This window comes from Alphaproteobacteria bacterium GM7ARS4, from assembly GCA_014332745.1.
Lineage (GTDB): Bacteria > Pseudomonadota > Alphaproteobacteria > GM7ARS4 > GM7ARS4 > GM7ARS4.
The window spans coordinates 1-57,671 of the sequence record JACONL010000002.1 but is presented as its reverse complement, the minus strand read 5'-3'; the positions used below and the strand labels follow the sequence as shown (position 1 = coordinate 57,671).

Here is a 57,671-nt window from a genome sequence, read left to right as displayed (position 1 = left end):
TGATGTCACATATGTCTAGATGCCACACGCCTTCCCGCAAACCACGCCCAACCACCGACGACGCCAGCGGACCCGGAAATATATGAGGGAAAAGGGTAAGAACCGCACTCCGCCACCCTGCCATCGCCCAAAGACCTCCTCTCTCGATGACAGGCGCACGCCCGCCTTTTACGAAGACGCCGTGCCTTGAGCGCCCTCGCTGGACGCCCCCGCCTCTCCCTTGCCACCATGGCTCGCGTCCTCAGTGCCATGACGAGGAAGATGTTTTTTTGTCTGCTGAGGAATCGTCCTCTTTGCCATGCCAGCCTTCTCCATAAAGCGGACAATGCGGTCACTTGGCCTCGCCCCCACCCCAAGCCAATAGGCTAGCCTGTCGCGCTGAAGAATGATACGCCTGTCATCATCCTTCTTCATCATAGGGTCATAACGCCCGACCACCTCAATGAAACGCCCATCACGCTTCATACGCCTGTCAGCAACGACAACTCTATAATAGGGACGCTTCTTTGCCCCTCCGCGCGATAAACGAATCGATAACATGGCACTCGTCTTACATATAATCTCTGTCATAAAAGCCCGTCATGAATGATTACGACAAGCCGTCATACCCCACCCGCATACTATAGCATGGGGACGCCCGCCATGTCTGCTGTTATTTTTTTGCTTTACCCGCCTTTGCCACATGGAAACGAAAGAGCATGACATCGCCATCGCACACGATATAGTCGCGCCCTTCTTTGCGCACCTTGCCTGCTTGTGCGGCAGCGCTATGCGAACCCCATTCTTTATAATCACCATAAGAGATCGTCTCGGCACAAATAAAGCCCTGAGCAAAATCGCTATGAATGACAGCGGCTGCCTCCACCGCAGACGCCCCTTTTTGACATGTCCATGCGCGCACCTCCTTATCCCCTGCCGTAAAAAATGTATGCAAGCCCAAGGCGCTATAGCCTGCGCGTATCAGTTGGGAAAGGCCTGTATCCTCGACGCCAAGCGCCTCGAGATAGTCTTTCCTCTCTTGAGGAGAAAAACTCGCCAATGCCTGCTCCAGCGCGGCCGAAATTGTGATACATGGCAAGCCTTGCTCGTTCGCCCATGCATGGACGCGCTGTGAGAGCTCAAAGCCACCCACCACATGGCCCTCTGTCACGTTACAGACATAAATGACAGGACGCATGGTCAACGCCCCCATCATCATCAGCGCATGGCGCTCTTGAGGCTCGAGAGGCAAAGAACGCAGAGCATGCCCCTTATCCAAATGGGCAAGCCATATGTCACTCTGTGCTAAAAGCGCTATGGCATCCTTATCACGCGCCCGCGCCCTCTTTTCTAAGCCCGCACGTTGTGTCGTCACACATCCTATATCCGCCAACATGAGCTCTGTCTCTATCGTGTCTATATCGCCCATAGGGTCGATACGCCCATCTACATGGGTGATGTCCTCCCCCTCGAAACAACGCACGACATGCACCAACACATGGACATCACGGATATGCTGTAAAAACCGATTCCCTAACCCCTCGCCTACAGACGCCCCACGCACAAGCCCAGCAATATCGACAAGCTCTAATTGCGCCTCAACCACGTTCGCTGGACGCACAAGGGACGACAAAACGGCAAGACGCTCGTCTGGAACAGGAACGCGCTCCCTATGAGGCTCTATCGTGCAGAAAGGATAATTCTCTGCCGCCACCACTGCCCGCGACATCAAGGCGTTAAAGAGCGTGGACTTCCCCACATTAGGCAACCCTATCAAACCACAAGCAAAACCCATAGCTCTTTACGTCTCCGCTCCTTCACGCATATGCTCCATAAAGTGAGACGTATCGCCACGCAACATGAGGGGACAATGTTCTGCCATCAACGCTAACAAAGCATAAAGACGCGCCCGCTCTTCACCAGAAAAAGACCCTAAAACATGGTGGCGCGCATCGGCAACGGGACGCCCCACCCCAATGCGCACCCGCCAATACGCACCCCCCACACGCCCACGCCCGCCAAGCTCGCCCTCCTTCGAAAGACCATGGCTATGGGTATCGATACTACGTATGCCCCGATGACCGCCATCACTGCCGCCTCTTTTCACTTTCACACGGAGAAAGCCTAAATCCATATCGTCATGAAACACAAAGACATTGTCCATAGAAAAAGAGAAATACTTCATCACAGACAACACCGCCATCCCACTGCGATTCATATAGGTTTGTGGCTTCATAAGGACACAGGACACGCCATCGAGCACACCCTCACTCCATAGGCTATGGAAGCGCTTCTTGAGACACAGAGACGAACAGCCATAATGACCAATGATGGCATCAAGCGCCATAAAGCCCACATTGTGCCTGCTCTGCTCAAATGGCTGCCCCGGATTGCCTAAACCGACAAGGAGTGCTTGTGCCACCAACCCTCTCTCTTACGCCTCTTTATCAGTGCCATCTGACGATGAGTCACCCTCGCCCTCTGTATCATCAGCAACAGCTGTCGTCTCAACAGCCTTTGTCGGCGCCACAATCGTCGCAATGGTGAAGTCGCGGTCCTGAATAACACTCTCCACACCCTTCGGCATGGTGATATGACTGATATGGACGCTATCACCGATGGCAAGCCCCTCTAAATCCACCTCGAAAGACGCTGGAATGTTCGCCACTGCACACACAATGTCGATCTCGTGACGAATGACATTCAGCACACCGCCATTCTTAATGCCGGGGGAACGTTCTTCATGGATAAAGCGCACCGCCACAGACACATTCACTCTCGTTTTCTCGGTGACACGCAGAAAATCCACATGCAAGGGCGCGTCCGTCACCACATGATACTGAACATCCTTAGGAAGCACATGGAGAGTCTTGCCATCCAAGAGAATGTCGGTGGGATGATTCAAAAATCCCTCATGGCGCAACAATTTGTTGAGTTGCCGTCCGTCGACGCAGAGGGGCAAGGGAGGCTCTTTCCCGCCATACACAATGGCTGGCACCAATCCTTGACGGCGTGACGTCCGCGCCCCCCCTTTCCCAATTCTCTCTCTTGGCAACGCCTTTAAGGCTTCTGCTTTGTCCACTCGACCCACCATGTCATACGTCCCTTACGCCACATCCATCAAGCCTATTCTTGTGTATCGAACAGACGAGAGATGGACTCGCCTTTATGAATACGCTGTATTGCTTCGCAAAGCAAGGGAGCAATGCTGAGGGTCTCGATTTTTTTCACCAGAGACGTCTCATCTTGGCGCGCAATGCTGTCGCTGATGACAACCCTCTCAAGAGGCGCATCGGTAATCCGCGCCAACGCCCCACCAGATAAAACGCCATGACTCGCATAAGCCACCACAGAACGCGCCCCCCGCTCTTTCAGCGCCACCGCCGCATGGCACAATGTCCCCGCCGAATCAATAATGTCATCGAAAATAAGACAATCCTTGCCCGTCACATCCCCTATCACGTTCATAACCTCCGATTGCCCTGCTGTCGGGCGACGCTTGTCAATGATACATAAGTCGCGAATATGCATGCGATAGGCAATGGCTCTGACACGCACCAAACCACCCACATCTGGCGAGACAATGCTGAGATTCTTCACATCGTAGCGTTTCCTAATGTCTTTCTCAAACACAAGAGACGCATATAAATTATCCACAGGCACATCAAAAAAACCCTGTATCTGTCCCGCATGGAGGTCTAACATCAAGCAACGGGACGCCCCTGCCGTCGTGATGATGTCAGCAACCAATTTTGCCGAAATGGGCGTGCGAGGACCAGACTTCCTATCCTGACGCGCATACCCATAATAAGGAATGACGGCCGTAATCCTATGGGCAGAGCCTCGTTTGAGAGCATCAAGGGCTAAGAGCAACTCCATGATATGGTCGTTCGCCGGCTTGGAGAGGGACTGAATGAAAAAGACATCTTCCCCACGCACATTCTCTTGTATCTCGACATAGATCTCGCCATCAGCAAAGCGACGCACCACACAACGCCCCAATGGCATGCCAAGGCGGGCGCACATCGCCTCCGCCAACGGCAGATTGCTGTTGCCTGAAAAAATCTTCATGTTCTCCACCACACATCACGCCATGCGCCACCCCACAACACCACCCCCACAACACCACGATGACTCCATAGCATATCAAGGCAAACGTGCAAGCCTTTCCTTAGACCACACAGAGCATGGCGGTGAGTTGTCGTCCGCACGCCCCTTCTCCCCTCTTGTGAGCGCGGCGATGACTAAAAAAGAACGCCTCCTCCCTATAGGTATCATGGGCAAGCATGTCGATGGCGCTGACACCTAACGCACGCAACGTCATGGCGATATAGGCGGGCAAATCAAAGAAATATCTGTCGCATGTCCCGTCTCGCCTCGAAAAACAGGCTTTGCCATCAGGAAAATACCCTAAAAATTCCGCACCAACCTCATAAGACTCCTTCTGTATGGAAGGGCCTAACGCCACATGGAGAGAGTCCACACGCGCGCCCCTCTCGACCATTGTCGAGAGACCCGCCTCGATCATCCCATCACGCGCACCACGCCATCCCACATGAATCACGGCAAAAACCTTGTGCGCCTTATCCACACACACCATCGGCACGCAATCCGCCGTGACGATACCCAATGCCCGTAGAGCATATCCACTCACCATGCCATCCGCCTCCGCCTCGCCCTTGTGCCACGCCTCTTGCCAATCCCCCCATGGTTTAGGCGCATGCATCGCCATATCCTCACAGACAAGGACACGGGAAGAGTGGCACTGACGAGGAATCCATAAAGGATAAGGCGTCTCCGCCCCCGCTCCTGTTCCTGCCCCCGCCCCCGCTCCTGTTTCTACCTGTCCCACAACATCAGTCAGCAAGGCATGCATGGCACGCCGTCTATTCTCGCGGATATGGTCGTTTTTGTCTTGCGTGCCATAACCAACATTGAGCTGAGCGTACGCGCCTTGACTGACACCGCCAAGTCTCGTGAAAAAGCCATGGGGAACGCCTAGCCCGTAGAGCATGGGACTCTGCACATAAAAAACCCCGTAGGGAGAACGAGTCCTGTGGATGGAAGGATATGCCATAAGCCGTGATACGCTGTCTTGTCATGCCTGTTGGCGTTTCCCTTGAGGAGACGCAAAGCCACATGGCATGACGGAGGCCTTATGACTCGTGAGGCACAGAACTTTGAAGAGAGTCCCCATCTGCGACGGCGACGTCAGGCGATGAAGCGCCAAACCCGTCTCGAGCCTCTGGCGTGGCTGGCGGTCGCTATGACGCCAGAGCTGTTTTGCTCTCTCATGGATGCCTAAGCGGCGTAAGAATTCCCCTTGAGTCTGCAAACCCATGACGCCACAGCCCAGACGAGAGGCTCTATCGGCAAAAACGGAAAAATCCACCGACGCCGACAAGTCGGCCACACCGCTATGACACAAGGGATGGCACATGCGCCCATCGTAAAAGGCGCGCAAACTATTCCCTACAGCACCGCCACCATGCCCATAATCAAGCAACAAGGCGCACCCTTGATGTGTCCGCACAGCATCGATGATGTCTTGTGCCCATACCTCGAGGAGAGGCGCATATTCCAGACACATGCCATCGTCAGGCGACTCTATGACAGCTGATAAGGAACGATATAACCCGTCTGGAAGAGGAGACGGCTGACGCTCAAGGGTAAAACGCAAGGATGGAGGATGGTCTGTTCCTTGCTCAGCGCATACGCCTATCTCACGCCATGCGCCGTCATGGTAGGAAAATTGGTGTATGGGAAAGCAATCAAAAAATTCATTGCCTAAGATGAACCATATGCCGTCATCGGGGACGCTGGCAAGGGACTCATGCCAAAAGGTGGGAATGTCTGTGGTCGCGCGCCGCCTCTGTTGCTCAGCATAATAAGAACTACACTCAATGCAATGATAGGACAGATGACGGGAAAAGGCATGGCGCACAAAAATACGTTGCATATCCGCCATCATCTCGCCGCGCCCGGGGCCCAACTCGACGACCCTCTTTGGCGACTCCGTCACGGACATCTGCGCCGCCATATCGATACACCACAAGGCAAGGAGCTCGCCAAACATCTGGCTTATGCTGGGGGATGTCGTAAACCCCTTCACGCCACCATGCTCACCAAGAGGCGCATGATCCCTGTGATAGCCTCCCCCACGATAGAAACTTTGCGCTTGCCCATACAGACAGAGCTCCATATATGTCGCCACAGAAATGGCGCGCGACGGCGCATTGTCTATGGCATGACACACACTTTGTAACACATGGGGATGGGCGTCTGTGGACAAAGCGCTCGCCCGCGCCATGCTCCCCTGAGGCGCGCCCATCACGCCATGCCCTCCGTTCTGCGCTGTGCCTTCTTATGAATGACCCACAATCCCACAGCGCCCGCCACAACCATAAGAGCGCTCAAAATCTGCCCAAGAGACCATAGGCCCGCGATATAGCCTATATGGGCGTCTGGCTCACGCCAAAATTCCACAATAAAACGCATGAGACCATAGCCTAAGAGGAAGAGAAACATCATCATGCCTCTCGTTTCTAGCACGCCGCCTCGACGCCGCCCACACACGACACATAAAAACAATATCGTCCCTAAAACAATCCCCTCGAGCGCCGCTTCATAGAGCTGGCTGGGATGGCGCGGCATGCCATCACTATGAGGAAAAATCATCGCCCACGGCACATGGCTCACCCGCCCATAGAGCTCACCATTGACAAAATTGGCTAACCGCCCAAAAAAGAGCCCCACAGGAGACACCAAAGCCACAAGATCCACAAAACGCACGCCAGAGACGCCAACAGAACGCCCATAGAGCATGACAGCACAGCCCGCCCCCACCATACCCCCATGAAATGACATGCCACCCCGCCAGATAAAGAAAATCTCATGGGGATTGGCAAGGTAATAGGCGGGATGATACAAAAAGACATAGCCAAGCCTCCCCCCTATCAGAACGCCTAAGACACACCATAACAGCATAGCATCACCCCATTGTTCAGCCGTTATGGGAAGAGCATAGCGCTTTATCACCCATAGCCCATACCGCCACGCTAAAAGAAAACTCACTAAATAGGAAAGACCATACCAATGGACAGACAGAGGCCCTATGGAAAAAGCCACAGGATCCCATGCGGGCAACAATAAAAAATGATTCTCCATAGCAAAAAAACCTTTCTTAAGACATCACAAGAGAGCGCTGAGGCGTCACCAGCGCTCCCTTATCCCACGCAACAATGTATCACCTTGCCTTGTGACCTCGCACTCGTTTTAAACGCACGTAGAAAGCGCCCTCACCGCCATGACGTCCCACAGCATGGCATAGGGCAATCACCATAGGCGTTATGTGAGGTTCATTAAGCCAACGACAGAACGCCTCCCGTATGACGCCAGACCCTTGCTGTTTATCACCCTTGCCTGTGATGATATGAAGGAACGTATGCCCATTCTTATAGGCTTGCTGCACCACAAGGTGCACTTTAAGCCGCGCATCCGTAAGAGACAGCCCATGCAAGTCAAGACGCCTATCGACCAACACGTCCCCTGAGCGCATCGCCTTTTCCTCTCGTCTTCCTAAGCCACGCCGACGGAGGTCGCCTACCACCAAAGGGGGAAGACTATGCTCGTTGCGCGCCTTATGGCGAGTCTTCTGTGCTGTCGCTTGGTGAGAACGTATCCCTGTGGCGGCCATGGGCGTGGGATGACTCTTCCCTTCCGCCTCTTTATGGTGAGACGAGGACGATGGCGGCGATGGCTCTTGAGGAGAGAGAGGCACAACGCGTGTCTTAAGACGCTCCCAAGCGCTGTTGCCGTCATGGTCGTTGTGTTGTGTCATCATGGAGGATGGTGTCTGCTGTGGATGTGTTCTTCGGTAGAAAGATACGATAATGTCCCGCCCAATTGGTCGCACCAGCAAGGCGTTCGGCATGATGTCCCTCCCCCCAATAGATGTCGCCACGCACAGAGCCACGAATAGCACCGCCTCTATCATGGGCCACCATAAGGCGATGCCATGGCCTCTCTCCCTCATGCCCCGCAAAAGGATGAGTCGTCTCGACCCATAAAGGCACACCTAAGGGGATATAGCGCGTATCCACCGCTAATGAATGCCCTGCCACCAACGGCACACCAAAAGCACCAATGGGCGACGCGACAGCCTCTGGCGTCTCGATAAGCGTAAAAAAAACATAAGAGGGATTCAAGGCAAGAATCGCCTTCCTCTCTGCCTCTGTCTTGGTGGCGAACCATAAGCGCAACAAGGAGAGCGTCATACGTGTATCGCCATCGATGACGCCTTCATCCCGCATGGACTTGGCGATCGGGCGATAGGGATGACCATTTTGGCGATGATAGCCCAGCACCATCACGCGACCATCCCTTAAAATGACTTTGCCACTGCCTTGCACAGAGAGCAAAAAGGCATCAAACGCATCGTCTAACCAGACTAAGACGGGCGCATCAATAGGTGTTCCCGCCATAATCGCGCCGCGTGTCGGATAGGCTGTGATACGCCCCTCATGCAAACGCCCTATCAAACGAGAGGGACAAGCGCCACATTGGGGAAAATCCTTTGTCTCGATAAACACCATGTCAGATGGCGCGCCATAGAGAGGCACGGAAAAACGCTCGTCACGCTGTGTCGAGCCAAATAAAACAACACGATAATAGCCCGTGAATAATCCTTCCCTCTGTCCATCCATCCAGACATCATATGGCGTGAAATGCTCTTCAAAAAAAAGACGTAAAGAGTCCGCTGTGCCTCTGTCTAACGTCTCACTGAGCGCACAGAGAGAACGCCATGAGGACGCCTTGAGACTCTGTGGCGGATAAGAGTCATGCCTGTCTAGGCGCGCAAACATGACATCTTCATCCCATCCCATCGCCTGCCAACGTTGACAGCTACGGCGAAAGGCCTCGAAAGCGCCATCAAGGTGAGAGACACTCTCCCGCCATGGCGCGCCGATGCTGGCAAAATCCGTCTCCGTCACCAAGCCCGCCCCCTGCCCTGCTACGGGAACATCGTCTCTGAGCATGTCACCACGCCAGACAACGACAACCACAAGACTCACCGCCCCCAAGACGCCAAGAAACACAAAGGCGCGCCACACGCCACCATAAGCATGCCACCAGCCATAGAGCAAAGACGACACATCACGGCACAAGGAGCAATGCGCCATGCTGTGCCTTGGTTTATCCTCCCCTTGTCTCCTTGAGACTCCACGCCACATGGCGAGACACCTTCCCTAAATCCCGCGTAAAGACCCAAACATCTCTACATGTTTCTATGGCTTCGGCATCACCTTGAAAGCACGCGCCTTGCGCATCATAAAACGCATTGATCTGACTCGAGAGAATGGAGACGACAATATCAACCTTCCCGTCCTCATAGAGAATATCGTCTATGGCAAGGGACTCAATCCCCACAAGAGAGGATTCTTGACGATGGCCTGCCGCTTTGCGCTCTTTGATGGCTTTTTGGAAATTGCCATAGACTTCCTTCCCCAGCAAATGACTCACCTTATCCAACGTATCCTTGGTGTAGGCTTCATGCACCATGAAAAAGACATTCTGCACGCCCTTGAGGAACGTGGTCACGTAGAAGGAAGGAAGTGCCTCCTTCACACGTTTGAGAGCGGGAAAACGTTTGAGAGCATCCTCTTCTTGCTCCTGCTCTTCCTGCGACAGGGTGACGGCATCGCTCCCGCGCTGTCTCGCCGCCACATCCTCGCCGTCACCAGCCACAGATGGCGATGTCTCCTGTTGCTCCCGCCCTCTTGCCCCCGTTATGGACTGGTCCAAGCCCTCTCGTCCCCCCTCGCGAGGGGTGTTGTCGGCACTATGATGCTCCCCCAATACACTCCGCAACCGCAAAATGAGAAAAGCCGCCACCAGCGCCAAAAGCACTATATCAACATGTTGCATTCTTTATCATTCTCCCTATCACCATGCGCCTATCCCGCCCGCCTAACCTCATGTCTATATCACTTTCTGTCTTATCTGTCACCTTGTCATGTAAGATAACCTTATTTTGTCAAAAAACGATAGAAAAAACACGCTCGAACGTTACATATAGGCACACACGATAGGAAACAATGAACACAGGACAGGGAAAGAAGGACCATAACCGACCGACCGACTTACTTTATGTCTTATGTTCACGTTATGTTCACTTTTATGCCCTATCTGTCCTAGTGAAGGTGAGAGGCGCACAAGCCTCGCATCAACCATATCGAAGAGAGGTTAAGCGACATCGATGTCATTTCTTTCACTCACCAACTATGATTTAGAGAGTGGCTTGAGCAGCTATATCCGCGCTGTCCATAAAGTCCCAACGCTCAGTAAGGAGGAAGAGTATGGACTCTCTCGCCGCTGGCAGGAGGACCGCAATGTGGATGCAGCCCATGCGTTGGTTGTTCCCCATTTGCGCCTTGTCGTAGGCGTTGCGAGCCAATATCGCAACTATGGCCTTCCTTATGCTGATTTGATTGCTGAGGGCAATATCGGCTTGATGCGTGCCGTCAAGCGCTTTGATCCTGGTCTTGGTTTTCGCCTCTCGACCTACGCTATATGGTGGATACGGGCGTCCATCACCGAATATGTCCTCAATTCGTGGTCTTTGGTGCGCACAGGGAGCGCCTCAGCGCGTAAAAAGCTCTTCTTTGGCTTGAAGCGCGTGAAAAACAAGTTACGAATCCTCGATAACCATGAGCTCACCGACAAGCAAGCCCAGCTCATTTCCCAAGAACTCGATGTGCCAGAAGAAGATGTCATCGATATGAATAGGCGACTGAGCTACGGCGACATGTCCCTCAATACGCCCATCAATTTCGAGGAGGAAACATCCCACCATATCGACGTGCTCCAAGATGAGACGCCTAATCAAGAGGTGTGCCTGATGGAAGAGGATGAACGTTTGAAACGACAAGGCATGCTCCGTCAAGCGCTCTCGACCCTCGAAGGGCGGGAACAGGATATTATCACGGCGCGCTACCTCACAGAGCCTACAGCGACACTCCACGAGCTCGCCCAACGCCACCATATTAGTCGGGAAAGGGTACGGCAAATTGAAATCGCGGCGATGAAGAAAATCAAACGCAGAATCTTCGACGCTGAGCGCAAAAAACGCGCGCACTAAGCGTCATCGTCTGTGGGAGATGTCGAGAGAGCGTCCTTCAGACGCCGATAGAAGACAGCGCGGGGAAGACGGGGAGGAATGGGGGGAAGCATACGCAACGTGATGACGCCCGGGTACATGGTGAATCGGTCGCGACTCCATAGACGTCCAGAGTCCAGAACAATAGGCACAACATCCATATCAAAGGCTTGATAAAGGAACACAATGCCCGGGAGAATCCGCAAGGGAAAACCATAGGGGCGGCGTGTGCCTTCAGGGAACAGGATGAAATAGCGCATGCCCTTCGTTTGCGCCTCTGCTACGTTCTTTATCAACCCCTCCACGACAGCTTGTCCGCCCGTGCGCGCCAATGGAATCATCTCTGATAACCTCAACATCCAGCCATAAAACGGAATACGCATCAATTCCTCTTTGGCAATATAGGCGAAGACACCTGCTTTCAGAAAACATTGAAATATCAATGTCTCCCATATGGATTGATGTCTTACAGCAAGAAGCGCGCCAGATTTTGGCAGATGCTCCAGCCCGATAATCTGATGACGCACACCCACACACCAGCGCGCCAGCCATAACATCGACGTCGACCAGCAACAGGCATAGCGAAACGCCATCGTCCGACTGAGCAGCATGACCCAACTAAAACCGAGAAAAAGAAAGGGCGAGACAATCCCATAGGCAAGGGCGCAAAAAATGCATGTCCGTAAAAAGGCGACCAGCTGATATGACATGGACATCGTTCTTCCCTTCATCTTCTTGTTCTCTTTGTCAAGGCAGGTATCATAGCATGCGTATCAGGGCGCGCCATGTCGTCATCCACGTCACCATGACGACAACACTCGCAAAAAGAAATGGGAGGATGGAGAGACCGCCCCATAAGAGCTGTTTTTCCCATAGGCTCATATCCTGAAACCAAAACGCCCCTTGAGCATGGGCCGTCCCTAATAACACAAGCGTGATCACGGCAAACACACTCCCAAAAGCGCCCCCTTGAAGAGAGACAATGCCAAAGCGTCTGGCAATGATACGACTGATAAAATGGTCTCTCGCCCCGATAAGACATAATATCTCGATCGTCCCATAATGAAGAGACACACCAATACGCGCCATAAAGGTCACAACGACCATCGCCACGCAAATAAGTAAGCCGATAATGCCAAAGGCCACCAGCTGTAGTTGGGTGATGAACGCAAAATTCTCGGCAAACCATGTGTTGTGGTCGTCCACAGACACATGGGTCGCGAATGTCTCGATAGTCTCTTGCAGACGCGCTAAATCGACAAGCATGTCCTTCTCTTTTTGCACGTGGATGACAAGGGGAATGGTGATGACGGATGTCGTGTGCCATGGCAGGGTATGCTTGTCCTCTGTCGTGTCTCTTGCGTTGAGCCATGGCGCCAACATGGCGTCGAGCTCTTCTTGCGGGACAAGGGAGACGTTGTCGACGCCTTCGAATTGACGAATCACCGTCTGTAGACGTTCAATGGACTCACGGTCGTGTGCGTTCTCTTTGGGGATGACTTGGATGGTGATATGCCCGCCCAGTTGTCCTCGCCAGTGTTCGACGACATGGGACACCACGAGAACGAGTGCCACAAGGATAGAGGCGGCGTAGACAATGGCGGCAATCATCCATTGCATCAATTGGAGGGAGGCATCGCTCTTATCGGGGAGGGGTGAGGAAAACATGCGTTATGGGCGCTCAAAGCACGGACGTGGTGCGGGCGTTATGGTCGCGCATCGTCACACGCCCCCTCTCTATATGGAGGGAGGGATGTTGATAGCGCGTCAGGAGAGAAGGATTGTGCGTTGCCACGATGACGGTGCTCCCCAGTTTATGGAGTTCTTCGAACAAGCGAAAGAAACGATGGGCGCTTTGCTCGTCCACACTGCCTGTGGGCTCGTCAGCAACCAAGAGGTCGGGTTTGTTGACGATAGCACGGACAATGGCGATACGTTGCTGTTGCCCGCCAGATAATGTTTGAGGATAGGCATCGAAATACGCGCTGAGCCCGACCCAATCGAGAATTTCTTTGGCTTGGGCGAACGCCTCATGCTCGCTACGCGACGACACAAGGAGGGGAAGTGCCGCATTCTGTAACACCGTGAGATGGGATAAGAGTCTAAAGTCCTGAAAGACAACGCCAATACGCCGACGCAAGGCTGTCTTCTCATGGCGTTTCAGACGAGAAACATAACGATTAAAAACGGTGAGACGCCCTCGCTTTGGCATGGACGCCATATAAATCATGCGCAAAAGAGACGACTTCCCCGCCCCACTCGCACCCGTTAAGAAGTGAAACGTCCCAACGCCTAATTCAAACGTCAGCTGACGCAAGATGAGATGATCTGGCGTGTAAAAAAAACTGACATTGTCAAAACGTATCATAGGGTATCACAGGCATAGAACGATGGTTAAGTGGCCAGGATGTGACCATAAAGAGTATACATATCTTGCTCTTCCGACACACAAAGATACAAGATATTTTATCTCACAGAAAAAAACAGCCCAAACAGAGAGCGAACACTTGACAATCAACCAACAGACGATAAAACCTGACTATGGTCCTTAAACACACACAAAAACACCATGCAAGATTCATTATTTATCCTCAATTCCATTAATCTCCTCTTCCACGGCGCGCTCGTCATGTTCATGGCAGCAGGGTTCACGATGCTCGAAGCGGGACTCGTACGCAGGCCAAACATGTCCATGCAGTGCACAAAAAACCTCGCGCTCTTTGCTATCAGCGCCATCGCTTTCCTCTTCGCAGGATACAACATCATGTTCCACCAAGAGATCAGCGTCTGGCAGCCTAGCGACATCAACACGCAAATACAGCAAGGATACGCAGACCACGCATACTGGTTCTTTCAAATGGTTTTTGTCGCGACAACAGCATCGATCGTCTCTGGCGCCGTGGCAGAACGCATGCGCCTCCTCCCATTCCTCATCTTCACAACGTTCCTCGCGGCGATCATATACCCAATACAAGGGTCATGGTCATGGGGAGGCGGATTCCTCAATGACATCGGATTCGTCGATTTCGCAGGCTCTACAGTCGTACACTCCGTCGGCGGATGGGCAGCGCTCACAGGGGCTATCATCCTCGGACCAAGAAAAGGATTCGGAAAACAAGAATTCATCATCGCCAGTAAACCACTCGCAACACTCGGAACGCTCATCCTATGTTTCGGCTGGCTCGGATTCAACGGTGGCTCACAAATAACACTCTCAACGACAGAAGATGCCATTACCATCGCCACAATCTATGCCAATACGATCATCGCAGCAACGGCAGGAGTCACTGCTGTCATCACCGTACTCGCCATACGATATAATGACCTACAACTCAGCGTCCAAACGTCCACAGGAGCAAAAGGATACACGGCCCTCATCGACGGCGCCCTCGGCGGACTCGTCGCCATCACCGCCTATCCCATCGACTCGATGCCCATAGCATTCATCGTCGGCGCCATGGGGGGACTCGTTGCCATGATGGGCGGCCATGTCTTGCGCACATGCGCCATCGACGACGTCGTCGGCGCCATACCCGTTCACCTCTTCGCAGGAATCTTTGGCACGCTCGCCGTATGCTTGTCGCACCCCACAGCCACAATCGCCGCACAAATTATCGGTATCCTCTGCGTTGGCGCTTTCACCGTTGTATGCTCATCCGTCATCTGGCTCGCCATGAAATACACCATCGGCATACGAAGAGATGACGAATAGTCAGCCCCTCAACCATACACCAGCCCAACATCGCTCGATGATAAGGGCGCAACAGCACTTTCACCGAGCAACCTGCCGTTCCCAGCGTCTGCAACGACCAGAGCAACGAGCCAGAACGGCTCCCAGAACGGCTCTATGTCGGCAAAAACTGCTACAATGAGCCTCAAAGATAGGCACACATAACCTCAGAGCCATAAGAGTATAACATGATTGTTTGTTGTCCTTCTTGTGGGACGCAATACTCTGTATTGAGTTACCTTATCCCCAAAAAAGGCCGCCTCGCCCGTTGTAGCCATTGCGGATATGTCATGACGATCTACCCGGCGGTGACGGCATCACCAGACCCCGACGCACAGCAAGGAGCAAAGCCCCTGCCAGAGAGCGCGTCCCTCGTCCCTCTTGGCATGAAAAGAGATGGTGACAAAGAGGATACCGACCATGCCCGCAATCGTCCCGCACAAGGGCCTCTCTCTCAGTATCGTCAAGCACAAAAGAGACAAAGGAAACCCGCCATAATTCCTGTGGCGATGGCGTTACTTATTGCGTGCGCGTTTTTCATAGCAAGCGTGTATTATGCGCTTATCTATCCATGCTACGAACAAGCCACCTTGACAAACCATGTCATCAGCTGTTCCTTCTTGCACGGGAGAGGACAAAGGTGATAAATAATGGAGAGACACACTCTGTCACTCGCGTATGGGTATCAATGATGACGATGAAGATATGACGTCTCAGCCTTTCTTGTTTGTTCCTAAGGAGACGGCAGCCCATGAGGCGCGCGTTGCTCTTGTCCCCGACCATGTCCCCAGACTAACAGCCATGGGGTGGGCTGTGCATGTGGCGGGAGGCGCTGGTGCGTCAGCGGGCTATGGCGATGACGCCTATAAGGAGAAGGGAGCGACCATCGTCAAGGCGGGACATGAGGGCTATGAGCAAGCTGATATGATCATAGGCGTGCGCGCCCCCTTCAGCGCCTTAGAAGAGCATGGCGAGACACCGCCACCAGCCAAAGGCGCTTATCTGTGCGCGTTATTTCAACCCCACAGGTCAAAGGCTCTTGATTTTTGCGCGCGTCACGCCATGTCCGCCTTTGCGTTGGAGCGTGTTCCCCGTATCACACGCGCTCAGAGCATGGATGTCCTGTCGTCACAAAGTAACATTGCGGGTTATGGCGCGGTGATTTTCGCCGCCTACCATCTCTCGAGCATGATGCCCATGATGATGACGGCGGCAGGCTCGATCGCGCCAGCCCGCTGTCTTATCATTGGGGCTGGCGTCGCTGGCCTACAAGCCATCGCCACAGCGAAACGTTTAGGCAGTATCGTGAGCGCTATGGATGTCCGTCCTACCGTCAAAAGACAAGTAGAGAGCGTCGGCGGGACATTCCTCGAACCGCAAGGATTAGAACAGGACGCACAGCAAGGAGAAACCACTGGCGGATACGCTCAGGAAATGACGAAAGATTACCAAAAAAAACAACAAGCATTGCTCAAAGACGTCTTGCCACAACAGGATATTGTCATCACGACAGCCTTGATACCAGACAAGCCCGCGCCCACCATCATCACAGATGATATGGTCAAAACCATGAAATCAGGCTCTATCATCATCGACATGGCGGCTGATGCGGGAGGCAATTGCGCCCTCACAAAACCCTATCTCACGACAAAAGCCCATGGGGTGACCATCATGGGACAGAGCAACCTTGCCTCCTGCTGGGCCTATGATGCCTCACGCCTTTTCTCGCGCAATATCACCGACTTTGTCGCATGCATGTTTGCACACACATCCTCGTCATCACCTCTGACAAAAGAGACAATGGACGCCATGCTGTGCCGAGATGACGCCATCGTCAGCGCAACCCTTATCACCGCCAAGGAGTGACACGCCTATGACACCTATGACAACCACGCCAAGCCTCGTCTATGCCACCCCGCTGAGCGACGCCTTAACGATTTTTATCCTCTCCGTCATTGTAGGCTACTACGTGATTTGGGGTGTCACGCCAGCGTTACACTCGCCTTTAATGGGGATCACGAACGCCATCTCGAGCGTCATTATCGTAGGCGCTCTCCTCGCTGCTGGCGCCTTTGACATGACAGCACCCCTTGAGCATGCGACACATCGCGAGACAATTGTCTCCCTCTTGGGGCTTGTGGCGATTTTTTTGTCGTCCGTCAATATCTTCGGAGGATTCATTGTGACATGGCGTATGCTCTCTATGTTTAGACAGAAAGCCACACCGAAAAAGCCCCGAAAAAGCCAATGAACCCCCTCCGAGAAACATACAAGACACGCATGATAACGTGATGCCATACGTTGCTTTTTCCTATTTACTCTCTGCCCTGTGCTTCATCTATGCCTTGAGGGGTCTTGCCCACCCGACAACAGCGCGCAAAGGCTTAGCGGCGGGACTCTTTGGGATGGCGTTAGCTGTTGGTGCGACATTATCCCTCCCCCATGTTGTGTCATACGTACCTATCATGCTCGCCATAGGGCTGGGTGCTTGTGTCGGCACATTCATCGCTCTTCGTATTCCTATGACAGCCCTTCCCCAACTGGTGGCGGCATTTCACAGCCTTGTTGGGCTGGCTGCTGTTCTGGTCGCATCGACGGCCATGTATGCGCCCCACCTCTACGGGATAGGAGAGGGGTCAGGAAGCGGTCAACCTCCCTTTGCCAACCTCATCGAGATGGGGTTAGGCAGTATCATTGGCGCTATGACATTCACAGGCTCTATCGTTGCCTTTGCCAAGTTGCAAGGGTTGGTGGGTGGCTCACCCTTCACCTTTAGAGGACAACATGTTATCAATTTATGCGTGGGTCTTGGCTTGCTGGCTCTCCTCTTTGTCTTTGCCGACTCTTTTTCACCTCAAGCCTTCTGGGCGGCCACCATCCTCGCCTTTATCTTAGGCGTCACACTCATTATCCCCATTGGGGGTGCTGACATGCCCGTTGTTGTCTCTATGCTTAATTCTTATTCTGGCTGGGCTGCGGCGGGTATCGGTCTGACATTGAACAATCATTTATTGATTATCGTCGGCTCTCTCGTTGGCTCGTCTGGCGCCATTCTCAGCTATATCATGTGTAAAGGCATGAACCGCTCTTTTATCAGTGTCATCTTAGGAGGATTTGGACAGGGAGATGATGAAGCACAGGCAGGCGCGACTCAACCACAAGGCCAAGGCAATGTCAAAGCTGGGAGTGCCGACGATGCTGCCTTCATTATGCAAAACGCATCGCGTGTCTTGATTGTCCCCGGCTATGGCATGGCGGTGGCCCAAGCCCAACATGCTCTGCACGAGATGGCACAGATTCTCACAAAGAGTGGCATCTCTGTGCGTTATGCCATTCACCCTGTCGCTGGACGCATGCCCGGACACATGAATGTCTTGCTTGCCGAAGCCAATGTCTCTTACGAGGATGTCTTCGAATTGGATGACATCAATAACGATTTCGCCAACAGCGATGTCGCCTTTGTCATCGGTGCTAATGACATCACCAATCCCGCCGCAAAAAATGACCCCACAAGCCCCATCTATGGTATGCCCATCCTCAATGTTGAGAAAGCGACAACGGTCTTGTTCAGCAAACGTTCCCTAGGGGCGGGATATGCGGGCATAGAGAATGAACTCTTTTTTCGCGACAATACCTTGATGTTATTTGGCGATGCGAAAAAAATGGTCGAAGCCATCATAAAATCTATGGGATGATACGCCTCACCCGTATCTCGCCGCCAAACATATCCCAAGAGACAGAGACGATAAAATATGACGGACAGCACACAACAACAGCGCCATCCCCCCAAGAACAAGGGGCTGATGGACGCCACCTATGTCAGCCTCAGGGGACTGCTCTGCTTGCTACAAAAGGAGTCCTCTGCCCGTAAAGAGCTTGCCCTTATTTTTGTGAGTGTGCTGTCTTTCTTGGCTCCAGCGCCCACCATGACACTTTCCTATGCCTTGCTCGGTGTGTCGGTGCTGATGCTTGTCACTGAGTGCTTCAACAGCGCCATCGAGCGCCTATGCGATCTCGTTCATCCCACCTATCACAAGGATATACGGGATATTAAAGACATGGCGGCGGCGGGGATTCTTATATTGACTCTGTGCTTTATGGCGCTCTTGATGGCGTTCATAGCCGACATCGTCCTTCGAGGATGACACGAGAAGACACACGGAAAGCGTGAGACGGGGACATCGCCTCCCTCGCCCCCACACCAGCCCCCCTTCACGAGGTCTCATGCAGAGCCTCCCCTGAGCGTATATCCCCTGAGAGTACCCCCCCAGAGTACACCCCCCATAGTACACTCATGAGACCTCCCTCACAAGAGCCCGTGAGCCCTTTCTCTCTAGCGTCGTTCGCCAAAGAAGCGTAACAGCATGAGGAACAGGTTGATAAAGTCGAGATACAAGCTGACAGCACCCATCACGACCATCTTACCTCTCACCTCTTCCCCGCCTACCGAGCCCTGACTGGCATGGGTCAGGTAAAGGCGCTTGATATTCTGCGTGTCATAGGCTGTCAGCCCGGCGAAAACGAGAACGCCGACGACGGAAATGATAAAGTGGAGCATGCTGGACGCCAAGAAGATATTGACGATACTCGCCACGATCAGGCCAATGAGTCCCATAATGAGGAATGTGCCAAAGCCCGTCAGGTCTCTTTGCGTGGTGTAGCCATAGAGGCTCAAGCCAGCAAAAGAGGCGGCTGTGATGAAGAAGACACGGGCGATGGAATTGCCCGTATAGACCATGAAGATGGACGCAAGAGACAGGCCCATAGCCACTGAGAATGCCCAGAAGATGAGTTGAAGGGTGTTATAACGCAAACGTTCCACGCCAAAACTCAGCACCAACATAAAGGCAAGGGGAGCAAACATGATAACCCAGCGCAAACCGCTGTTATAGATGGAATCCCCGAAGGACGTGAGACCCGTGATGTCGCCAGCGCCATTAACAACAACGGCATTATTAAAAGCCAGCCACGCCACAATCCCCGTCAAGAACAATCCAGACGCCATGTAGTTATATACTTGGAGCATGTGGGTACGCAAACCCTGACTGAACGCAACGTCCCTCCCCGCTTGCGTCTGTGTCCTATAATCAAAAGAAGCCATATTTTTCCTACCTCCTGGTTATCATTTTCTCTCTCCCTCCCCGCCATCAACCGCCCCATCACCCCCCTTCCTCAAGAGGTTGACAAGACGAACAGATGACGCTACTCATGTAGAGGGAAAAAGGGGATATGTCAAGAAGGAATTAGTGTGGTGATGATGGCGGATATGACAAGCGATATGGTTTATCGGGATTTGGGGAAGAGTGGCATCAAAGTCAGCCTGATATGTTTAGGCACGATGACGTGGGGAGAGCAGAACACGCAGGAAGAAGCCTTTGAGCAGATGGATTATGCTCTTTCTCGGGGTATTAATTTCTTTGACGTCGCTGAGCTCTATCCCGTTCCGCCTCAGGCGTCGACCTATGGTGAGACAGAGCGTATCATCGGGGCGTGGTTCAAGGCGCGTCAAAATCGTTCCCGTGTCATTCTCGCCACGAAGGTGACAGGGCGCAGTGGGATGGCATGGATTCGTGGCGGGTCGCAGCTCAGCCGTCAACAGATAACGGACGCCCTCGAGGGAAGTTTAGAAAGGCTTGGCACGGATTATATTGACCTTTACCAGTTGCATTGGCCTGATAGGGCGGCGAATTTTTTTGGCGCTCTCGACTATGAGGGCAAGGCAGATAGTGAGGACGTCCATGCCATAGAGGAGCAGCTAGAGACGTTGGATGGCTTTGTCAAGGCGGGCAAGGTGCGCGCCATTGGCGTCTCCAATGAGACGCCATGGGGTGTTATGCGTTTTTTACATGTGGCGTCAGCGCGAGGCTTGGCGCGTATCGTGTCGGTGCAAAATCCGTACAATCTTCTCAATCGCAGTTTTGACGTGGGGTTGGCGGAGGTTGCCTTGCGAGAGTCATGTGGCTTGCTTGCCTATTCGCCTCTGGGCTTTGGCGTTTTGAGTGGTAAATATGCGGGGGATGCTAAGCCGGCAAAGGCGCGTCTGACTCTCTATGGTGAGCTTTTTGGGCGCTATACCCACCCGAAGGCGACGCGTATCACGCAGGCGTATCTCGATATTGCCAAAAAATACAAGCTCGATGCGGCGCAGATGGCGCTAGCCTTCATTCATCAGCGGCCATGGCTCACCAGCACCATTATCGGCGCCACAAGCATGGAACAACTCAAGAGCAATATCGATAGCGCGTTTCTCACCCTATCCCCCGCCATGATGGACGACATCAACGCTGTCCATCTTGAGACACCCAACCCATGCCCCTAACCCTATCCCCACCATTTTCTGAGATACAGCAGTCCTGATATGACGGTTGTTGTCGCCACGACGACAACGCCAATGTCGGTATAGAGATGATGATAGGGGAAGGCGGCCATCATTGGCGTTGCCACCCCTGTTTGTCCCAACAAAACCCACAAGGCGAGAGCAAATTGCAATGCCGTATTGACTTTACTGATAAAGAGAGGCTTCACATCGGCGCGCTTTTGTTCCAACAGATACGCCATGACAATGCCGACAATGATAAACATATCACGAAAGACGATGATAATAACGAACCATAGGGGAAGCCACGCCATGACACCAATGGTGACATAGACACAAAGAAGGAGCACCTTATCAGCAAGGGGGTCAAGATAGACACCTACGTGGCTCGTCTCGTTGTGAAAGCGGGCAAGGACGCCATCAATCATGTCCGTCAAAGCCGCCAGCACGAAGAGCATCGATGCGATGACAATGTGAGACTCCAAAATAAGCCATAGGACGACAGGGGCTGACACAAGGCGCACCAGTGACACGACATTGGCATAAGACAGCACGATGGATGTGTGCGATTCTTGTCTTTTTGTCTCTAGCACGGGTCTGCTCCTTCTTTTTCTCGTAAGGGGCATGGGTAGTCGCTATCGAAAAGAAGCCATAGTTTGTCTTCTTGGTGGAAGAACAGCTCCATGCCTTGACTGCTCAATTGACGCCTAAAGATAGGAAGGCTCGCGGCCACATAGGCATCGAGCAAAGCGTAGTCGCGTGACAGCGAGACAATGTTCACCCTTGATATGACGGGATTTTTTTCCACCCGTTCTTTCATGCGTATCCAATCAGCGAATCCTTGATAAAACACTTTGACTTTGATTCTTCCCACGACATTGTCATCACCGGGCGCATAGAGATTGAGGCGTTTCCAGCGTTCCTCGAGGGTTGCGTGCGTTTTTTCGGCTGCTCGAATGAAGAAAGCGCTCTCATGCTCTCCCTGTTTGCGCGATAGGAACATGGAGACATGGTCTGGCGGGAGCTGTTTCACAGAAAAATGATATTCCAAGACCTCTATGCGTAAGAGATTGATTTTGCCTTCCGTATCGAGGGTGGGCTGTAAGATGGCAACAACAAGATGTTGGGCTTCGAGCGCATGGGCGAGGGCTGCCAAATCTTCTGTGGGATTTGTCGCTTCTTCTTTTCCTACGAGTTCCGATGGCACATTCTCTGGCACAGAATGACGATAAAAGGGAGACGTGACGGGAACATGCTTCCATGCTTGAAGCCATGGGTTTGCAGAATCCCACAGGAGAGAAATCCCTGCTTGACGATAGAGGGGGAGAATGACGACTTTACCGGCATCACTGGCAACAAAGGGAATACTCAGCTGACTCAATAATTCCTGCACCAATGGTTTATCGAAACGCCATGTCATGCGGGCAAAATAGTTATCTTGGGTAAAGCGCTCTTCATTGATGTCGAGCCCTAAGGCGAAGAGGCGAATATCTGAGATAGCGATCTCAGGGAGGCGTTCGTGGTCTTCCGTCAATGTGAGGGATGTCAACAGCAAGCGAAAGGCGTCGGTGCGGGTGCTGATGAGCGCTTCTTGGCGCGCTGAGGCGATAGAGCCAGCGGCAATATCGATTGTGACATCAGGCACAACATAGGCGTCAGCCTCCTGTAGGGCTGAGGCGTGCGATGGGAGCAACATCCCCATAAGACACGTGGCCATCCACGACATGCACTGAGAGGGACGTCTCAACAAAGAAGGCAAGGAACGCACCATTTTTCGGATAAAATTCTCATGGGCGTAAAATAAGACATGATTCATGGTTTGCCAAGTCTTGCGTTATGAGCCACCACAGGAGCGATTTTTGTCGACCCCTCTTTTTTTTATGTGTTATATCTCAAGAGAGGCACAAAGGAGCAATAACGTCTTATGATACCTCACGACAGACACCTCAGAGCGACACGCATGCCACACACTGACGCATCATCTGCCTATCGTCATGCGGGGGTTGATACACGGAAAGGACAAGACTTTGTGTCCTGTATCGAGCCAATGGCACAAGCAACCCATAATGGCTTAGCAGAGACGGGGGCACTGGTGCTTGGCGGATTCGGTAGCGTGCTCGATACATCCAAGATTGAAGATGTAGATAAATCATTGGGACGCAACCCCTTTCTCGTCTCATGTTGTGATGGCGTTGGCACGAAATTATTGCTTGCCCAGACCCCACAGCACCACCAGCATATCGGCATGGACGTCGTGGCGATGTGCGTCAATGATATCGCGAGCATGGGAGGGCGTCCTCTGTTTTTCCTCGACTATTATGCATGTGGACAATTGGACATCGAGTCGGCGCGCCATGTGCTGGATGGTATCCGTCATGCATGTCAGGCATGCGGTTGCGCGTTGGTGGGAGGCGAGACGGCAGAGATGCCGGGCTTGTATCAAAAAGGGCATTATGACATTGCGGGCTTTGCTGTCGGTGCTATCCCGCGCTATTACCACACCAAGAAACCCGCCTTGCAAGAGGGCGATACGCTCCTCGCGTTTCCTTCCTCTGGTGTCCATGCCAATGGCTTTTCTTTGATACGGCGTATCATCGAGGAGCATGCCATCGATATAGACAGACCCTTCCTCGATGGCGACACAAAATCTTTGCGAGAGCAGTTGCTGACACCGACAGAACTCTATACGACACCATGTTATGCACTCGTCCGCGCAGGCTTGGCGAAGGGATTTGCCCATATCACGGGGGGTGGCTTGAATGAAAATATCCCGCGCATGTTCAGCCATGAATGGAAGGCTGACATCAACGTGAAGGCTTGGACCATCCCCCCCCTACAGAAAGCACTTGCTCAAAAGGCGCGTATGGATGAAGAGGAATGGCGTCATGTCTTTAATAGCGGTATCGGCATGGTTGCCATTGTCGACGCGAACCATGTCGACAAAGCCAAGAAACACCACCCCCCAGCCTTCGAGATAGGGCAGATAACGGCAAGAAAGGACGGCCAAGAAGCCGTGCGCTATTTCCATGACAACATATAACGACTCTCTGTGACGTCATGCCCCTGTTATGCGTCTCAACCTTGCCATTCTTGTATCGGGGCGTGGAAGCAATCTCAAAAGCATAGCGCACGCATGTCAAGAGACAGACTATCCCGCCCGTATTGCCATTGTTATCAGCAATCATCCTTCTGTTCCCGCCTTATCCATTGCCCGCACCTTTGGCATTGACACCCATTGTGTGGACTCGGCAGAGTATGGCACAAGGGTTGCCCATGAGCATGCGCTCCATGACGCCTTGCGTCCCCATACGCCAGATTTATTGTGCCTTGCTGGCTATGACCGCCTTCTCACGGAAGAATTTATCGCCAGCTATCAAGGACGTATCATCAACATCCATCCGTCCCTTCTTCCCGCTTATAAGGGGTTAGATGTCCATAGGCGCGTCATTGCGGCGGGAGAATCCTCTTCAGGCTGTTCTGTCCACTATGTGGTGAAAGAGATGGACGGAGGCGACGTCATCGACCATATCTCTGTTCCTGTAGCACAAGACGACACGCCAGAACGTCTGGCAGCGCGGATTTTAGAACAAGAACATATCCTCTATCCCAGAGTGATACGTGCGCTGAGCCACACATGGGGCCAGCCACATGGCCATCAGCAAGAACACGCGACACCCGTAGGCAAGACATCATGAACATTGTCATTATCGGCGCTGGCGGTATTGGTGGCTATCTCGCCAGCATGCTGGGCGCTTTTCACGGGCGACATCACGCTCATGAGGCTCATGAGGCTCATGGGTCGTCTCGACGCCTCCATTGTGTCGCCAGAGGCACCCATGGACGTCATATCCAACGGCATGGGCTCACCTTGACGCATGAAGGGACAGAGGCGCGAGCTGATAGACGATGTCGCGCCCTCACGGCAAGTCCGTCCATGCCGTCTTTTCACCCTGATATTGTCCTTTTCTGTGTTAAAATGACGGATTATGAGAGCGCGTGCGCGCTGCTCCGTGCGCTCAAACGACCCACCCTCGTCCTTCCCCTGCAAAATGGCGTTGAGGTGACGTCTCTATTGACGCGTGACGTCCCCCACCATCGCATTGGGATGGGTGTTGCCCATATCTCTTCTTTCGTGAAAGAGGCTGGTGTCATATGCTTGAATGGCAACCTTGCCCGTTTCTCCTTTGCCGTCTCGGATAAGAAAGACGAGGCGTTGCTGGACGCCTTCATTGCCTACGGGAAAGAGGCATCCATACAATGCCGCCAAGTGCCTAAGGACGTGATGGCGCGTATGCTCTGGGACAAATTCATTTTTCTCACGACATTTAGTGGCCTGACGACATTGACGCAACAGCCCCTTGGGGTATTGCGTTCTCACCCCCCCACATGGCGGCTCTTCGAGGAAGGATTAGACGAGGGAGAACGCGTGGCACGCGCCTATGGCATATCTTTTCCAGAAAGCCCCAAAGTCACATGGATGAAAACGGCATCATCCTTGCCCGCCTCCTATCGCGCCTCCATGAGTCTGGATAGAGAGCGAGGACGCCCGCTGGAACTACCTTGGCTATCAGGAGGATTGGCGCGTTTAGCAGAAAAAAAGACTATTCCCGTTCCCATCCACCGCATGATCACAGCCCTATTGAGCCTATGACGTTGATGTCAGGAAACGTTCCACGTCCAATGCGGCCATACAGCCCATGCCAGCGGCTGTGACGGCTTGGCGATAGATTTTATCACACACATCACCCGCCGCAAAGACGCCCGCAACAGATGTCTGCGTGCTTCCGGGGGCGACTTTAATATAACCATCTTCATCGCATTCGAGGAGTGTGCGGAAAATCTCCGTGGCGGGGTCATGGCCAATAGCGACAAAGACACCCTCTACGTCAAGGCGGCGTGTTGTGCCATTCTTGCTATGCTCAACGACAATCCCTTGTACGGCGCGTGGGTCTTTCGTGCCATAGACCTCTCGCAAGACATGGTCCCACATGATCGTGACCTTGCCACGAGATTCATAAGCTCTGAGTCGGTCTTGTAGGCATTGTTCAGCGCGTAGGCGATGACGGCGGTGCATGAGAGTCACATGCGACGCATGGCGCGTCAGATAAAGCGCCTCCTCAACGGCTGTATTGCCACCACCGATAACGACAACATGTTTGCCCCGATAGAAAAAGCCATCACATGTGGCACATGCGGACACGCCATAGCCTTTGTAATACGCTTCACTAGGCAACCCTAACCATCGCGCCTTTGCCCCTGTCGCAATGATGATAGCATCCGCCTCGATGAGGCCGCCGCCATCGCACCAAGCCGTCATGGGGTTTTGTGAGACATCGAGGCGCACAATGCTCTCGCGCATGAGACGCGCCCCCATACGAGACGCCTGACGTTGCATCGACTCCATGAGGTCTGGCCCTTGAACGGCATCCACAAAGCCCGGATAGTTCTCGACGTCGGTGGTGATGGTGAGTTGTCCGCCCGGCGCTAACCCACTCACCAAGAGAGGCGCTAAATTGGCGCGAGCAGCATAGATGGCAGCGGTACAGCCAGCGGGGCCCGTCCCTATGATAAGAAGCCGTGTTTTCTCTTTTTTTGTTGTGTCTGCCATGATCGCTCCATCTCTTTAAAAAGGGTGACATCTTGCCACATATATCATATAGTCATCCATCATACCGCCACCATCCCATATACCGAAGAAAGGATATGACAGCATTCATGAGTCTTTTACGTTCTATCTCTTGTGTCAGCGTCTGGCGTTGTCTTTCCATCCTGTGTCCGTTATGCCTTGCCTATGTAGCCTATGGGGCGACTGAGAGCATGGCGCATATGATGATGGATGACACTGAGGCCACTGACGCTCCTTCCGTCTATTTCATCACGCCCACGGATGGCGCTATCGTCACGAGTCCTGTGAAGGTGCGTTTTGGCTTAAAGAATTTTGGCATTGCGCCTGCTGGCATTGAGTTAGAGGGGACGGGACATCATCACCTTGTCATACGTCCGTCTGACGACCCTGAGGCGACAGCATTGCCTGAGGCGGGAACGGAGATGGCGTTTAGCGAGACCCTGCTTCATTTTGGCGGCGGACAGACGGAAACAGAGCTGGACCTCAGGCCCGGCGCGTATGTTTTGCGTCTTGTGCTGGGCGATGCCTATCACTATCCCATTCCGTCACTCCATTCTGAGCCTATCACCATCACCGTCAAGTGACGTGCTAAAAATAGTGAGGACAAGAGGCATCGTTTCATATAGACTCGCCATGATGTCATTGTCCCTTTAAGGGTGGGGAGGGTGGTATCGGGGCACAATGTTTAACAAGGAGACGATCGCGATGGCAAAATTCTTCCAAAAACTCTCGAACGCGCTGTTACTTGGCGTCGGTTTGCTTTTAGGCTTGCTTCTGGTGCTGGATTTCCCGCAATTTGACCAAGCAGGGTGGGCATTTCTGTTCCGTTGGCTGCATGTGCTTTCAGGCATTATGTGGATAGGGCTTTTGTGGTATTTCAATTTCGTGCAGATACCGAGCATGCCATCCATCAGTGATGCGCAAAAGCCAGCCATCACCCAAGTCATCGCACCAAGAGCGTTGTTTTGGTTTCGTTGGGCGGCTGTGGCGACTCTTGTGACAGGGCTTATCCTTGCCATGCTCAGTGGTTATCTCGTGGATGCACTGACATTAGGCTTGATGGACCCTTATGCCAGCGAACGTTCTGTTGCCATTGGTATCGGCATGTGGTTGGGGATTATCATGCTCCTTAATGTATGGGCTGTCATATGGCCTCATCAGAAACGCGCCTTAGGCATTGTGAAGGCCAGTGATGCGCAGAAGAAAGCCTCAGCGACAACAGCGATGATGTTTTCCCGTATCAATACGGCACTCTCCATTCCCATGCTCTATTCGATGGTCTCGGCACAAAATCTTTACTGAGGCGGGAGGGGGGCGCATGCGTGGGGCGTAGCCAAGCGGTAAGGCAGCGGGTTTTGATCCCGCCATGCGCAGGTTCGAATCCTGCCGCCCCAGCACAGAAGAGGCTAATGTTGCCAAGCTGTCAGGGTGAGCAATTGCCACGTCAGGGTGCGTGAGCTCTCTTGCCATCTTTGTTCGGCATGGCGAAAGAGCGCTGAAGGGGCGAAGGCACGGCAACGCGTCTCGAGGCAATTCTGTTCGCCAGTTGCCCGTAGGATGTCTATGACACGAGAGAAGTCGTCTTCTTGGTATGTCAAGACATCCTCATCGACGACATGATGTTGAAATCCCGCGCGTTTCAGTAAAGACGGGCAATCTTGCATGCGCGGGAGCGGCATGATACGTGTGCTCGCACCCTGTCGACATGCCAATTCAGCATGGATAAGAATCTCGCCTAAGGACGCTAAACTCCCATGCCCCGCCATCGTCGCCATGAAGAGGCCATCATGGGCGAGACAACGGCGCAATTGCGCCAATGCCCCCACAATATCATTGAGCAGATGCAAGCCATAATTGACAATAATGACATCGAAGGCGCATGCGTCAAAGGGAAGCATCTCGGCACATGCCGTGATACAATGTTGTTCTTTTGCCATAGGAAAACGCTTGCTTCTCTTGGCACAGAGAGAGGAAAACCCGTAAGATTCATCGAGCATGACGAGACGTTCGATGGGATGACGAGAAGAAAGGGCATGCCCCAATGTGCCACAGCGGGCATCGATGATAAGGACGTTATCAAAACAACGCTTAACATCGGCAAGGCGCTCATAGAGGCGCATGGCAGCCTGTGTCGAGACATAGTCATAGCATAGAGGATGGGCGCAACTCCGCTCACGAAAACGCCTACGGGCAACATGGTCGAAAGGATGACGCATAGGACATAACGGCATATCTTGGCAGGACAGAATGATGATACAATAGGCACAGCGCGCCTCCTCTTCAACTATTGAGCGATGACATTGAGCCTATGGACAAGACACCATCATAGCAATCAGGGCCCTTATGGCCATGAGAGGAAGGGCTGGGGACGTGCCTTAGAGAGCGCTGGACGCTGGATGGCGGATATTCTGCTACCCCATCGTTGCTACCATTGTGGCGTCGTGGTGGGGAATCGCGGGTTATGCGCCTCTTGCTGGTCGAATGTCTTTTTTATTCATGCCTCCTGTCCGTGCTGTGGGCAGGCCTATGAAGTGACGCCCTCGAGCGATGACTCCTCCCTCTGTTTGGCATGTCAGGCTATGCGTCCTCTATGGCGGCGGGCGCGTTCTGTCTTTTTCTATCGAGGGGTCGGACGTCAGCTGATTCTCTCTTACAAATATGGCAACCGACTGGATGCGTCCGCCTATTATGGCACATTGCTTTTCCATGCCTTGACGCCTTCCATGCGTTCTTGCGATGTCCTCATGGCCGTTCCTAGTCATTGGACACGCCATGTGTGGCGTTCCTACAATCAAGCCTATACGCTCGCATGCGCTCTTAATCGCCATCTGCGGAAAGAACTCGTTGTAGGCGGATTGGTCAGAGTGAAGGCAACAAGAAAACAGAAAGCCTCTATGGCGTACGCCCAGCGCCACAAACGCCAACAGGCATTTTTAGAACGTTATGACAATGTCAAGGACGCCTTTCGCCTCACACCCGCCACCAAGAAGATGATCAAGGGACAATCCGTGCTGTTGGTTGATGACCTTTTGACATCAGGCGCAACAGTCGATGCATGCACCCATACGTTGATGATGGGCGGCGCGCACGCTGTGGATGTCGTCACCCTTGCGCGTACAGGCACAACACTTCTATAAGTGTTTGAGAGAGACAATGGACACAGAAACACACGTCAAAAAAGGAGAGATACCATGGCAACCGAACCTCCTCACACCCTTCCCCACCAGAATCCTTCATGGGCGGCATGCGTTGAGATGTATTATTCGCCTTTCTGTGGCTACTGCCAGCGGGCGATACGCCTGTTCGAGCGCCATGGGGTCGCCTATGAAGGCTATAATGTGCTGACGACAGCCTCCATGCGTGATGATATGGCACAGCGCGCCCATGGGCGACGCACCGTCCCACAAATTTTTATCAACGGACATCATATTGGCGGCTCAGATGAATTGCACCAATTGGAACAGAATGGACAACTCCAAGCGCTGTTACGTAAAGCCCCCCATCATGGAGAGGGTGAGGGATAGGCGCTATGGGTAAACAATGCTTCACCATAGGGTGCGTGCAGACCAATGCTCGTGAGGATGTGGAAAAAACCCTCGATGACGCTGAAACGGGAATCCTTGAGGCAGTGGCGCGTGGCGCGTCTCTCGTCATCACCCCTGAGAATGTGGCAGGCATGCTCCCCCTCAACACACATCCCCAAGCCATCGCCTATCCCCCCCACCGCCATCCTTGCCTGACGCGTTTTTCCCATCTCGCACAACAGCACGCCATATGGCTCGTGGCGGGTTCTGTCACCATCCGCCTTGATGATGGCAAGGCACATGGCAAGGAAGGCGCGCCCTTCGTCAATCGTTGCTATGTGTTCTCTCCCGAAGGAAAAGCGGTTGCCTATTACGACAAGATCCACCTCTTCGATGCCAATTTAGACGCCCATGGGCAGTATAACGAATCCCGTTTCTATCAGGCGGGACACCATGCCGTCCTTGTGGATGTGGACGACTATGGCGCTTTCATCGGCAAGCTGGGGTTAACCATATGCTATGACGTGCGTTTCCCTCGCCTCTTTCATACGTTAGCACAAGGCGGCGCCCATATCATTTCGGTGCCAGCGGCATTCACGCGTCCCACTGGCGAAGCGCATTGGGAGACGCTCTTACGCGCTCGCGCCATCGAGAATGGCGTCTATATCGTGGCGGCAGCCCAATGTGGCGTCCATGGAGGAGGACGCGAGACATGGGGACACTCCCTTATCATCAGTCCGTGGGGCGATGTCCTTGCTCAAGGGGATGGGACATCCCCATGTGTTATCACAGCGCCCTTTCAACGGGAGGAGATCACCCATGCGCGCCGCCGTTTGCCATGCCATCACCATCATCGCCCTTTTCACCTTTCTGGAGCGTCAGAAAATAGTGAACATCGGTGGAAGGATGAAGACGAAACACGCGCGCCATAGGGTCAAAGACGAGACCTTGTTGGTGGACAACATGTGTGGCATGGCGCTGGCGTTGCCTATGGATGATGTGGGTTAGCTCTTGGGGTGTCAAAAAGCGATTCCAGTCATGCGTTCCCCTCTCTAGTAGACGCAAGAGATATTCCGCACCAACAATGGCAACCATGAAGGACGTCCATGTGCGATTGAGGGTCGAGAGAATCTGTATGCCTCCCTTTTTCATGAGGGTTATGCTGTCTGTGAGGTAGGAGGCGGGGTCAGAGACATGTTCGATGACTTCAAAATTGATGACAAGGTCATAGTGAGCAGGGGCGCTCTGTGCCATGTCAGACACAGGACAACAGCGATAATCGATGGTGAGATGATGGGCTTGGGCATGGCGTCTTGCCACAGTGAGAGGGCGTTCGTGGATATCGATGGCGGTGACATGCGCCCCCAAGCGGGCGAGGGCTTCGGCAACAAGCCCGCCGCCACAGCCAATATCGATGACGTTCATCCCGTGTAAAAGCGCATGCGGGCGTGACGTGTCTGGCGTTAAGAATCGCTCTACCTGCCTCTTAATATGGAGAAGACGTGGCGGATTGAGCCAATGGAGGGGCGCAAAATGGCCATGCTCGTCCCACCAATCATCATGGCGATGAAATGCCTCAGCCCATTGCTGTGTCATGTCTCTATCCTCCTATCTGTAGGGTGAGAGACTTGCTTAGGCGCGCATATCTCTCTATGAAAGAGGTATAAAGGGATAGGCGTCAAAAATCCATTGCCTCTTAACAATGCACTATATCGTTCACAAATTTGGCGGGACATCGTTACAAGACGCACACAAGATAGGGATGGCAGCCGACCGTGTCGTTGAGTCATGGACAGCGGCGCGCCAGACACATGGTGATGTCAAAGGAGTGGTCGTTGTCTCGGCTATGGGTCGTTTCACCAATGAACTCGTAGGGTATGTCGAGGCATGTGGTCGCGCGTCTTATGACGTGGGAGAATATGACGTGGTTGTCTCGAGCGGAGAGCAAGTGACGAGCGGCCTCATGGCACTGGCCCTCTCATGTCGCGGGCTCTCTTCACAATCTCTACAGGGGTGGCAAGTGCCTATCAACACCGATAACCGCCATGGGAAAGCGCGTATTCTCTCTATATCAAAGGAAAAGCTAGAGGATGTATGGAAAGAAAAAGACATTGTCGTGATTCCGGGCTTTCAAGGCGTGTGTCCGTCTGGACGCATTACGACATTGGGGCGAGGAGGGTCGGATACGACAGCTGTCGCCATGGCGGTGGCGGTGGGCGCATCATCTTGCACGATTTTCACCGATGTTCGAGGGATTTACACGGCAGACCCTCGTTTTATTCCCCAAGCGCGCCGTATCGACCATATTGCCTACGAGGAGATGCTGGAACTGGCGTCCCTAGGGTCAAAAGTTTTACATGCACGTTCGGTAGAGCTTGCGATGAGATACCATATTCCTATACACTTACGCTCAACCTTCGACAGGGAACGAGGGACATGGATTATGGAGGAGGAGTCTGCGCTGGTGGAAAGCCCGACGGTACGCGCGGTGGCCTTGGAGGATCACGAGGCAAAATTGACGTTGCTAGGCGTTGCCAATCGTCCGGGAGTCGCATGCGCGATTTTTAAGAAATTGAGCGAACGAGACATCAGTGTCGACATGATCGTGCAAAATATCGCTGAGGATGGGAAAACAACGTCGGTGACATTCACGGTGTCGCGCGAAGACCTTGCTCAGAGCAAGAAAATTATAGAGCAGGAACGTCCAACGATAAACTATCGGGGGTTTCTCACCGATGACCATGTGGCAAAGGTCTCCATTGTTGGCATAGGCATGCGTAACCATGCGGGTATTGCCAGTCGGGCGTTCCAAGCTCTTGCCGAGCATAATATCAATATCCACGTCATTTCCACATCGGAGATTAAGATAAGCCTCCTCATTGCCAAAGATCGTGGCACTGAGGCAGTCCATGCCCTTCACCATGCCTTTCACCTGGAACAGGCATCAGACCATGGTCGACAATAACAGCATGTATGTTCTATGTGCGCGTCTCTAACGAATTCCTACACAGAGCATAAGAATTGGCGGCGCGGCGCCAATTATTTAGGCGTGCGCTATCCCATCATATCTGGCGCCATGACGTGGGTCTCAGAGTGCCATTTGGTCGCTGCTGTCTCTAATGCCGGTGGCTTTGGCATGCTGGCGGCAGGGGCGATGAATGCATCCCAATTGCGTGAGGAGGTCAAGAAGACAAGAGCCTTAACCGAGAAGCCCTTTGGTGTGAATGTGATTTTGGCCCATCCTGAGATCGAGTCTCTTCTATCGGTTTGTTTGGAAGAATCGGCAGGAGGAGGCTTAACCCATATGGCGTTTGCTGGTGGCATGCCGAAATCGAGCATGCTCAAACGCGTGCGCGCGCATGTCCATGCCCTTGCCTTTGCGCCTTCCCTTGCCATTGGTCGAAAGCTCTTACGTTCTGGCGCTGATGCCTTGATTTTAGAAGGCATGGAGGCGGGTGGGCATATTGGCTCTGTGTCAACGACGGTGTTAGCGCAAGAAATTCTTCCCTTTCTTGACGAGGAGGTCGTCTTTGTGGCGGGGGGTATCGGACATGGCTCTATGATTGCGCGCTATATCGATATGGGCGCTAGTGGCGTGCAATTGGGAACGTGTTTTGTCTGCGCTGAGGAGTCCATTGCCCATGAGAAGTTCAAACAGGCATTCATTTCTGCCAATGCGCGCGATGCGCAACCATCACCCCAGTTGGATGCCGCCTTCCCTGTGATGCCTGTGCGCGCCTTAGCGAACAAGGCGACAAAAGATTTCCTCGAGGCGCAAAAAAACGCCATCCATGCCTATGAACAGGGGGACATCGATAAGATGGAGGCGATTTTACGCATAGAGAGATTTTGGGCGGGGGCGCTACAAAGAGCCGTCATCGAAGGCGATGTGGATTATGGCTCTCTGATGGCGGGACAATCGGTCGGCATGGTGAAGGGCATCGAGTCAACACAGGCGATCATTGACCGCTTGGTTGGCGAGATGGGCTAAAGAAACACTTGCTTTTATCGGCGCAATGACATAGCCTTCCTTGTTCCCATGGCGAACGTCTGGGCTGGGCGCCCATGGCGATGGTTGTAAAGAGCATGATAGGATGTGAAGAATGGCCGTTCCTAAACGTAAGACGACAGTATCTAAACGCAACATGCGTCGCTCCCACGACTCACTCGTGCCACGTTTGAGCGTCGAATGTCCCCACTGTGGTGAGCTCAAAGCGCCTCACCATGTGTGTCCCCATTGTGGCTATTATCGAGGCCGTCAGGTTATCGTCAGACGCCAACGCGAACAAGAGACAGAAGGGAGCAACCTATCATAGGAGGGCAACCCCCATGGATGGGTGTGTTATCTCTATGGAACGTATGTGCGATTTTTCCTTAAGATTCGTCATAAGGGTCTTTGTGGGTGATAGAGTGCGATGCTCACGATAGCCCTTGATGCCATGGGGGGCGACAACGCCCCTGATATTGTGTTGGAGGGCGTCGCCACAGCGTTGAGTCGTTTGCCTGATGTATCTTTTTTGCTCTATGGCGACGAGAAGCGTCTGCGCGCGGTGTATGGAGGCGACATAGCAAAAGAGACGCGTCTTTCTATGGTCCATACGCCAGACGTGGTCTCTACCGAGGCTAAGCCTTCTGTGGCATTGCGTCAGGGGCGCAAGACATCGATGTATCAAGCCATTCAAGCTGTCAAACAAGGGAAAGCCAGTGGCGTTGTGTCGGCAGGAAATACGGGGGCGCTCATGGCGATGGGAAAAGTTGTCTTGCGTATGTTGCCAAATATCACCCGCCCTGCCATTATTGCTCTGATGCCGACCATGCGTGGCGAATCGCTCATGCTCGATTTAGGAGCAAATGTCCATTGCGATAGCGACAATTTGATACAATTTGCCTATATGGGTGATGTCTATGCGCGCCATATCCTAGGGTTAGAGACACCCGTTGTGGGGTTGCTCAATGTGGGCTCGGAAGAAACAAAGGGCCATGAAGAGCTACGTCAGGCGGCAGACATTTTGCGTCACAAAGAGAGCGGTATCCATTTTCATGGCTTTGTGGAAGGTGATGATATTAGTCGAGGGACCGTCCATGTCGTTGTCAGTGATGGTTTTAGCGGGAATGTCGCCTTGAAGACATTGGAGGGAGGCGCGTTGCTCTTTAAGAGCTATCTAGAAGGGATGTTACGTTCGTCCCTTATCTCGAGGATGGGATACTTTTTCATGATGCCGGCATTGAAACGTATGAAGAGACGTTTAGACCCTCGCTTGTATAATGGGGCGATGTTGGTAGGCTTGAATGGCGTTGTCGTCAAAAGCCATGGCGGCACGGATGGATTTGGCTTTGCCAATGCCATCGAGGTTGCCTGTGCTCTCTTGCGCGATAACTATAATGAAAAACTCAAATCTGCTCTGGATGCCCATAGCGCGAGCATTGAGTCGGCCCGTCACGGCGTTTCACAAGGTCATAAAGACAAGGATGGTGCGTGATGGTCGTCTCCAGTCGTATCATTGGGCATGGGCATTATCTCCCGCATAAGGTGCTGACAAATGATGATTTGTCGACCATGATGGACACATCCGATACGTGGATAAGGGGAAGGACGGGCATAGGACAGCGTCATATTGCCGATGACTCAGAGTCGACGTCGGACCTCGCCACCCATGCGGGACGCCATGCGTTGACATCGGCAGGGTTATCAGCAGAGATGTTGGATATGATCATTGTGGCGACGACGACACCAGATTATACGTTCCCATCGACGGCGTCGCGTGTGCAAGAGAAGTTAGGCGCTGGTGTGACGGGGGCCTTTGATGTGCAAGCGGTCTGTGCGGGATTTTTGCATGCGCTCACCATAGGCGATAGTTTGATAAAGGCTGGTGTATGTCGCACATGTTTAGTCATTGGCGCTGAGATATGTAGCAGGATTATTGATTGGAGTGATCGTTCCACATGTGTTTTATTTGGGGATGGGGCGGGGGCGATCATCTTGGAAGCCTATGAACGTGATGAAGAAGAGGACAAGAGTTCTATGGTGATAGGCTCTGTCTTGCGCGCCGATGGGCGGGACAGGGCGTCCTTACACATGGATGGAGGCGTGTCCTCGACGCGCACCATTGGTTTGGTGCGTATGGATGGTCGTGATGTGTTCAAGAAGGCGGTGGAGCGTTTGGCGGATGTCTCGCTGGAGGCTCTCTCGACGTGCCATATGGCGATGGAGCAGGTGGATTGGCTCATTCCCCATCAGGCCAATATGCGTATCGTCCAAGCATTAGGGAAGCGTTTGCGTATTGGTCAAGAGAAACTTGCTGTCACCATCGAGCGCCATGGCAACACGTCAGCGGCGTCCATTCCTCTCGTCATGAGCACATATATAGAGGATGGTAGGATACAACGGGGGCAGACTTTGCTGATTCAAGCCATCGGTGGAGGGCTCACATGGGGGGCGAGTCTCTTGCGTTTCTGATGTCTCAACCGCCCCCACACAAAGGATATAAGGAAGGTGAAGGGGGACGTCACCCTTATGGGATGGGGAAGGATGATGACCCCTATGCGCTCTTTCGTTCGTGGTATGAAGAATGGTGTCATGTCTGTCGAGATGATGGACAAGAGGAGAATCTATGCGGGTTGGGGACGGTGGATAGGCGAGGACTTCCTCAAGTGAGGATGGTGCTTCTTAAGGGATATGGCGTTCATGGCTTCGATATTTATACGGATGGGATGAGCGAAAAGAGCATGGCGCTACGCCACCATGGGCATGGCGCCTTATGTTTTTACTGGCAGGCGCATGGGCGTCAGGTACGTGTAGAAGGTTCAGTCTCCCTTGTGCCATCGAAAGAGGCGGATGACTATTTTGCATCGCGCCCTCGGGCCAGCCAGATAGGGGCGTGGAGTTCCCTGCAATCGCGTCCTCTCGATAACGAGTCCTCTTTACGACAACGTGTCCATCACTATGAACGGCATTTTACGGGACAAAATGTGACCCGTCCCCCTTATCATGTCTCTATGGGTTGTGGGGGGTGGATAGGGTGGCGTCTCACGCCCTTGACCATAGAATTTTGGCGACAAGGAGAGGCGCGCCTTCATGAGCGTTGCCTCTATATCCGTCCCACCCCCCATCACCCGTGGCATCACCAATTCCTCTATCCCTAAGACCCTCTCCGCCCCATGACTATTCCTTTGACGAGCGACCATGCCCCCGATACGACTCTGTCGGTGAAACAAGCCTTTGGTATCGAGAGTAACCTGACATGCCCATGCTTTTCGAAACCCCACGAGCATAGTCCTGAGATTGATGAACGTTATTGCTTTGACGAATTGACGACATTAGCGATTTTAGCGGGATTTATGCATAATCAGCGCGTCATGATACAGGGCTTTCATGGCACTGGCAAATCGAGCCACATCGAACAGGTGGCAGCGCGCCTTCGATGGCCTTGTGTGCGCGTGAATTTGGATAGCCATATTAGCCGTATCGATTTGATAGGCAAAGATGGTATCGTCTTGCGTGATGGCAAGCAAGTGACAGAGTTTCAGCCGGGGATTTTGACATGGGCGTTACAACACCCCGTGGCGTTGGTGTTCGATGAATATGATGCGGGACGCTCCGATGTCATGTTTGTCATTCAACGGGTGTTAGAAAGCGATGGACGCCTGACCTTACTGGACCAAAATCGTGTCATCACACCGCATCGATTTTTTCGCCTCTTTGCCACCGCCAATACCATAGGGCTTGGCGACTCTACAGGGCTCTACCATGGGACTCAACAAATCAATCAAGGACAAATGGATAGGTGGCATATTGTCTGTCTCTTGAATTATCTGTCTATAGAGCAAGAGCTCAAGATTTTACTGGCGAAAGCGCCTCATTACGAGACAGAAAAAGGCAGAGCATTGTTGCGTTCCATGATAGAGATGGCACATCTTACCCGTGAGGGATTTCGCGCTGGTGATTTATCGACGCTCATGTCGCCGCGCACGCTTATTACATGGTTGAGCAATATAGAGATTTTCTCCGATAAGGACATGGCCTTTCGTTTGAGTTTCTTCAATCGCTGTGATGAAGAAGAACGAGTCCTTGTTGCCGAGTATTATCAACGATGCTTCGATAGCGAACTCCTTGCCCCCATGACGCCATCGACAGCAGAAGAACGACATGAGACCATCACAAAGAGCGCAAAAACGTCTCCCCCACGCAAAAAACGTGGCACACCATCCACACCATCATAGAGTGTGAGGGGGCGAGGGGCGACTCTTATGACAAAAGAGGGTATAAAAGCCTTTACATGGGAGGGGAGGGCGCTTATCGTCTCTATAGTCCCATCGTCCAGAGCATGTGATGACACTGAAAGACCCCGACTCCATCGAATTGATGTTGGCAGCGACCATGCGCGCTGTAGGCAGGCCCCATGCGCACAAGGGCGTCTATGCCTCCCAGACCGCCAAAGCGCCATGGCATGTCCATGTCTCCCTCTTAGGGCAGACAGAAAGGCCGCTCCTCCCCCACCATATCGACCATGCGACGGACTCCGACCATGCCTCCTTCACCCTCCATTACAGCCATGACACCGCCCCTATGGCGTTACGGGGACAAGGCGACTATTACGCCCTCGTCCATAAGTGGCACGACCACGCCCTCCACCAACGCCATCGCCCAGAACAAGAGGAACAGGCAAGCCTCTTCGATAGGCTCGAGCAAGAACGTATCATCCTCCAAGGGCGTCGCCACCTCCATGGTGTCGGCGTCAATATCGATAGTCTCTCATACCCGCCCTCACACATGCAAGGCGCGCTGCCGCCAGACCTCCAGCATATGCTCGGGAGCGTCCTCCGCCTCCATGCCGCCAGCCTCAACGCGCAGACACGCCAGCTATGCGAAGCAATGCGCGCCCTCGCCCAACAATCCCTCCCAGAAGATGTCTACCAACAGCTCATCGCCCTCCCACGCTATCAAGGCCATCAAGAGCGCTATGCCCATAGTGCCCTCGCCCTCATCCATGCGCTCCTCAAAGACACACCTCAAGACCAGCAAGAGCATGCACCAGAGCATCACGATTCATCCCAAGAGACACCACCCGACATCCAAAACGAACAGATAAGGACGCCGCCACCCGCCCATAGCGACAGCCATCAGCCTCAGCCGAGCCCTGACGACACGCCCCCCATCCCCCATGACACCCCCGAACAAGGGGATGATGTCGACGAGGACACGAAGGACACAACCCATGGCCAACAGACACCCCGCACACCCCCCACCGACCGCCTTGAGCCTCCCTACCGCATCTTCACCCACGCCTTCGATGAAGTCATTGACGCCCAGCGGCTCTGCGCACCCACAGAACTGACTGAGCTACGCGTGCTCTTGGATAAACGAGGCAAAGGCTCAGACCATCTTATTATCCGCCTTGCCAAACTCTTACAACGGAGACTCATGGCAAAGCAAAAGCGCTGGTGGGAATTCGACCGCGACGAGGGACTCCTCGATGCCAGCCATCTCGCACGCTTAGTCGCTACCCCCCACCATACAACCCTATGGAAAGAAGAGCGCGCGCACCCTTTTAAAAACACCGTTGTGACACTCCTTATTGACAATTCAGGCTCTATGCGCGGACGACCCATCACCGTCGCCGCCCTCTGTGCCGACATTCTCGCACGGACTCTCGAACGATGTGCCATTAAAGTCGAAATTCTAGGCTTCACGACCGTGACATGGAAAGGCGGAAAAACGCGGGAAGAGTGGATTCGCCAACAAAGTCCCGAAAACCCGGGACGACTCAACCAACTCCGCCATATTATCTATAAGCATGCTGATACGCCATGGCGAAGGGCACGCACCCACCTGGGCCTTATGCTCCGCGATGGCCTCCTCAAAGAAAATATCGATGGCGAGGCGCTCCTGTGGGCACATCAACGACTCAAAAAACGCCATGAAGAAAGACGTATCCTCATCGTTATCTCTGATGGCGCGCCTGTGGATGACTCGACATGTTCCGCCAATCACACGCACATCCTAGAACAGCACCTCACCCATGTCGTCCGCTGGATAGAGACATCATCACCCGTTGAGCTCCTCGCCATCGGCATAGGATACGATGTCTCACGCTATTACACCCATAATATCACCATCGATAATGTGGACTCCCTCGCCCCCGTCCTCACCCAAGAGCTCGCCCACTTGTTCGATATCTCCCCCCATAAGCGACAGCGCACAGAGAGTCCTTCCTCGAGACGCCCATCAACAGGCATGGCGTCCTATTGACGTTGCCCTCGTCACGATTCTCCCCACGAGGATTCAGCGCGCCATGCCGTTTTTCTCTCGCAAAAGGTGATAAATTGCCTTGTCTCGTTGGTCGCCAGCATAGATAAGCACATCACGCCCGGTATAATCGGCAATGGATATGTCCGCCCCCTTCGCCAACAAGAGCTCCACCATCGCCATATCACCTCGCTCCACCGCCTTCATCAAAGGCGTCACGCCATAGCGATCCTGCCCATCAATATCCGCCCCCGACTCCAACAACATGGCCACCATGACGGACTCGCCATCGCGCACCGCATGCATCAAAGGCGTATCGCCGGTAGGACCCGCATAATCAACATCGACGTCATTCTCCAAAATATAGGAAAGCATATCATAATTCTTCAGGCGCACCGCATATAATAAAGGCGTCATGCCCGCCTTGTCAGGACGATTCAAGGACCGACCACCCTCGACAAAGCGAATAATATCTTGCGTCTTGCCCGCACGCACCATATTCCAAAATTGTAAATCCTCAAAGCGCTCACCGCCACCAGCCTCGCCCATCCCAAGCAACAGACACGTCAACAGGGATAGCCCTCCTAACGCCATCTTCTGTATAAAGAGACCATGAAGACAAGACAAGAGTCTCCTCAGACATGTCATCACACACACGAGCCCATTCCTCATGTCATCGACCTCCATCACTGATGCCCTCAATGCTCTCCCTGTGCCCTTTGTTCCTTTTCACAAAGGCGATGTGTGGATTGCTGGTGCGGGACCGGGCGCCCCCCACCTTCTCACCCTCGAAACGCTCTACGCCATCCAGCATGCCGATGTGATGTTCCATGATGCCCTCATCACCAACGACATCCTCGCCCTTGTGCCACAAAAGACACGCGTCATTCTAACGGGTAAACGCTACAGATGTAAAGACTCTTGTGACCAAGTCGATATCCACCAACAGATGATCGAGGCAGCGCAGAAGAACAAACGCGTCCTACGTCTGAAGGGAGGCGACCCCCTCTTATTTGCGCGTGGCGGTGAGGAAGCCATCGCCCTCGCCCGCGCAAAAATACGTATCCGTATCCTCCCAGGCATCAGCGCCGCTTTCGCTGCCTGTGCCAACGCCGCCATCCCCCTCACACATCGCGACCATCATAGCGCCATCACCTTTGCCACAGCGACCCTCCAACAAGATAAGACAGCGCCCATGAGCCATATCCTCGAGAAGACACCGCTTATCCTCTATATGGTTATGCACCAACTGCGCGCCATCGCCCAACAACTGATAGACATGGGATATTCACCCCAAGACCATGTCGCTATTATCGAGAACGCATCGCGCGCCAACGAAAAAATCACAGAGACAAGACTCCAGCAGTGTCTCACCATAGACCCAAGCCTGTATGACACACCGGCCCTCGTCATCATTGGGTCGATAATTCGCTTGCGTTCCATCATCAAGGATTATATGAAGAGAGAGTCGACTCATCGTTAGCCCTACAAACATCTATAGAGTACCATGTCCCTATTATCCCGTAAGATGCTCCACGCTCTCACCCTTGGGCTCGCTGTGGCCTTCGTCTTTGGCACAGGCTTGCTCTTGTTCATGTCAAACACAGAAGGAGACATGAAACACATGGGGGCGCACATGGGACAAGGCCATAGCGCCATCGGACAAGGACAATTCTCCCTTATAGACCATCATGGCACACGCCACACCTTCGACGACAAAGGCGCACGCTATAAACTCGTCTTTTTTGGCTTCACCCATTGTCCCGATGTCTGCCCCATCGCCCTCTCCTCCATGACGGCCATGCTTGAGAAGATTCCCGCCACCACAAGGGAAAAAATCCTTCCACTCTTCATCACCGTAGACCCCCAGCGGGATACGCCATCGCGCCTCAAGGAATATCGCAAAGCCTTCGCCCCAGACATCCTCATGCTGACAGGAAGCCATGAAGAGCTAGACCACGTCTACGAGATTTTTAAGGTGTATGTGGATAATCCCGCCGATAACACGAAGGAGACACAGCACCATCATCACCAAAAACAGGAAAGCCACACACACGACAGTCACGCACACCACGCCATGCAAGGCTATGGCGTGAATCACAGCAGTTTTATCTATCTCCAAGCGCCAGACAACAGGCTCATAACCTATTTTTCCCATGACGACTCGGTGCAGACACTCATCGAGACTGTCATGCGCACCATCGACTCCTAAAGGCCGAGCCTATCCATCAGCGCATCGATTGTCTGCTCCTTAGGAGGATGGGACATGGGCTCATTCGATGGCGGCTCATCCGATGGCAACCGCTCTAGTGCGGGTGTTCTTGGCGTGTGGACTCCAAACGTTTTATGGGGAGGAAAGCCATCATGGGCATGGGTCATAATATCACGCCATAATTGGGCAGGCAGGCTTCCCCCCGTGACTCTGTCCATGGGCTCTTCCTTGTCATTCCCCATCCATATACCGCCCACGTAATCTTTTGTATAACCGATAAACCAAGCATCGCGAAAAGCTTGGCTTGTTCCTGTTTTTCCCGCCACCGCCCTCCCCATCTGCGCATGCGTGCCACTTCCCTCCTGAACGCTATAGGCTAAGAGGGCGTTCATGGACTCAACATCCTTATCATTGAGGACATCATGTCTGTCGGCGATGTCATGCTGATAATAGACTTTGTTCCTCGTACGGGAACGGATAAGGGTGATTCCCCATGGCTGGACATAGGCGCCGCCATGGGCTAATGTGGCATAAGCGGATGTCAATTCTAACAAACTGACGCCAGCTGTGCCTAAGGCGATGGACGGATGTTCCTGTATCGGGGATGTGATACCCAATCGCCGCGCCATAGCGATGACGTTCTCTCTTCCCACATATTCGCTCACACGCACCGCCACCGTATTCAGTGAATGGGCGAGAGCATAGCGCACAGAAACCTCTCCATGGTACGTATCCTTGAAATTCTTTGGTATCCATCCGCCAAGGTCAAAGAGCGCATCAAGGACTTTTGTATCGCCTCCCATCCCCGCCTCTAATCCCGCTAAATACACGAAGAGTTTAAAGGCAGAGCCGGGCTGACGAAAGGCTTGATAGACACGATTAAACTTGCTCTTTTGGTAGTTAGCGCCTCCTATCATCATTCTCACAGCGCCATTCGGGCTCATCACAAGGGCGGATGTTTGTTCGATATGTTTTTTTTCTCCATGCCGATGGAGCATGCGCGCCACCGCATGAGACGCCTTATCCTGTATGGCGCTATCAAGGGTCGTGTGAATGATAATGTCTTCTTCAACCTCACCCACCATGTCGGCTATATGGGTGTTCATAAGCCAATCAATAAAGTAATGCACATGGTCTTTTGTCATCACTTGAGGCTTTGGGGGATAACGAGTCGATGCGAGCTGCTCTGCTGTCTCATGGTCGATGCGTCCATCATCAACCATATTGCGTAATACCTGACGGGTGCGCCCATGGGCGCGCTCTGGGTCATTGGCGGGAGAATATCTGGAGGGCGCTCGCAACAAGCCCGCCATCAGAGCCGATTCATAGAGGTCAAGGTGAGCAACAGGCTTATCAAAATACAACAAAGACGCTGCTCCCACGCCCCATATGCCATTGCCCATATAAGCCCTATTGAGATAAATGGTGAAAATCTCTTGTTTGCTGTATTTCAGTTCGAGAAGGAGAGCAAGAAGCCATTCTTGCACCTTACGCCTGACATCGCGTTCTGGCGACAAGAACATATTTTTTGCCAATTGTTGGGTGATGGTGCTTCCCCCTTCGACGATCGCCCCTGCCCGTATATTTGCCCATAAGGCGCGCACGATACCCCGCCAATCCCATCCCGGATGCTGAAAAAAGCGCCTATCCTCTGTGGCCAGCACGGCATCAATAAGGGATTGTGGCAAATCCTGCCAGCGCACGGGATGACTATAGAATTCACCTCCCCTCACCGCTAAGGGTTTGCCTTGCGCATCCAAGAATAATAAAGAAGGGTTCTCTTCCTGCGTGGTATCCCCCATGTCGGACATAGCTGGAAGATCATAGGCATAATAGACAAACGCCCCCATCCCCAACAACAAAACAAAAGGTGTCGCGCGTATCGCCCATTTTAAGAAGAAAACCATGGCCGGTGATACACTCTGTGCGCCTACACATCTAAATTTGAGACTCGTAAAGCGCCCTCCTCGATAAAGCGCCGCCTCGGCGCGACCGCATTGCCCATGAGGGTAGAGAAGATCTTGTCGGCTTCCTCACCATGCTCTGCGCGCACTTTCTTTAAGACTCGCGCCTCTGGGTCAAGGGTCGTCTCCCATAATTGCTCTGGATTCATCTCTCCCAAGCCTTTGTAACGTTGCACCGCCAAGCCTTTAGTCGCCTTCTCCATGACAATATCCATCAAGGCACAAGGAGAGGGAGCGGACATAGTCGCGCCCTCTATCTCTATCTGCCATGGCTCGTCAGCAACAGAGCGCATGGCTGTGACACCCGCTTGGTCATCAGGCGACACAACCTCGTCTATGTAGGACAGAATATCTGGTGCCACAGAAAAGACTTCTGGCACGCCGCGTATGACGCGACTGAGCTGAAAGCCCTTGTTCGTTGGGTTGATAACCTTGAAATCAGCGCCTGTGTCTTCGCCTGTGCCATAAGACTGCCTCTCCTTCATACGTTGTGCCAAGCGTTCTCCAGACGCTTTCGCGTTGGACGTCGAACGGAATGTCTCCTCCGTGAGAATCCCTAACAGCACGGCTTGTTCAACCATGTCACGACTGCCAATGGGACGTGCCACCTTCTCAACATAATGTCGAAAGGCGCGACATCGTGCCAAGACATCACGTAGCTCTTTCCCTGAGATACTCCCTATTTTTTTGCCATGCAAAACAGATTTATCGGCAATGGCATCGATGAGATAGTCATCCAAACGGCGTTCATCTGTGATATAAACGGACGCCCGCCCCTTAGACACACGATAGAGGGGAGGCTGGGCAATATAGAGATGCCCCTCCTTGATAAGCTTAGGCAAATGCCTGTAAAAGAACGTGAGGAGCAATGTCCGTATATGACTTCCATCCACATCGGCATCGGTCATAATGACAATTTTATGATAGCGTATTTTCTCGATGTTAAAATCACCAGAGCCGATACCGCACCCGACAGCTGTGATGATGGCGGCGATTTCGCTCGATGCGAGAATTTTGTCGAATCGTGAGCGTTCCACATTGAGTATTTTTCCTCGTATGGGGAGAATGGCTTGGTTGCGTCTGTTGCGTCCTTGCTTGGCAGAGCCGCCAGCGGAGTCGCCCTCGACGATGAAGAGTTCGCTCAGCGAGGGGTCGCGCTCTTGGCAGTCCGCCAATTTTCCGGGGAGAGATGATATATCGATAGCCGTTTTGCGTCTTGTGAGTTCTCTTGCCCGCCTTGCGGCGTCGCGTGCGCGCGCTGCCTCGATGGTTTTCGCCACGATTCTGCGCGCGGCGGTTCTATGCTCATTCAGCCAATGGGTGAGCTGTTCCGCCACGACAGACTCAACAATGGGACGCACCTCTGACGAGACGAGTTTCTCTTTCGTTTGGGAGGAGAATTTTGGGTCGACCAGCTTGACCGAGATAACAGATGTCAGCCCTTCTCTGACATCGTCCCCACTCAAGGCGAGTTTCTCTTTTTTAAGCAAGCCATGCTCACTGACATAGCCATTGACAACGCGGGTGAGAGCACCTCGAAGGCCTGCCATGTGCGTTCCTCCGTCCCGTTGCGGGATATTATTGGTAAAGCATAGGCTATTCTCATGGAAACTATCGGTCCACTGCCCCGCCCATTCTATCTGGACGCCGTCGCGCGTGCTCTTTCCATATAAGATCTCATCATGGAGAGGCGTTTTATTGCGGTCGAGATAGGCGACATAGGCCTTGAGCCCCCCCTCATAATGAAGGACGTCCTTTTTCTCTTTTCCTTGCCGCCTATCAATGAATGTGATGGTCACACCAGCATTGAGAAACGCCAATTCCCGTAGCCTGTGAAGAATCTCCTTATCATCAAAACGCAATGTAGAGAACACAGCATCATCTGGCAGGAAACAGACTCTCGTTCCCCTCTTATCGCCAGCATCGCCGGTCTCTGTCAGAGCCTTATGGGTTGTGCCTCGTGCGAACGATGCCTCATATGTTTTGCCATCACGCCATATGGTGAGGTCTAGGCGTCGGGATAAGGCATTGACGACAGAAACACCAACGCCATGTAATCCCCCCGACACTTTATAGCTGTTTTGGTCGAATTTTCCGCCCGCATGAAGTTGCGTCATGATGACTTCGGCAGCGGAAATCCCCTCTTCCTCATGGATGTCGACGGGGATACCGCGTCCGTTATCTTCCACAGAAACAGCGCCATCATGGGATAGGGTGATAGTGACGTTGTCGCAATGCCCGGCTAACGCCTCGTCAATGGCGTTGTCGACGACTTCATAAATCATATGGTGCAAGCCTGAGCCATCATCAGTATCACCAATATACATGCCGGGACGGCGACGCACCGCCTCTAACCCACGTAAGACTTTTATGGATTGGGCGTCATAGTTGTCGAGGACGCTCGCTTGCTTGACGTGAGGGACGGAATTGCTCGGCACCATAAGGGGGACAATCTGCGACTGATAATTAATGGCTGTATAGACGTGTGTAAGAACAACAGGTTTCTGTTCCCTCTCTTATAAGGCACTCTGTGCCATGCGTCTATGTCTCTCTCCCGTAAAAAATCCTTCTGTCATGGGTATCAATGTCCTATAGAGTAAGAGTTCATAGGCGCGGGTGGCACATGTGGCGGGGATGGCACAGGCGGGGGAAAGAGGAGAGGATGGGTGGCAGAGTGGTCGAATGCACTGGTCTTGAAAACCAGCAAGGGTGCAAGCCCTTCGTGGGTTCGAATCCCACCCCATCCGCCACACATGCGCGCTCCATAACATCACGCCATGTTATGGGCGATGTTTCTCCGCACGCATCTGGACAAGCAGGCGATATTGGGGAGCGATGATGCCTTGATTGGCAAGTCTGTCTTGTATCATCTCGTGATAATCCTTGTGGATTTCACAAGAAAGGAAAAGACGCCGCAATTCCTGAATGCGCACGACCTCAGAACCAGAGCCACCAAACAACACAAAGACGCTATCACCCTCTTTTGTGCTTGCCTTCACCAAGAGCTCCACCAAACCCAACGGAATTTGACATGCATGAATTGTCTTGTCCTTCGAAACATTCTTCACCAAATGATGAAACACCCATGAATAGGGCATTGCTCCCTTATGACCAGCGGCTATACGTGCCTTGATCCGTCTATCTGTGGGATTCTTATAGGGCATAGCGACGTGCTCCTTATAAAACCGATTCTTGCTCGATTTACGGGCGTGCAAGATGGAACGGTGCGCCGTCGTGAAACGTCTGGGAGAATGCCCCACATTCGTATGATAAACCCACACATAATCTTGGACATCATAGGCGATCTTGTCTAAATGGCACACACGCAAATAGGCATTCTGCTTGGGATAATTCAAAAAAAAGGCATTGCCGTCCTTCTTCAGCACCCGCATAGACTCCGATGCAAGCTTCCCATACCATGCCATATAAGACTCCCAACAACGTTTGTAAGAACGCCCACGATAATTAACCCCCACATTATAATCGGGGTCGCCATAGACCATATCCACACACTCATCGGGAAGGCGACGCAATGTCTCCATAACATCCCCATGAATGACCTTGTTTCTATAGGATACGGGAAATGCCATGATGTGACCAAACCTCTATCGCCCATGCACGAGCTGATACTCTGCCTTCTTAAGAAGGCGTATCGACCCTATACGCTCGTCATCCCTAAAATCATAAAGATATAAACGCACCATCTTTTTATCCTTGCTCCCCAACAGGTAACAACAATTGATAGCCTTAATCCGCTCATCATTCTTCTGTATGCCTCTATAGTAAAGATAGGGATGAAACAATTGATATAGAGAAAAATTATCACCGAATCCATTTTTTGCCTCTAAAACGGTGACAACGCCATCATGTTCATAAGTGGCGTCAATTTCCACCTGCACCCTTTTTCCTTCAATGGGCAGATCACCCTTCACATAATAACGCACGTCCATCTTTGTCCTATGGGCATTATAGCTGAGAGGAGATGCGCTCGTATCATTATAGAGAAAATCGTAGGTGACGCGTTGATTGAAACACATTGAAATCATGTTGCTCTCGCTGTCATTGACGTGATTGAGGATACTGGGTCTATAAGCCCACTTTTTGCGCTCATGGGGTGCTATGCCCTCGAAGGAATGATACCATACATCGACACCTTTGATGAATTGATGGTAACCACCCCCCACATGGGCAAGAACATAATCACGCTCCATGAGCGTGTCGGGAAGAAGTTCTCGCCTATCTATCTTCACCGCATCAAAGTGATTCTTAAAGCCTTTCTCCTTAGCAATACGATTCACGACATCATTACCGAACGTCATATCTCCTTGCTCCAAGCAATGTTGAAAAAGTGCCTCCAACACTTGTTTTTTCTTCGATAGTCCCTCTTTACGTCTTGTCATCCTATCATCCCACATAGATTATACGCCGTATAGCATATCATACCCTTCTGTTAGGAGTATGGTACTCTTTGTCCCTACCCTGTCGGCTAGGATGGCTTGCAAAGGATGGGGAATGGCCTTATGCTGGTGAGCGTTCCTATCCGTTCTCTCTTATCTCGCCTGTCCCATGGACCGCTTTATCCTCGTCATCGCCCTTATGCTCGTGCTTGCTGTGCCCCCTGCTGTAGCCCATGTCGCACAAGCACAGGAAAAACCAAAACTCGCCGTCTTTAAGTGTGAGCTCTTCGATACATCAGGCGGGCAACTCCCCGATATTCTGCACGCGCAAACAAAACGCCTTGACCTTATCACCGATATTATTATCGAGGATATTAAAAGACGCCACGTCTATGACCTCGTTGATACATCACGCGCCAATGAATTGGACTCTCCCCACGCACGATTCGCCGCCGAAGGCTTGTTCCGCGAATGCCCAGGGTGTGAAGCTGAAGTCGCCCTCCAGCTTGGCGCCGATGTCTCTATGGGATGTCTTATCCAAAAAGTCAGTAACCTTATCCTCAATATCAATTTCTATCTGAGAGATACCCATAGCGGACAACTCACAGGACAATACAGCGCCGCTATCCGAGGGAATACAGACCAAACATGGACACGAAGCGCCCTGTGGCTCCTCAAAAATCGCGTCTTCGAAGACCCCAAGCTCAAAGAAGAACGCGAAAAACGCATACGCGGCGAAATGCCCTAGGAGCCACGCTCAGCCCCACCCTCAAGGCTGACACCCGACCGATTATTTATCATCACCAACGCCCCAGAGCCATGCAACATATCAAGACGCGCCAACTCTCTGTCAAGAGACGCCTTGCGTTGCGCTAACAACGAACGATAGGCACATACCCCTTCTGTCGTTATCCGCCATATATCCCCCGTCTCCCGCCCGATACAATCCCATCCCGCATGCCGTTCCCGAGCAAAGAGCTCTAAACGCTTGTGACGGGGAAACATACCCTCAATACGGCGGCGTACCTCGTCAGGCTTGGTCGAGTGCGCACGGCGTCTTTCCCTCACCATCTGCTTCATATTCCGCGCCCCACGAGGCATAGGAATACGCCCACGCTTCATCACTAAACATAACTCACATTGCGATAACGTATAAAAGCCCGGATTCGTCTTCTCCTTATCCCAAACAAACGCCACCGTCGCCCAAGAAAAACCCCAATTCTTCCCTAAATCAATGGCTTGGTCTAAATGGGGACTCGTCGCCCATAAAAATAACAAACAATCATCTGCCGCATACCGCCCAATGTCTAAACACGCCATCTCTTGTGCCGTCATGGTGGGGTAATGCCTTAACGCACCCCCCGTATCACGCCCACCCGCACCATTATGCTGTAACTGCCCCTTATAGTCCCAAGGGGGATCCGCATAAATAATAGAATAGCGTCCGGCCATCATCGCACACATGAAGGATTGTCATCCATGACACATGACGTGGCATACTGACATACGCTCTCCAATCTCGGAGGAAGAAAAAATGAGCGCGCCCCTTATACGTGCCACATCACATAGCACGCCACGGCCTGCCAATTGCCACGCCTGCCCAAAGCATCGCGCATCACATCAATTGGCTTCAACCACAGACACACCCTCGATATCCACTTCATCGCCCCGAGGAGGCGGGCCTAAGGCATTCAATATCTTTGTCTCTTCTTCCGTAAAGACACGAGAGCGAGTCAAAAAACGATAGCCTTCTGGAGACTCCAAAGAAAAACCGCCCCCGCGCCCTTCCACCGCATCGATCGTCAAATGGGTATGCGCCCAATACTCAAACTGGTCAGCAGCGATATAGACAGGACAATCGGCTATCATGCCTAAAAAGACATCCTGATGACTCACCATGAACTCATCGCGCGGATAACACATAGGCGACGAGCCATCACAACACCCACCCGATTGGTGAAACATCAACGGACCATGCATCTCGCGCAATATGTTGACCAAACGCTCCGCTTCCTCGCTTATCTCAACGCGACTCACCCTATTGCTCGATGTCCTGCCCCTCTCTGATACATTCCCAACCATAAGACGTCTCCTTCATCACGATACACCCTCACAGAATACCCTCCTACACCCCCACCGCCATGCCCCACATAGACCCTCACGACGGACGCCCCCCATACCCCCCTCCATAAGCCACATTGAGAACTAAAAGAATCCCAACGCATTGGGGCTGTAGCTCACCAGCATGTTCTTGGTTTGCTGATAATGCTCCAACATCACCTTGTGCGTCTCCCTGCCAATGCCGGATTTCTTGTAACCACCAAAGGTCGCATGGGCCGGATAGAGATGGTAGCAATTCGTCCATACACGCCCAGCCTTGATGTTGCGGCCAAAGTGGAAGGCGCGATTCATATCGCGACTCCACACGCCAGCACCCAAGCCATACAACGTGTCATTGGCAATGGCAAGAGCCTCCGCATCATCCTTAAAGGTCGTCACTGAGACAACAGGACCGAAAATCTCCTCCTGAAAGACTCTCATCTTGTTGTTGCCTTTAAAGACTGTCGGCTGAATGTAATAGCCAGAGGCAAGCTCGCCACCCAAAGTCGTAACATCACCACCAACAAGAACCTCCGCACCCTCCTTCTTGCCAATATCGAGGTAAGACTTAATCTTCTCGAATTGATCGTTAGAGGCCTGAGCACCCAACATCGTGTCATCGTTGAGCGGATTGTCCTGCTTGATCTGCTTGACACGGGCAATGGCCCTGTCCATGAACTTGTCATAGATAGACTCATGGACGAGCGCACGGGAAGGACATGTGCAGACTTCGCCTTGATTAAGAGCAAACATGGTAAAGCCTTCTAACGCCTTATCAAAAAAGGCATCATCCTCCGCCATGACATCGGCAAAGAAAATGTTAGGCGATTTGCCACCAAGCTCCAACGTCACGGGAATCAGATTCTTAGAGGCATATTGCATAATCAACTGACCCGTCGTCGTCTCACCCGTGAAAGCAACCTTCGCCACACGGTTACTGGACGCCAAGGGCTTGCCAGCTTCTGTGCCAAAACCATTGACCACATTGACAACACCCTCGGGAAGGAGGTCCGCTATCAGCTCCATCAACACCATGATACTCATCGGTGTTTGCTCGGCAGGCTTCAAGACAACACAATTCCCCGCAGCGAGCGCCGGCGCAAGCTTCCACGTCGCCATCAAGAGCGGAAAATTCCATGGAATGATCTGCCCACACACGCCCAAGGGCTCGTGATAATGGTAGGCGATGGTGTCCTTGTCTATCTCGGCAATGCTCCCTTCTTGAGCACGAATACATCCCGCAAAATAGCGATAATGGTCTATCGCTAAAGGCAAGTCGGCAAGGCGAGTCTCACGTATGGGCTTGCCATTGTCGCAACTCTCAACCAACGCCAATTGCTCGAGATTGTCCTCCATGCGCTGGGCTATCTTGTTCAAGATAGTCGAACGCTCTGTTATGCTGGTGCGCCCCCAAGCATCTGCCGCCTTATGTGCCGCATCCAATGCCACCTCAATGTCCTCAGACGTGGAGCGCGCAATCTCACACATCTTTTTGCCATTGATAGGACTTGGATTATCGAAATACTGACCCTTCTTTGGGGCTACCCACTTGCCACCAATGAAGTTGTCGTAGCGGTCCTTCACAGACAGGCTCTGTCCCGCCTGCTGTAACGCATCACTTAACTTCATAGGATTATCCTCCGCGTAAAGTTAAATCCTGAGAGCATGCTCAAAACACCACATGCATCCCCCCTTGCGTCCTTATACGGCTCTCTTGCGGCTTCTTTTCAACATCCTCTCACCTATATGCCCCTCGTCCACTATAGAGCTCAATGCTCTGGATTGCCAACTTTTTATGCATGGTCTATGCTTTTTATCGTCCTTTCGCCCTAAAAAATGCCTTGAACAGAGACCATGCCAAAGAGTTCGTCACGCCCACCATCTTTATGTCCCTCATCAACAATGTAATCCACGCCCATCATCACACGCATGGTCTCCGTCCAAAAGACGCCATAGGTCAAGCCGATATCCATGCGACGCCCTTGCGGTGTCATATTAAAACGTTGCTCGCCACCACCATAGGGTTGGTTCACATAACGTACGTTCAATGTGCCCTTCTCGACTCGCATAGGCTGGCCAATACGTAGGAAAATATGGTCATGCTCAGAGAACAGGCGACGGCGTAGAAGGCCCATATCAAAAGAGGATGTTACAACGTCTATCCCTTGGACCAATCCCTCTCCATCGGCGGCGTATTCTGTCCGTCCCACATAGGCACTTGCCAAGCCATACCATGCATCGCTCAAAGCGTGTTGTGCTTGCATGCCGACAAATGTCGTCATGCTCCCTTTATCGAGGGCAAACATGCCGTCACCAGAGGACGACAAAACGGCGTTATGTTCTCGTAAGAAGCCCGCATGCATCATCCATTGAGGCGAAAGAGCATATTCAACCATGCCTGCCACGGCCGTTTCACTTGGCGAGTCACCTTCCACAAAAGAGCCATCGTCGCGTAGGGCTGTGCCGTGACCGATGACAAACCCCAAGCGCTGTCCATTGTCTAAGACATAGTGCATCCCGCCCGCCATGCCACCGCTCGCAAGGCGAAGATAGGGCGCTTGAAAGGACGTATCGTCCGTCAGCATAGCATAGGCCGTTTGTGCTGTCCCGTCATCGAAACCCAACCCGATAGCATGCCCCATAGAGACTCCATACATGCTGTGGAATTGCACCTTGCCCTTCGTTCCATTGAAAGAAGGCGATAGTGTTGTGGCAAAACGTATTTGCTGGTCTTGCAATATGGTCTCTATGCCATATCGGTCGCCGGGTAAGGCGTAGGCAAAGGATGCTTTATGTCCCTTATGTTCCCAAACATGCTGTCTGTCAAGAGCATGACGTCCCGTACCATAGGTCATCATATGGAGACGCTCATGAAGATCAACACGTTCTGTCGACCGCGCACTGAGATGTGATAGGCGCATGCTCGCCCCATAGGGATTATGGGGATCGTTGGCGGCAAAAGGCCTATCCAACGCATCGAATAACGTCAAGCCCATCAGTTCGTTCTTCAACGCATCGCCAAACGCTCGGCTCAAGTGGATTTTTCCTAAACGCGCCAAGCCTTCAGCATGGATATGTCCATCTCCATCGATGACGGGGATATGCGCATCGGAACAGAGGTCGCCTTGACGTTTGCTCAAGATCAACCGCATGCCGTCATACCCACATGACTCTGCGCGCCCAACATACCCGTCAGCGCGTAGCACAGGCGACTCTGGTGGCGCGACACCCGCTGGCGTGGCAGAGACTCCCCACAAGGTAGCACCGCCATAGGAAGGCGCGGAGGCACTGAGCGTGACATCACTCTGTTGCCCACTGGCGACACATCGACCTTCATGAGCGACAACGACGCCTCCCTCTTGTGTGCACATCTCTGCGCTCTGACAGCCGACACCATCGCTTTGCAGTATCTGGAGATTGCGTCCATAGCAGACTGATGAGACATTGGGAAGGCATCGCCCTTGAACCCATGTTGTTCCTGTGTAACAATCTTCCGCCAAGGCAAAGGGAGAGCATTGTAAAGCTCCATCACTCCCTTTCAGGCTATATCCTTCGTCCGTGCACTGGCCCTCTGTCATGCACCCTGTCCCATCACGCTGGAGCACACCCCCAAGCATCTGACAGGTTGTGGCAGCTGTGATGACACATGCCCCTTGCTTGAAGGAAGCGCCCAGGCCTGCGCACTCTTGTTTGGTATTTTTGACACAAGAATCCTCAGCAATCTTGTGGCCCGCCAAGCGACAGGCTGCTGTTGTTTGACAGCCCATCTTATCGAGACGTAAGACGCCACCTTCGTTCTTGCATGCCTGTGCTGTCTTGAGGACACACCGCCCTTCGCGCAATAAACGCCCTTTGACGCTACAAGCAAGGATACTTGGCACAATGCACTGGATTGGTATATGGCGACCATTTGTTACCCTTGTTTTTAACACATAGCCCGCCAGTTTGCATGACTCTTGCGTTTGACATCCCGTGCCATCACTCTGGAGCACTTTACCGTCGACGACGACACAATCGACAAAGTTGGTTGTATTGGTCTTACATTTTAGCGTCGGCGCATTGAAACCCCTATCTCCCGTGCATCGTGTGGTGGATGGTGGCGAGAGACAAGAATTGACATTCTGACGTCCTTGAGACGTATCGACAGCGACTCTCTTGGTGACATATCCCCCATGGTAACACCGTGCGTGAGTCCAGCACCCCGTCTCATCGGGATTGAGCAGCTTCCCGCTAGCAGTACAGCGTACGGCGATCTCAGCAGGACGAGAGGCATAGGTACTCTTCGATGCCTTGATACAGACCCCGTGCTCTTGTGTGGCGAGGGTTTCCCCCGGACACAGGACGACACACATGCTGTTATGATGGAATCGTCCGACATTCTGGCAGTGCTCGGCAGAAGGCTTACTGATACACCGCCCCTTATCGAAGCCATGGCTGCTTTGGCAATCGCTAGCGTTTTGTGCCACGCATACATGCGCATCGACCTTGTAGCCTGCTTTCTCACACGCACTTTGTTTTATACAGCCGTCACCTACCTTATTCAAGACGCGTTGGCGAGGCGTGCAATGGGATGCTTGGGTGGGGGCGATACATCGACCCGCTGTAAAACCATCGTGCCCTGAGCAATCAGCTGCCACGTTGTCCACACAAGCGCCTTCATGCGCTTTGTAGCCATCGCCCACGCACGTCTCGTTGGTTTGGCAACCACTGCCTTGCCTGTTGAGAATAAAGCCGTTCCCCTTATTAACGCAGTCCTGAGCGACACGCGGTGCGACACATTTTCCCCTTCTCAAGCCCTCCATGGTCGCGCAATCTTGTCCCGTTTTTACGACACAGATCCCGTTTGTAATCTTGTAGCCCTCGTCAAGGCAATCGCTCTCGGTTTGACATCCGCTCCCTAACCTCGTGACGACAAAGCCCGGCTCGTGTTGGCAGTCAGCCGTCTTTTGTGGAACGATACATGTTCCCTTGTCTACATCAAAGCCCAAATTCCTATAACTCACACAATAGGACAGCGTTGCGCGCACACACGTGTATCCTTGTGGCCTATACCCTTTAGATTGACATTCTCTAGGCGTCTGACATTTGTTTCCTTCAATGCTCAAGACGAATTTTGCGCCTGTACCATCACCATATGCTTTACAATGGGCGACCTTGCTGGGCGTGATACATTTGCCATCATCAAAGCCTTGATGATGACGACAATCCCGAGGCTGTGATGCGACACATGCATTATCGACGACCTTATAGCCTTGCCCCTCACATGCGGTATTCGCCTCACAACCATCGCCCATCTTATTGAGCACCAGCCCTCGAGGCACACAATGACTCACTTGGCGTGCTATAATACACCTGCCATTGGTAAAACCTTGAGTTCCCGTACAATCACCAACAGCTTTTGCAACGCATACGTTATCGACGACCTTATAGCCTTGCCCCTCACATGCGGTATTCGCCTCACAACCATCGCCCATCTTATTAAGCACAAACCCTCGAGGCACACAATGACTCACTTGGCGCGCCATAATACACTTGCCATCAGCAAAGCCTTGAGTCCCCGTACAATCACCAGCAGCTTTTGCAACGCATGCATTGTCTGAGACCTTATAGCCTTGCCCCTCACATGCGGTATTCGCCTCACAACCATCGCTCATCTTATTGAGCACCAGCCCTCGAGGAACACAATGACTCGCTTGGCGCGCCATAATACACTTGCCATCGGCAAAACCTTGAGTCCCCGTGCAATCACCAGCAGCTTTTGCAACGCATGCATTGTCTAAGACCTTATAGCCTTGAGCCTTACATTCATCCCCTTTATCGCAACTCTTCCTGTCACGCGCCAAGACTTGATTAACAAGAATACAACGCCCCTTAAAAATATCGGCGCACACCTTGCTAGGAACGCTCTCTTCATCGTCAGCATGACAATTAACTTGGGGAAGAGAGGCAAGAACACATCTGCCCACATGGCCCTCTTTCCCCAATTGATGGCCAGCTCCTTCACAGACGGTGCTTAAGATACATCCGTTCCCCTCCACATTAAGAACAAGACCACGCGCAACGCAATGGGTTGCCGTGCTTGGCGCAATACAGCGCCCATTCTCAAAACCTTGCATGCCGACACAATCATGAGCCTCGCTCGCCACACACGCATGGGACGACACTTTACGTCCTTGCCCCTCACACGCACTCTGACGCTCACAGCCATCTTCCCCAATGTTATAGACATAGGTAGCGCCAGCACGATTAGCGCAATGGGAGGCGCTCGTAGGCGCAATACACCGCCCCATCGTAAAGCCTTGCGACCCCGTACAATTTGTTGCAAGGTTCGCAACGCACGCGCTCGCAACAATACGATAGCCTAACCCCTCACACGCACTCTGACGCTCACAGCCATCTTCCCCAATGTTATAGACATA

The 57,671-nt window shown here is 52.7% G+C and carries 57 protein-coding genes, 2 tRNA genes and 1 pseudogene (1 of these 60 running past the window's edge); 30 read left to right on the top strand and 30 right to left on the bottom strand.

The window, feature by feature from the left end:
* From trmD to GDA54_02910, 12 genes are all read right to left on the bottom strand, one after another.
* Positions 1-124: the 5' end (the start) of a tRNA (guanosine(37)-N1)-methyltransferase TrmD gene (gene trmD, locus GDA54_02965; protein ID MBC6497266.1), read on the bottom strand. It extends 632 nt beyond the left edge of the window; the window shows 124 of its 756 coding nt (coding positions 1-124); its start codon is at positions 122-124; its stop codon lies beyond the left edge, outside the window.
* Between the two features lie 44 nt (positions 125-168).
* Positions 169-540, bottom strand: coding sequence for a 30S ribosomal protein S16 (gene rpsP, locus GDA54_02960; protein ID MBC6497265.1), 372 nt, complete (start codon positions 538-540; stop codon positions 169-171).
* Positions 541-652: 112 nt separating this feature from the next.
* Entirely contained in the window at positions 653-1,774 is a 1,122-nt protein-coding gene (gene ychF / locus GDA54_02955) for a redox-regulated ATPase YchF (GenBank protein ID MBC6497264.1), read from the bottom strand.
* Between the two features lie 6 nt (positions 1,775-1,780).
* A complete protein-coding gene (locus GDA54_02950; protein ID MBC6497263.1) occupies positions 1,781-2,401 on the bottom strand; it encodes an aminoacyl-tRNA hydrolase in 621 nt (206 codons plus the stop codon).
* Between the two features lie 12 nt (positions 2,402-2,413).
* Positions 2,414-3,073, bottom strand: coding sequence for a 50S ribosomal protein L25/general stress protein Ctc (locus tag GDA54_02945; protein ID MBC6497262.1), 660 nt, complete (start codon positions 3,071-3,073; stop codon positions 2,414-2,416).
* A gap of 32 nt (positions 3,074-3,105) precedes the next feature.
* Complete coding sequence (locus GDA54_02940; protein ID MBC6497261.1) at positions 3,106-4,050, bottom strand: ribose-phosphate pyrophosphokinase; 945 nt, start codon at positions 4,048-4,050, stop codon at positions 3,106-3,108.
* A 100-nt stretch (positions 4,051-4,150) separates the two neighbouring features.
* Positions 4,151-5,056 (bottom strand): laccase domain-containing protein, encoded by a 906-nt coding sequence (locus GDA54_02935; protein ID MBC6497260.1) that lies wholly within the window; start codon positions 5,054-5,056, stop codon positions 4,151-4,153.
* Between the two features lie 21 nt (positions 5,057-5,077).
* Complete coding sequence (locus GDA54_02930; GenBank protein ID MBC6497259.1) at positions 5,078-6,310, bottom strand: SAM-dependent methyltransferase; 1,233 nt, start codon at positions 6,308-6,310, stop codon at positions 5,078-5,080.
* Positions 6,310-7,146 (bottom strand): prolipoprotein diacylglyceryl transferase, encoded by an 837-nt coding sequence (locus GDA54_02925; GenBank protein MBC6497258.1) that lies wholly within the window; start codon positions 7,144-7,146, stop codon positions 6,310-6,312. The genes GDA54_02930 and GDA54_02925 overlap by 1 nt, the downstream gene beginning before the upstream one ends.
* A 79-nt stretch (positions 7,147-7,225) precedes the next feature.
* The gene (locus tag GDA54_02920; protein MBC6497257.1) at positions 7,226-7,822 is read right to left on the bottom strand and encodes a Smr/MutS family protein; all 597 of its coding nucleotides are present in this window, start codon (positions 7,820-7,822) and stop codon (positions 7,226-7,228) included.
* Positions 7,797-9,161, bottom strand: coding sequence for an MltA domain-containing protein (locus GDA54_02915; GenBank protein ID MBC6497256.1), 1,365 nt, complete (start codon positions 9,159-9,161; stop codon positions 7,797-7,799). Before GDA54_02915 ends, GDA54_02920 begins: the two co-directional genes overlap by 26 nt.
* A 13-nt stretch (positions 9,162-9,174) precedes the next feature.
* Positions 9,175-9,906 (bottom strand): Tim44 domain-containing protein, encoded by a 732-nt coding sequence (locus GDA54_02910; protein MBC6497255.1) that lies wholly within the window; start codon positions 9,904-9,906, stop codon positions 9,175-9,177.
* Positions 9,907-10,237: 331 nt separating this feature from the next.
* On the opposite strand from GDA54_02910, the gene rpoH reads away from it, so the two are divergent.
* Positions 10,238-11,119: an RNA polymerase sigma factor RpoH gene (gene rpoH, locus GDA54_02905; protein MBC6497254.1), complete on the top strand. Its 882-nt coding sequence runs from the start codon at positions 10,238-10,240 to the stop codon at positions 11,117-11,119.
* On the opposite strand, the gene GDA54_02900 is transcribed toward rpoH, so the two are convergent.
* From GDA54_02900 to GDA54_02890, 3 genes are read right to left on the bottom strand one after another with little or no spacing between them, the layout of a single operon-like run.
* Positions 11,116-11,868: a 1-acyl-sn-glycerol-3-phosphate acyltransferase gene (locus tag GDA54_02900; GenBank protein MBC6497253.1), complete on the bottom strand. Its 753-nt coding sequence runs from the start codon at positions 11,866-11,868 to the stop codon at positions 11,116-11,118. The two genes, rpoH and GDA54_02900, sit on opposite strands and share 4 nt — an antisense overlap.
* A 28-nt stretch (positions 11,869-11,896) precedes the next feature.
* A complete protein-coding gene (locus tag GDA54_02895) occupies positions 11,897-12,805 on the bottom strand; it encodes a hypothetical protein (GenBank protein ID MBC6497252.1) in 909 nt (302 codons plus the stop codon).
* A 13-nt stretch (positions 12,806-12,818) separates the two neighbouring features.
* Positions 12,819-13,505, bottom strand: a complete 687-nt coding sequence (locus GDA54_02890) for an ATP-binding cassette domain-containing protein (protein MBC6497251.1) — start codon at positions 13,503-13,505, stop codon at positions 12,819-12,821.
* A 22-nt stretch (positions 13,506-13,527) separates the two neighbouring features.
* On the opposite strand from GDA54_02890, the gene GDA54_02885 reads away from it, so the two are divergent.
* The 7 genes from GDA54_02885 (at position 13,528) to GDA54_02855 (ending at position 19,012) form a co-directional block, all read left to right on the top strand.
* Positions 13,528-13,689 carry a hypothetical protein gene (locus tag GDA54_02885; protein ID MBC6497250.1) on the top strand — a complete coding sequence of 54 codons (162 nt, stop codon included), beginning with the start codon at positions 13,528-13,530 and terminating at the stop codon, positions 13,687-13,689.
* Positions 13,690-13,706: 17 nt separating this feature from the next.
* Complete coding sequence (locus GDA54_02880; GenBank protein MBC6497249.1) at positions 13,707-14,849, top strand: ammonium transporter; 1,143 nt, start codon at positions 13,707-13,709, stop codon at positions 14,847-14,849.
* A gap of 206 nt (positions 14,850-15,055) precedes the next feature.
* Complete coding sequence (locus tag GDA54_02875; GenBank protein MBC6497248.1) at positions 15,056-15,511, top strand: zinc-ribbon domain-containing protein; 456 nt, start codon at positions 15,056-15,058, stop codon at positions 15,509-15,511.
* A gap of 34 nt (positions 15,512-15,545) precedes the next feature.
* Positions 15,546-16,733 (top strand): NAD(P) transhydrogenase subunit alpha, encoded by a 1,188-nt coding sequence (locus tag GDA54_02870; GenBank protein ID MBC6497247.1) that lies wholly within the window; start codon positions 15,546-15,548, stop codon positions 16,731-16,733.
* A gap of 52 nt (positions 16,734-16,785) precedes the next feature.
* Complete coding sequence (locus GDA54_02865; GenBank protein ID MBC6497246.1) at positions 16,786-17,118, top strand: NAD(P) transhydrogenase subunit alpha; 333 nt, start codon at positions 16,786-16,788, stop codon at positions 17,116-17,118.
* 40 nt (positions 17,119-17,158) lie between these two features.
* Positions 17,159-18,562 (top strand): NAD(P)(+) transhydrogenase (Re/Si-specific) subunit beta, encoded by a 1,404-nt coding sequence (locus GDA54_02860; protein ID MBC6497245.1) that lies wholly within the window; start codon positions 17,159-17,161, stop codon positions 18,560-18,562.
* Positions 18,563-18,619: 57 nt separating this feature from the next.
* Entirely contained in the window at positions 18,620-19,012 is a 393-nt protein-coding gene (locus GDA54_02855; GenBank protein MBC6497244.1) for a diacylglycerol kinase, read from the top strand.
* Positions 19,013-19,200: 188 nt separating this feature from the next.
* Here GDA54_02855 and GDA54_02850 read toward each other — a convergent pair whose 3' ends face one another.
* The gene (locus GDA54_02850; protein ID MBC6497243.1) at positions 19,201-19,968 is read right to left on the bottom strand and encodes a Bax inhibitor-1/YccA family protein; all 768 of its coding nucleotides are present in this window, start codon (positions 19,966-19,968) and stop codon (positions 19,201-19,203) included.
* 177 nt (positions 19,969-20,145) lie between these two features.
* Between GDA54_02850 and GDA54_02845 the strand changes: the two genes are divergently transcribed.
* A complete protein-coding gene (locus tag GDA54_02845) occupies positions 20,146-21,186 on the top strand; it encodes an aldo/keto reductase (protein ID MBC6497242.1) in 1,041 nt (346 codons plus the stop codon).
* 2 nt (positions 21,187-21,188) lie between these two features.
* On the opposite strand, the gene GDA54_02840 is transcribed toward GDA54_02845, so the two are convergent.
* Positions 21,189-21,776: a CDP-alcohol phosphatidyltransferase family protein gene (locus GDA54_02840; protein MBC6497241.1), complete on the bottom strand. Its 588-nt coding sequence runs from the start codon at positions 21,774-21,776 to the stop codon at positions 21,189-21,191.
* Positions 21,770-22,999, bottom strand: coding sequence for a hypothetical protein (locus tag GDA54_02835; protein ID MBC6497240.1), 1,230 nt, complete (start codon positions 22,997-22,999; stop codon positions 21,770-21,772). Before GDA54_02835 ends, GDA54_02840 begins: the two co-directional genes overlap by 7 nt.
* Positions 23,000-23,143: 144 nt before the next feature.
* On the opposite strand from GDA54_02835, the gene GDA54_02830 reads away from it, so the two are divergent.
* From GDA54_02830 to GDA54_02820, 3 genes and pseudogenes are all read left to right on the top strand, one after another.
* A complete protein-coding gene (locus tag GDA54_02830; protein MBC6497239.1) occupies positions 23,144-24,223 on the top strand; it encodes a phosphoribosylformylglycinamidine cyclo-ligase in 1,080 nt (359 codons plus the stop codon).
* Positions 24,210-24,878, top strand: a pseudogene (locus tag GDA54_02825) (phosphoribosylglycinamide formyltransferase). Before GDA54_02830 ends, GDA54_02825 begins: the two are co-directional and overlap by 14 nt.
* Positions 24,875-25,834: a 2-dehydropantoate 2-reductase gene (locus tag GDA54_02820; GenBank protein MBC6497238.1), complete on the top strand. Its 960-nt coding sequence runs from the start codon at positions 24,875-24,877 to the stop codon at positions 25,832-25,834. The pseudogene GDA54_02825 and the gene GDA54_02820 overlap by 4 nt, the downstream one beginning before the upstream one ends.
* Here the strand turns inward: GDA54_02820 and trxB are convergent.
* On the bottom strand, positions 25,829-26,791 hold the full coding sequence (gene trxB, locus GDA54_02815) for a thioredoxin-disulfide reductase (protein ID MBC6497237.1): 963 nt from the start codon (positions 26,789-26,791) through the stop codon (positions 25,829-25,831). The genes GDA54_02820 and trxB overlap by 6 nt on opposite strands.
* Before the next feature lie 95 nt (positions 26,792-26,886).
* Between trxB and GDA54_02810 the strand changes: the two genes are divergently transcribed.
* The 3 genes from GDA54_02810 to GDA54_02800 all read left to right on the top strand — a co-directional run bounded on the left by GDA54_02810 (position 26,887) and on the right by GDA54_02800 (position 28,204).
* Entirely contained in the window at positions 26,887-27,393 is a 507-nt protein-coding gene (locus tag GDA54_02810; protein ID MBC6497236.1) for a DUF4399 domain-containing protein, read from the top strand.
* 121 nt (positions 27,394-27,514) lie between these two features.
* On the top strand, positions 27,515-28,111 hold the full coding sequence (locus GDA54_02805) for a urate hydroxylase PuuD (protein MBC6497235.1): 597 nt from the start codon (positions 27,515-27,517) through the stop codon (positions 28,109-28,111).
* Between the two features lie 21 nt (positions 28,112-28,132).
* A tRNA-Gln gene (locus GDA54_02800) sits at positions 28,133-28,204 on the top strand.
* Between the two features lie 11 nt (positions 28,205-28,215).
* Here GDA54_02800 and GDA54_02795 read toward each other — a convergent pair.
* The gene (locus tag GDA54_02795; protein ID MBC6497234.1) at positions 28,216-29,025 is read right to left on the bottom strand and encodes a methyltransferase domain-containing protein; all 810 of its coding nucleotides are present in this window, start codon (positions 29,023-29,025) and stop codon (positions 28,216-28,218) included.
* 78 nt (positions 29,026-29,103) lie between these two features.
* Here GDA54_02795 and GDA54_02790 point away from each other — a divergent pair, with 78 nt between their 5' ends.
* The 3 genes from GDA54_02790 to GDA54_02780 are packed head-to-tail and all read left to right on the top strand — an operon-like array spanning position 29,104 to position 31,265.
* Positions 29,104-29,946: a ComF family protein gene (locus GDA54_02790; GenBank protein MBC6497233.1), complete on the top strand. Its 843-nt coding sequence runs from the start codon at positions 29,104-29,106 to the stop codon at positions 29,944-29,946.
* Positions 29,947-30,000: 54 nt separating this feature from the next.
* On the top strand, positions 30,001-30,333 hold the full coding sequence (grxC, locus tag GDA54_02785; protein ID MBC6497232.1) for a glutaredoxin 3: 333 nt from the start codon (positions 30,001-30,003) through the stop codon (positions 30,331-30,333).
* A 5-nt stretch (positions 30,334-30,338) separates the two neighbouring features.
* Positions 30,339-31,265 carry a carbon-nitrogen hydrolase family protein gene (locus tag GDA54_02780; GenBank protein ID MBC6497231.1) on the top strand — a complete coding sequence of 309 codons (927 nt, stop codon included), beginning with the start codon at positions 30,339-30,341 and terminating at the stop codon, positions 31,263-31,265.
* Here GDA54_02780 and ubiG read toward each other — a convergent pair.
* Entirely contained in the window at positions 31,147-31,929 is a 783-nt protein-coding gene (ubiG, locus tag GDA54_02775; protein ID MBC6497230.1) for a bifunctional 2-polyprenyl-6-hydroxyphenol methylase/3-demethylubiquinol 3-O-methyltransferase UbiG, read from the bottom strand. The genes GDA54_02780 and ubiG overlap by 119 nt on opposite strands.
* A gap of 106 nt (positions 31,930-32,035) precedes the next feature.
* On the opposite strand from ubiG, the gene GDA54_02770 reads away from it, so the two are divergent.
* The 8 genes from GDA54_02770 (at position 32,036) to GDA54_02735 (ending at position 40,582) form a co-directional block, all read left to right on the top strand.
* Positions 32,036-33,298 (top strand): aspartate kinase, encoded by a 1,263-nt coding sequence (locus GDA54_02770; protein MBC6497229.1) that lies wholly within the window; start codon positions 32,036-32,038, stop codon positions 33,296-33,298.
* A 15-nt stretch (positions 33,299-33,313) separates the two neighbouring features.
* On the top strand, positions 33,314-34,324 hold the full coding sequence (locus GDA54_02765) for a nitronate monooxygenase (GenBank protein MBC6497228.1): 1,011 nt from the start codon (positions 33,314-33,316) through the stop codon (positions 34,322-34,324).
* Between the two features lie 112 nt (positions 34,325-34,436).
* The gene (gene rpmF / locus GDA54_02760; protein MBC6497227.1) at positions 34,437-34,649 is read left to right on the top strand and encodes a 50S ribosomal protein L32; all 213 of its coding nucleotides are present in this window, start codon (positions 34,437-34,439) and stop codon (positions 34,647-34,649) included.
* Between the two features lie 99 nt (positions 34,650-34,748).
* The gene (gene plsX / locus GDA54_02755; protein ID MBC6497226.1) at positions 34,749-35,813 is read left to right on the top strand and encodes a phosphate acyltransferase PlsX; all 1,065 of its coding nucleotides are present in this window, start codon (positions 34,749-34,751) and stop codon (positions 35,811-35,813) included.
* Positions 35,813-36,790, top strand: coding sequence for a ketoacyl-ACP synthase III (locus tag GDA54_02750; protein MBC6497225.1), 978 nt, complete (start codon positions 35,813-35,815; stop codon positions 36,788-36,790). Before plsX ends, GDA54_02750 begins: the two co-directional genes overlap by 1 nt.
* Complete coding sequence (locus GDA54_02745; GenBank protein ID MBC6497224.1) at positions 36,763-37,476, top strand: pyridoxal 5'-phosphate synthase; 714 nt, start codon at positions 36,763-36,765, stop codon at positions 37,474-37,476. Before GDA54_02750 ends, GDA54_02745 begins: the two co-directional genes overlap by 28 nt.
* 15 nt (positions 37,477-37,491) lie before the next feature.
* Positions 37,492-38,553: an AAA family ATPase gene (locus GDA54_02740; protein ID MBC6497223.1), complete on the top strand. Its 1,062-nt coding sequence runs from the start codon at positions 37,492-37,494 to the stop codon at positions 38,551-38,553.
* 106 nt (positions 38,554-38,659) lie between these two features.
* A complete protein-coding gene (locus tag GDA54_02735; GenBank protein MBC6497222.1) occupies positions 38,660-40,582 on the top strand; it encodes a cobaltochelatase subunit CobT in 1,923 nt (640 codons plus the stop codon).
* A 33-nt stretch (positions 40,583-40,615) separates the two neighbouring features.
* Here the strand turns inward: GDA54_02735 and GDA54_02730 are convergent, their stop codons facing one another.
* Positions 40,616-41,227: an ankyrin repeat domain-containing protein gene (locus GDA54_02730; GenBank protein MBC6497221.1), complete on the bottom strand. Its 612-nt coding sequence runs from the start codon at positions 41,225-41,227 to the stop codon at positions 40,616-40,618.
* 22 nt (positions 41,228-41,249) lie between these two features.
* Between GDA54_02730 and cobA the strand changes: the two genes are divergently transcribed.
* Together cobA and GDA54_02720 are read left to right on the top strand one after the other, a co-directional pair.
* Complete coding sequence (cobA, locus tag GDA54_02725) at positions 41,250-42,062, top strand: uroporphyrinogen-III C-methyltransferase (GenBank protein ID MBC6497220.1); 813 nt, start codon at positions 41,250-41,252, stop codon at positions 42,060-42,062.
* Positions 42,063-42,086: 24 nt separating this feature from the next.
* Positions 42,087-42,791 (top strand): SCO family protein, encoded by a 705-nt coding sequence (locus GDA54_02720; protein ID MBC6497219.1) that lies wholly within the window; start codon positions 42,087-42,089, stop codon positions 42,789-42,791.
* Here the strand turns inward: GDA54_02720 and GDA54_02715 are convergent.
* Together GDA54_02715 and gyrB are read right to left on the bottom strand one after the other, a co-directional pair.
* A complete protein-coding gene (locus tag GDA54_02715) occupies positions 42,788-44,698 on the bottom strand; it encodes a PBP1A family penicillin-binding protein (protein MBC6497218.1) in 1,911 nt (636 codons plus the stop codon). The genes GDA54_02720 and GDA54_02715 overlap by 4 nt on opposite strands.
* Before the next feature lie 23 nt (positions 44,699-44,721).
* Complete coding sequence (gene gyrB / locus GDA54_02710; GenBank protein MBC6497217.1) at positions 44,722-47,196, bottom strand: DNA topoisomerase (ATP-hydrolyzing) subunit B; 2,475 nt, start codon at positions 47,194-47,196, stop codon at positions 44,722-44,724.
* 219 nt (positions 47,197-47,415) lie between these two features.
* On the opposite strand from gyrB, the gene GDA54_02705 reads away from it, so the two are divergent.
* Positions 47,416-47,505: transfer RNA gene (locus GDA54_02705), tRNA-Ser, on the top strand.
* Positions 47,506-47,535: 30 nt separating this feature from the next.
* On the opposite strand, the gene GDA54_02700 is transcribed toward GDA54_02705, so the two are convergent.
* Positions 47,536-48,345 carry a site-specific DNA-methyltransferase gene (locus GDA54_02700; protein MBC6497216.1) on the bottom strand — a complete coding sequence of 270 codons (810 nt, stop codon included), beginning with the start codon at positions 48,343-48,345 and terminating at the stop codon, positions 47,536-47,538.
* A 15-nt stretch (positions 48,346-48,360) separates the two neighbouring features.
* On the bottom strand, positions 48,361-49,155 hold the full coding sequence (locus GDA54_02695) for a hypothetical protein (protein ID MBC6497215.1): 795 nt from the start codon (positions 49,153-49,155) through the stop codon (positions 48,361-48,363).
* 166 nt (positions 49,156-49,321) lie between these two features.
* Between GDA54_02695 and GDA54_02690 the strand changes: the two genes are divergently transcribed.
* Positions 49,322-49,900 (top strand): DUF3280 domain-containing protein, encoded by a 579-nt coding sequence (locus GDA54_02690; protein ID MBC6497214.1) that lies wholly within the window; start codon positions 49,322-49,324, stop codon positions 49,898-49,900.
* Here the strand turns inward: GDA54_02690 and GDA54_02685 are convergent.
* From GDA54_02685 to GDA54_02670, 4 genes are all read right to left on the bottom strand, one after another.
* Positions 49,897-50,616, bottom strand: a complete 720-nt coding sequence (locus GDA54_02685; GenBank protein ID MBC6497213.1) for a transcriptional regulator — start codon at positions 50,614-50,616, stop codon at positions 49,897-49,899. The genes GDA54_02690 and GDA54_02685 overlap by 4 nt on opposite strands.
* 156 nt (positions 50,617-50,772) lie before the next feature.
* Complete coding sequence (locus tag GDA54_02680; GenBank protein MBC6497212.1) at positions 50,773-51,234, bottom strand: DUF779 domain-containing protein; 462 nt, start codon at positions 51,232-51,234, stop codon at positions 50,773-50,775.
* 123 nt (positions 51,235-51,357) lie between these two features.
* Positions 51,358-52,881 carry an aldehyde dehydrogenase family protein gene (locus GDA54_02675; GenBank protein MBC6497211.1) on the bottom strand — a complete coding sequence of 508 codons (1,524 nt, stop codon included), beginning with the start codon at positions 52,879-52,881 and terminating at the stop codon, positions 51,358-51,360.
* Positions 52,882-53,081: 200 nt separating this feature from the next.
* A partial coding sequence (locus tag GDA54_02670) for a hypothetical protein (protein ID MBC6497210.1) occupies positions 53,082-57,671 on the bottom strand: 4,590 nt, incomplete at its 5' end.

Excerpts from the sequence above, each read along its gene's own strand:
- rpsP (MBC6497265.1), bottom strand. The coding sequence starts at position 540 with ATGTTATCGATTCGTTTATCGCGCGGAGGGGCAAAGAAGCGTCCCTAT.
- ychF (MBC6497264.1), bottom strand. The coding sequence starts at position 1,774 with ATGGGTTTTGCTTGTGGTTTGATAGGGTTGCCTAATGTGGGGAAGTCC.
- GDA54_02945 (MBC6497262.1), bottom strand. The coding sequence starts at position 3,073 with ATGGTGGGTCGAGTGGACAAAGCAGAAGCCTTAAAGGCGTTGCCAAGA.
- GDA54_02940 (MBC6497261.1), bottom strand. The coding sequence starts at position 4,050 with ATGAAGATTTTTTCAGGCAACAGCAATCTGCCGTTGGCGGAGGCGATG.
- GDA54_02935 (MBC6497260.1), bottom strand. The coding sequence starts at position 5,056 with ATGGCATATCCTTCCATCCACAGGACTCGTTCTCCCTACGGGGTTTTT.
- GDA54_02930 (MBC6497259.1), bottom strand. The coding sequence starts at position 6,310 with ATGGGCGCGCCTCAGGGGAGCATGGCGCGGGCGAGCGCTTTGTCCACA.
- GDA54_02925 (MBC6497258.1), bottom strand. The coding sequence starts at position 7,146 with ATGGAGAATCATTTTTTATTGTTGCCCGCATGGGATCCTGTGGCTTTT.
- GDA54_02920 (MBC6497257.1), bottom strand. The coding sequence starts at position 7,822 with ATGATGACACAACACAACGACCATGACGGCAACAGCGCTTGGGAGCGT.
- GDA54_02915 (MBC6497256.1), bottom strand. The coding sequence starts at position 9,161 with ATGGCGCATTGCTCCTTGTGCCGTGATGTGTCGTCTTTGCTCTATGGC.
- GDA54_02910 (MBC6497255.1), bottom strand. The coding sequence starts at position 9,906 with ATGCAACATGTTGATATAGTGCTTTTGGCGCTGGTGGCGGCTTTTCTC.
- rpoH (MBC6497254.1), top strand. The coding sequence starts at position 10,238 with ATGTCATTTCTTTCACTCACCAACTATGATTTAGAGAGTGGCTTGAGC.
- GDA54_02900 (MBC6497253.1), bottom strand. The coding sequence starts at position 11,868 with ATGAAGGGAAGAACGATGTCCATGTCATATCAGCTGGTCGCCTTTTTA.
- GDA54_02895 (MBC6497252.1), bottom strand. The coding sequence starts at position 12,805 with ATGTTTTCCTCACCCCTCCCCGATAAGAGCGATGCCTCCCTCCAATTG.
- GDA54_02890 (MBC6497251.1), bottom strand. The coding sequence starts at position 13,505 with ATGATACGTTTTGACAATGTCAGTTTTTTTTACACGCCAGATCATCTC.
- GDA54_02885 (MBC6497250.1), top strand. The coding sequence starts at position 13,528 with ATGGTTAAGTGGCCAGGATGTGACCATAAAGAGTATACATATCTTGCT.
- GDA54_02880 (MBC6497249.1), top strand. The coding sequence starts at position 13,707 with ATGCAAGATTCATTATTTATCCTCAATTCCATTAATCTCCTCTTCCAC.
- GDA54_02875 (MBC6497248.1), top strand. The coding sequence starts at position 15,056 with ATGATTGTTTGTTGTCCTTCTTGTGGGACGCAATACTCTGTATTGAGT.
- GDA54_02870 (MBC6497247.1), top strand. The coding sequence starts at position 15,546 with ATGGGTATCAATGATGACGATGAAGATATGACGTCTCAGCCTTTCTTG.
- GDA54_02860 (MBC6497245.1), top strand. The coding sequence starts at position 17,159 with ATGCCATACGTTGCTTTTTCCTATTTACTCTCTGCCCTGTGCTTCATC.
- GDA54_02855 (MBC6497244.1), top strand. The coding sequence starts at position 18,620 with ATGACGGACAGCACACAACAACAGCGCCATCCCCCCAAGAACAAGGGG.
- GDA54_02850 (MBC6497243.1), bottom strand. The coding sequence starts at position 19,968 with ATGGCTTCTTTTGATTATAGGACACAGACGCAAGCGGGGAGGGACGTT.
- GDA54_02845 (MBC6497242.1), top strand. The coding sequence starts at position 20,146 with ATGGTTTATCGGGATTTGGGGAAGAGTGGCATCAAAGTCAGCCTGATA.
- GDA54_02835 (MBC6497240.1), bottom strand. The coding sequence starts at position 22,999 with ATGAATCATGTCTTATTTTACGCCCATGAGAATTTTATCCGAAAAATG.
- GDA54_02830 (MBC6497239.1), top strand. The coding sequence starts at position 23,144 with ATGCCACACACTGACGCATCATCTGCCTATCGTCATGCGGGGGTTGAT.
- GDA54_02820 (MBC6497238.1), top strand. The coding sequence starts at position 24,875 with ATGAACATTGTCATTATCGGCGCTGGCGGTATTGGTGGCTATCTCGCC.
- trxB (MBC6497237.1), bottom strand. The coding sequence starts at position 26,791 with ATGGCAGACACAACAAAAAAAGAGAAAACACGGCTTCTTATCATAGGG.
- GDA54_02810 (MBC6497236.1), top strand. The coding sequence starts at position 26,887 with ATGACAGCATTCATGAGTCTTTTACGTTCTATCTCTTGTGTCAGCGTC.
- GDA54_02805 (MBC6497235.1), top strand. The coding sequence starts at position 27,515 with ATGGCAAAATTCTTCCAAAAACTCTCGAACGCGCTGTTACTTGGCGTC.
- GDA54_02795 (MBC6497234.1), bottom strand. The coding sequence starts at position 29,025 with ATGCGTCATCCTTTCGACCATGTTGCCCGTAGGCGTTTTCGTGAGCGG.
- GDA54_02790 (MBC6497233.1), top strand. The coding sequence starts at position 29,104 with ATGACATTGAGCCTATGGACAAGACACCATCATAGCAATCAGGGCCCT.
- grxC (MBC6497232.1), top strand. The coding sequence starts at position 30,001 with ATGGCAACCGAACCTCCTCACACCCTTCCCCACCAGAATCCTTCATGG.
- GDA54_02780 (MBC6497231.1), top strand. The coding sequence starts at position 30,339 with ATGGGTAAACAATGCTTCACCATAGGGTGCGTGCAGACCAATGCTCGT.
- ubiG (MBC6497230.1), bottom strand. The coding sequence starts at position 31,929 with ATGACACAGCAATGGGCTGAGGCATTTCATCGCCATGATGATTGGTGG.
- GDA54_02770 (MBC6497229.1), top strand. The coding sequence starts at position 32,036 with ATGCACTATATCGTTCACAAATTTGGCGGGACATCGTTACAAGACGCA.
- GDA54_02765 (MBC6497228.1), top strand. The coding sequence starts at position 33,314 with ATGTGCGCGTCTCTAACGAATTCCTACACAGAGCATAAGAATTGGCGG.
- rpmF (MBC6497227.1), top strand. The coding sequence starts at position 34,437 with ATGGCCGTTCCTAAACGTAAGACGACAGTATCTAAACGCAACATGCGT.
- plsX (MBC6497226.1), top strand. The coding sequence starts at position 34,749 with ATGCTCACGATAGCCCTTGATGCCATGGGGGGCGACAACGCCCCTGAT.
- GDA54_02750 (MBC6497225.1), top strand. The coding sequence starts at position 35,813 with ATGGTCGTCTCCAGTCGTATCATTGGGCATGGGCATTATCTCCCGCAT.
- GDA54_02745 (MBC6497224.1), top strand. The coding sequence starts at position 36,763 with ATGGGGGGCGAGTCTCTTGCGTTTCTGATGTCTCAACCGCCCCCACAC.
- GDA54_02740 (MBC6497223.1), top strand. The coding sequence starts at position 37,492 with ATGACTATTCCTTTGACGAGCGACCATGCCCCCGATACGACTCTGTCG.
- GDA54_02730 (MBC6497221.1), bottom strand. The coding sequence starts at position 41,227 with ATGACATGTCTGAGGAGACTCTTGTCTTGTCTTCATGGTCTCTTTATA.
- cobA (MBC6497220.1), top strand. The coding sequence starts at position 41,250 with ATGTCATCGACCTCCATCACTGATGCCCTCAATGCTCTCCCTGTGCCC.
- GDA54_02720 (MBC6497219.1), top strand. The coding sequence starts at position 42,087 with ATGTCCCTATTATCCCGTAAGATGCTCCACGCTCTCACCCTTGGGCTC.
- GDA54_02715 (MBC6497218.1), bottom strand. The coding sequence starts at position 44,698 with ATGGTTTTCTTCTTAAAATGGGCGATACGCGCGACACCTTTTGTTTTG.
- gyrB (MBC6497217.1), bottom strand. The coding sequence starts at position 47,196 with ATGGTGCCGAGCAATTCCGTCCCTCACGTCAAGCAAGCGAGCGTCCTC.
- GDA54_02700 (MBC6497216.1), bottom strand. The coding sequence starts at position 48,345 with ATGGCATTTCCCGTATCCTATAGAAACAAGGTCATTCATGGGGATGTT.
- GDA54_02695 (MBC6497215.1), bottom strand. The coding sequence starts at position 49,155 with ATGACAAGACGTAAAGAGGGACTATCGAAGAAAAAACAAGTGTTGGAG.
- GDA54_02690 (MBC6497214.1), top strand. The coding sequence starts at position 49,322 with ATGGACCGCTTTATCCTCGTCATCGCCCTTATGCTCGTGCTTGCTGTG.
- GDA54_02685 (MBC6497213.1), bottom strand. The coding sequence starts at position 50,616 with ATGTGTGCGATGATGGCCGGACGCTATTCTATTATTTATGCGGATCCC.
- GDA54_02680 (MBC6497212.1), bottom strand. The coding sequence starts at position 51,234 with ATGGTTGGGAATGTATCAGAGAGGGGCAGGACATCGAGCAATAGGGTG.
- GDA54_02675 (MBC6497211.1), bottom strand. The coding sequence starts at position 52,881 with ATGAAGTTAAGTGATGCGTTACAGCAGGCGGGACAGAGCCTGTCTGTG.